General features: G+C 70.1%; 46 protein-coding genes and 1 pseudogene (2 of these 47 running past the window's edge). 24 read left to right on the forward strand and 23 right to left on the reverse strand.

What is annotated here, in order from left to right; all coding sequences use genetic code 11:
* Together ACZ0AE_RS20025 and ACZ0AE_RS20030 are read left to right on the forward strand one after the other, a co-directional pair.
* Positions 1-474, forward strand: the 3' portion of a protein-coding gene (locus ACZ0AE_RS20025) for a hypothetical protein (protein ID WP_463601986.1). Its footprint begins 81 nt before the window's first position; 474 of the gene's 555 nt are visible here — the last part of the coding sequence; its start codon lies off the left edge, out of view; its stop codon occupies positions 472-474.
* 32 nt (positions 475-506) lie between these two features.
* On the forward strand, positions 507-1,691 hold the full coding sequence (locus ACZ0AE_RS20030) for a benzoate/H(+) symporter BenE family transporter (RefSeq protein ID WP_038692739.1): 1,185 nt from the start codon (positions 507-509) through the stop codon (positions 1,689-1,691).
* Positions 1,692-1,697: 6 nt separating this feature from the next.
* Here the strand turns inward: ACZ0AE_RS20030 and ACZ0AE_RS20035 are convergent, their stop codons facing one another.
* From ACZ0AE_RS20035 to egtB, 9 genes are all read right to left on the reverse strand, one after another.
* A complete protein-coding gene (locus ACZ0AE_RS20035; protein WP_463601987.1) occupies positions 1,698-2,444 on the reverse strand; it encodes a GYF domain-containing protein in 747 nt (248 codons plus the stop codon).
* Positions 2,445-2,501: 57 nt separating this feature from the next.
* On the reverse strand, positions 2,502-4,712 hold the full coding sequence (locus tag ACZ0AE_RS20040; RefSeq protein WP_463601988.1) for a lytic murein transglycosylase: 2,211 nt from the start codon (positions 4,710-4,712) through the stop codon (positions 2,502-2,504).
* A gap of 65 nt (positions 4,713-4,777) precedes the next feature.
* Positions 4,778-6,826: an SWIM zinc finger family protein gene (locus tag ACZ0AE_RS20045; protein WP_463601989.1), complete on the reverse strand. Its 2,049-nt coding sequence runs from the start codon at positions 6,824-6,826 to the stop codon at positions 4,778-4,780.
* Positions 6,823-7,947, reverse strand: a complete 1,125-nt coding sequence (locus ACZ0AE_RS20050; RefSeq protein ID WP_463601990.1) for a VWA domain-containing protein — start codon at positions 7,945-7,947, stop codon at positions 6,823-6,825. Before ACZ0AE_RS20050 ends, ACZ0AE_RS20045 begins: the two co-directional genes overlap by 4 nt.
* Entirely contained in the window at positions 7,944-10,325 is a 2,382-nt protein-coding gene (locus tag ACZ0AE_RS20055) for a DUF5682 family protein (RefSeq protein WP_463601991.1), read from the reverse strand. The genes ACZ0AE_RS20050 and ACZ0AE_RS20055 overlap by 4 nt, the downstream gene beginning before the upstream one ends.
* Positions 10,322-11,446, reverse strand: a complete 1,125-nt coding sequence (locus ACZ0AE_RS20060) for an ATP-binding protein (RefSeq protein ID WP_206663146.1) — start codon at positions 11,444-11,446, stop codon at positions 10,322-10,324. The genes ACZ0AE_RS20055 and ACZ0AE_RS20060 overlap by 4 nt, the downstream gene beginning before the upstream one ends.
* Positions 11,447-11,524: 78 nt before the next feature.
* The gene (locus ACZ0AE_RS20065) at positions 11,525-15,679 is read right to left on the reverse strand and encodes a DUF4132 domain-containing protein (protein WP_463601992.1); all 4,155 of its coding nucleotides are present in this window, start codon (positions 15,677-15,679) and stop codon (positions 11,525-11,527) included.
* Between the two features lie 208 nt (positions 15,680-15,887).
* On the reverse strand, positions 15,888-16,862 hold the full coding sequence (egtD, locus tag ACZ0AE_RS20070; RefSeq protein ID WP_463601993.1) for an L-histidine N(alpha)-methyltransferase: 975 nt from the start codon (positions 16,860-16,862) through the stop codon (positions 15,888-15,890).
* Positions 16,859-18,148 (reverse strand): ergothioneine biosynthesis protein EgtB, encoded by a 1,290-nt coding sequence (egtB, locus tag ACZ0AE_RS20075; protein ID WP_038691626.1) that lies wholly within the window; start codon positions 18,146-18,148, stop codon positions 16,859-16,861. Before egtB ends, egtD begins: the two co-directional genes overlap by 4 nt.
* 169 nt (positions 18,149-18,317) lie before the next feature.
* Here egtB and ACZ0AE_RS20080 point away from each other — a divergent pair, with 169 nt between their 5' ends.
* Positions 18,318-19,625, forward strand: a complete 1,308-nt coding sequence (locus tag ACZ0AE_RS20080) for a GGDEF domain-containing protein (protein WP_463601994.1) — start codon at positions 18,318-18,320, stop codon at positions 19,623-19,625.
* Here ACZ0AE_RS20080 and ACZ0AE_RS20085 read toward each other — a convergent pair.
* Positions 19,604-19,993, reverse strand: a complete 390-nt coding sequence (locus ACZ0AE_RS20085) for a YchJ family metal-binding protein (RefSeq protein ID WP_447596132.1) — start codon at positions 19,991-19,993, stop codon at positions 19,604-19,606. The two genes, ACZ0AE_RS20080 and ACZ0AE_RS20085, sit on opposite strands and share 22 nt — an antisense overlap.
* A gap of 179 nt (positions 19,994-20,172) precedes the next feature.
* On the opposite strand from ACZ0AE_RS20085, the gene ACZ0AE_RS20090 reads away from it, so the two are divergent.
* Positions 20,173-20,949 (forward strand): sulfite exporter TauE/SafE family protein, encoded by a 777-nt coding sequence (locus tag ACZ0AE_RS20090; protein WP_038691622.1) that lies wholly within the window; start codon positions 20,173-20,175, stop codon positions 20,947-20,949.
* A 106-nt stretch (positions 20,950-21,055) separates the two neighbouring features.
* Here ACZ0AE_RS20090 and ACZ0AE_RS20095 read toward each other — a convergent pair whose 3' ends face one another.
* From ACZ0AE_RS20095 to folE, 4 genes are all read right to left on the reverse strand, one after another.
* Entirely contained in the window at positions 21,056-24,415 is a 3,360-nt protein-coding gene (locus ACZ0AE_RS20095) for an ATP-binding protein (protein WP_038691620.1), read from the reverse strand.
* Positions 24,416-24,433: 18 nt separating this feature from the next.
* Positions 24,434-25,135 (reverse strand): DUF4194 domain-containing protein, encoded by a 702-nt coding sequence (locus ACZ0AE_RS20100; protein ID WP_038691618.1) that lies wholly within the window; start codon positions 25,133-25,135, stop codon positions 24,434-24,436.
* Positions 25,122-26,591 carry a DUF3375 domain-containing protein gene (locus ACZ0AE_RS20105; RefSeq protein WP_038691616.1) on the reverse strand — a complete coding sequence of 490 codons (1,470 nt, stop codon included), beginning with the start codon at positions 26,589-26,591 and terminating at the stop codon, positions 25,122-25,124. The genes ACZ0AE_RS20100 and ACZ0AE_RS20105 overlap by 14 nt, the downstream gene beginning before the upstream one ends.
* Positions 26,592-26,685: 94 nt before the next feature.
* Positions 26,686-27,288: a GTP cyclohydrolase I FolE gene (folE, locus tag ACZ0AE_RS20110; RefSeq protein WP_038691614.1), complete on the reverse strand. Its 603-nt coding sequence runs from the start codon at positions 27,286-27,288 to the stop codon at positions 26,686-26,688.
* Positions 27,289-27,448: 160 nt separating this feature from the next.
* On the opposite strand from folE, the gene ACZ0AE_RS20115 reads away from it, so the two are divergent.
* The 6 genes from ACZ0AE_RS20115 to ACZ0AE_RS20140 all read left to right on the forward strand — a co-directional run bounded on the left by ACZ0AE_RS20115 (position 27,449) and on the right by ACZ0AE_RS20140 (position 33,105).
* Positions 27,449-27,904, forward strand: a complete 456-nt coding sequence (locus ACZ0AE_RS20115) for a MarR family winged helix-turn-helix transcriptional regulator (protein WP_038691612.1) — start codon at positions 27,449-27,451, stop codon at positions 27,902-27,904.
* A 99-nt stretch (positions 27,905-28,003) separates the two neighbouring features.
* Positions 28,004-28,213: a DUF1656 domain-containing protein gene (locus ACZ0AE_RS20120; RefSeq protein WP_017354740.1), complete on the forward strand. Its 210-nt coding sequence runs from the start codon at positions 28,004-28,006 to the stop codon at positions 28,211-28,213.
* Positions 28,210-29,118, forward strand: a complete 909-nt coding sequence (locus ACZ0AE_RS20125) for an efflux RND transporter periplasmic adaptor subunit (protein ID WP_038691609.1) — start codon at positions 28,210-28,212, stop codon at positions 29,116-29,118. Before ACZ0AE_RS20120 ends, ACZ0AE_RS20125 begins: the two co-directional genes overlap by 4 nt.
* The gene (locus ACZ0AE_RS20130) at positions 29,115-30,572 is read left to right on the forward strand and encodes an efflux transporter outer membrane subunit (RefSeq protein WP_038691607.1); all 1,458 of its coding nucleotides are present in this window, start codon (positions 29,115-29,117) and stop codon (positions 30,570-30,572) included. The genes ACZ0AE_RS20125 and ACZ0AE_RS20130 overlap by 4 nt, the downstream gene beginning before the upstream one ends.
* Positions 30,573-30,576: 4 nt before the next feature.
* Positions 30,577-32,625: an FUSC family protein gene (locus ACZ0AE_RS20135; protein ID WP_320490236.1), complete on the forward strand. Its 2,049-nt coding sequence runs from the start codon at positions 30,577-30,579 to the stop codon at positions 32,623-32,625.
* 84 nt (positions 32,626-32,709) lie between these two features.
* Positions 32,710-33,105 carry a hypothetical protein gene (locus tag ACZ0AE_RS20140; protein WP_038691604.1) on the forward strand — a complete coding sequence of 132 codons (396 nt, stop codon included), beginning with the start codon at positions 32,710-32,712 and terminating at the stop codon, positions 33,103-33,105.
* A 13-nt stretch (positions 33,106-33,118) separates the two neighbouring features.
* Here ACZ0AE_RS20140 and recD read toward each other — a convergent pair whose 3' ends face one another.
* From recD to recC, 3 genes are read right to left on the reverse strand one after another with little or no spacing between them, the layout of a single operon-like run.
* Positions 33,119-35,032 (reverse strand): exodeoxyribonuclease V subunit alpha, encoded by a 1,914-nt coding sequence (recD, locus tag ACZ0AE_RS20145; protein WP_463601995.1) that lies wholly within the window; start codon positions 35,030-35,032, stop codon positions 33,119-33,121.
* Positions 35,029-38,682: an exodeoxyribonuclease V subunit beta gene (gene recB / locus ACZ0AE_RS20150; RefSeq protein ID WP_463601996.1), complete on the reverse strand. Its 3,654-nt coding sequence runs from the start codon at positions 38,680-38,682 to the stop codon at positions 35,029-35,031. Before recB ends, recD begins: the two co-directional genes overlap by 4 nt.
* Complete coding sequence (gene recC / locus ACZ0AE_RS20155) at positions 38,679-42,026, reverse strand: exodeoxyribonuclease V subunit gamma (protein ID WP_463601997.1); 3,348 nt, start codon at positions 42,024-42,026, stop codon at positions 38,679-38,681. The genes recB and recC overlap by 4 nt, the downstream gene beginning before the upstream one ends.
* A 213-nt stretch (positions 42,027-42,239) precedes the next feature.
* Here recC and ACZ0AE_RS20160 point away from each other — a divergent pair, with 213 nt between their 5' ends.
* The 6 genes from ACZ0AE_RS20160 to ACZ0AE_RS20185 all read left to right on the forward strand — a co-directional run bounded on the left by ACZ0AE_RS20160 (position 42,240) and on the right by ACZ0AE_RS20185 (position 46,335).
* The gene (locus ACZ0AE_RS20160) at positions 42,240-43,028 is read left to right on the forward strand and encodes an ABC transporter ATP-binding protein (protein WP_038691596.1); all 789 of its coding nucleotides are present in this window, start codon (positions 42,240-42,242) and stop codon (positions 43,026-43,028) included.
* Positions 43,028-43,777, forward strand: coding sequence for an MlaE family lipid ABC transporter permease subunit (locus tag ACZ0AE_RS20165; RefSeq protein WP_128095231.1), 750 nt, complete (start codon positions 43,028-43,030; stop codon positions 43,775-43,777). The genes ACZ0AE_RS20160 and ACZ0AE_RS20165 overlap by 1 nt, the downstream gene beginning before the upstream one ends.
* A gap of 64 nt (positions 43,778-43,841) precedes the next feature.
* Positions 43,842-44,369, forward strand: coding sequence for an outer membrane lipid asymmetry maintenance protein MlaD (mlaD, locus tag ACZ0AE_RS20170; protein ID WP_038691593.1), 528 nt, complete (start codon positions 43,842-43,844; stop codon positions 44,367-44,369).
* Positions 44,366-45,028, forward strand: a complete 663-nt coding sequence (locus ACZ0AE_RS20175; RefSeq protein ID WP_038691592.1) for an MlaC/ttg2D family ABC transporter substrate-binding protein — start codon at positions 44,366-44,368, stop codon at positions 45,026-45,028. Before mlaD ends, ACZ0AE_RS20175 begins: the two co-directional genes overlap by 4 nt.
* Complete coding sequence (locus ACZ0AE_RS20180) at positions 45,018-45,329, forward strand: STAS domain-containing protein (protein WP_463601998.1); 312 nt, start codon at positions 45,018-45,020, stop codon at positions 45,327-45,329. Before ACZ0AE_RS20175 ends, ACZ0AE_RS20180 begins: the two co-directional genes overlap by 11 nt.
* Before the next feature lies 1 nt (position 45,330).
* Entirely contained in the window at positions 45,331-46,335 is a 1,005-nt protein-coding gene (locus ACZ0AE_RS20185) for an MlaA family lipoprotein (protein ID WP_463601999.1), read from the forward strand.
* Positions 46,336-46,394: 59 nt separating this feature from the next.
* Here ACZ0AE_RS20185 and ACZ0AE_RS20190 read toward each other — a convergent pair whose 3' ends face one another.
* From ACZ0AE_RS20190 to ACZ0AE_RS20200, 3 genes are all read right to left on the reverse strand, one after another.
* A complete protein-coding gene (locus ACZ0AE_RS20190) occupies positions 46,395-46,955 on the reverse strand; it encodes a glutathione peroxidase (RefSeq protein ID WP_463602000.1) in 561 nt (186 codons plus the stop codon).
* A 56-nt stretch (positions 46,956-47,011) separates the two neighbouring features.
* Positions 47,012-47,389, reverse strand: a complete 378-nt coding sequence (locus tag ACZ0AE_RS20195) for a hypothetical protein (protein ID WP_463602001.1) — start codon at positions 47,387-47,389, stop codon at positions 47,012-47,014.
* Between the two features lie 74 nt (positions 47,390-47,463).
* A complete protein-coding gene (locus tag ACZ0AE_RS20200) occupies positions 47,464-49,047 on the reverse strand; it encodes a DNA recombination protein RmuC (protein ID WP_038691582.1) in 1,584 nt (527 codons plus the stop codon).
* Between the two features lie 50 nt (positions 49,048-49,097).
* Between ACZ0AE_RS20200 and ACZ0AE_RS20205 the strand changes: the two genes are divergently transcribed.
* Positions 49,098-49,529, forward strand: coding sequence for a glutathione S-transferase C-terminal domain-containing protein (locus ACZ0AE_RS20205; protein ID WP_463602002.1), 432 nt, complete (start codon positions 49,098-49,100; stop codon positions 49,527-49,529).
* 6 nt (positions 49,530-49,535) lie between these two features.
* Here the strand turns inward: ACZ0AE_RS20205 and nfsB are convergent, their stop codons facing one another.
* Positions 49,536-50,189: an oxygen-insensitive NAD(P)H nitroreductase gene (gene nfsB / locus ACZ0AE_RS20210; RefSeq protein ID WP_463602003.1), complete on the reverse strand. Its 654-nt coding sequence runs from the start codon at positions 50,187-50,189 to the stop codon at positions 49,536-49,538.
* Between the two features lie 44 nt (positions 50,190-50,233).
* Positions 50,234-51,241, reverse strand: coding sequence for a zinc-binding alcohol dehydrogenase family protein (locus ACZ0AE_RS20215; protein ID WP_038691577.1), 1,008 nt, complete (start codon positions 51,239-51,241; stop codon positions 50,234-50,236).
* A 90-nt stretch (positions 51,242-51,331) separates the two neighbouring features.
* Here ACZ0AE_RS20215 and ACZ0AE_RS20220 point away from each other — a divergent pair.
* The 3 genes and pseudogenes from ACZ0AE_RS20220 to ACZ0AE_RS20230 all read left to right on the forward strand — a co-directional run bounded on the left by ACZ0AE_RS20220 (position 51,332) and on the right by ACZ0AE_RS20230 (position 53,501).
* Positions 51,332-52,302: pseudogene (locus ACZ0AE_RS20220) on the forward strand (LysR family transcriptional regulator).
* A 13-nt stretch (positions 52,303-52,315) separates the two neighbouring features.
* Complete coding sequence (leuE, locus tag ACZ0AE_RS20225; RefSeq protein WP_463602004.1) at positions 52,316-52,942, forward strand: leucine efflux protein LeuE; 627 nt, start codon at positions 52,316-52,318, stop codon at positions 52,940-52,942.
* 190 nt (positions 52,943-53,132) lie between these two features.
* Entirely contained in the window at positions 53,133-53,501 is a 369-nt protein-coding gene (locus tag ACZ0AE_RS20230) for a hypothetical protein (protein ID WP_244880153.1), read from the forward strand.
* 11 nt (positions 53,502-53,512) lie between these two features.
* Here the strand turns inward: ACZ0AE_RS20230 and ACZ0AE_RS20235 are convergent, their stop codons facing one another.
* Entirely contained in the window at positions 53,513-54,415 is a 903-nt protein-coding gene (locus tag ACZ0AE_RS20235) for a LysR family transcriptional regulator (RefSeq protein WP_463602005.1), read from the reverse strand.
* A gap of 120 nt (positions 54,416-54,535) precedes the next feature.
* On the opposite strand from ACZ0AE_RS20235, the gene ACZ0AE_RS20240 reads away from it, so the two are divergent.
* The 4 genes from ACZ0AE_RS20240 to ACZ0AE_RS20255 all read left to right on the forward strand — a co-directional run.
* Positions 54,536-55,531 (forward strand): aldo/keto reductase, encoded by a 996-nt coding sequence (locus tag ACZ0AE_RS20240; protein ID WP_463602006.1) that lies wholly within the window; start codon positions 54,536-54,538, stop codon positions 55,529-55,531.
* A 169-nt stretch (positions 55,532-55,700) separates the two neighbouring features.
* A complete protein-coding gene (locus ACZ0AE_RS20245; protein ID WP_463602007.1) occupies positions 55,701-56,375 on the forward strand; it encodes a suppressor of fused domain protein in 675 nt (224 codons plus the stop codon).
* A 64-nt stretch (positions 56,376-56,439) separates the two neighbouring features.
* The gene (locus ACZ0AE_RS20250; RefSeq protein ID WP_463602008.1) at positions 56,440-56,847 is read left to right on the forward strand and encodes a hypothetical protein; all 408 of its coding nucleotides are present in this window, start codon (positions 56,440-56,442) and stop codon (positions 56,845-56,847) included.
* A 145-nt stretch (positions 56,848-56,992) separates the two neighbouring features.
* On the forward strand, positions 56,993-57,165 hold the beginning of the coding sequence (locus ACZ0AE_RS20255) for an amino acid permease (RefSeq protein WP_038691561.1). 1,243 nt of this gene lie beyond the right edge of the window; the window shows 173 of its 1,416 coding nt (coding positions 1-173); the start codon lies at positions 56,993-56,995; the stop codon falls past the right edge of the window.

The raw sequence follows: 57,165 nt of genomic DNA on the forward strand, positions 1-57,165 counted from the left end.
ATCCTTCCTGCAGGCGCCTTCACAAGATACCTGCGCATACTGTCAAAGAACTTTGGAATCGGCCTCAGCGCCTTCTTCCGTTTGCCCCGACGTTTCCGTCGTTGCGAGCCGCCCATTATAGACCGGCTTATCTGCTTCGTCAACACCTTTTTTCAAGGCCGTTTCACCGAAGCGAAACGTTGTTGCCGATGCCGCTTCGTCGTTTGCCCCGAGAGGCTTTCGTCGTTGCGAGCCGCCTATTATGTCAGGCTTTTCGTTTCCGTCAACACCTTCTTTCGAAGCTTGTTGCCGTCGCTGCGGGTGGGTGTTCACCGGGGTGAAGACCGCGTCGCAGCGAGGGAGCGAATACTAAAGACTTCTGAAAATTCGTCAAGGCTTTTCTTCGATCTTTTTCATCGACGCGTCATCAATGCGTGCTGCTCATCTGCAAGCGCGGCAGCACGCGCGTTGCGCGTGCTGCCGCAGGCTTGCTAACAATGCATGTCTTGTCGTCAGGGATGCATGTGATGTCTGCAGTAGCCAAGCGTTCGTTGTTGCGCGATATGTCGTTGCCTTCGTTGATGGCTGGCTTCATCACCGTGTTGGTGGGCTTTGCCAGTTCGGCGGTGATCGTGTTCCAGGCCGCACGCGCGATGGGCGCATCGCAGGCGCAGATCGCCTCGTGGATGTGGGCGCTTGGACTAGGCATGGGCATCACCTGTATCGGCCTGTCGCTGCGCTACCGCGTGCCGGTGGTGACGGCATGGTCGACGCCGGGCGCGGCCATGCTGGTGGTGGGCGCCGGTGCGGTGGGCTACAGCGATGCGATCGGTGCGTTCGTGCTGGCCGCAGTGCTGGGCATGATCGCCGGCTTCTCGGGGATCTTCGCCCGGCTGATGCAGCGGGTACCGATGGCGTTGGCTGCGGGCATGCTGGCCGGGGTACTGCTGCGCTTCGGTCTGGAGGTGTTTGTGTCCATGCAGACGCAGCTGGGCATGGCACTGGCGATGTTCGCCACCTGGTTGATCGGACGCCGGCTGTTCCCGCGCTATGCGGTGATCGCCACGCTGCTGGTGGGTATCGCCGTGGCCGCCGGCCAGGGGCTGCTGCATATGCAGGAGGTTCGCCTGCAGCTGGCCACGCCGGTGTTCACCTGGCCCACGCTGTCGTGGGCGGCAGTGATCGGCGTTGCCCTGCCCTTGTTCGTGGTGACCATGGCGTCGCAGAACATCCCGGGGGTGGCGGTGATCCGTGCCTCCGGCTACGACACACCGGTGTCCCCGGTGATTGGCTGGATCGGCGTGGCCAACACGCTGCTGGCCCCCTTCGGTGCGTTCGGACTCAACCTGGCGGCGATCACCGCCGCGATCTGCATGGGCCGCGAGGCGCACGAGGATCCCGCGCGCCGGTACACCGCCGCGGTGGCCGCCGGCGGCTTCTATATCGTGGTGGGCCTGTTCGGGGCGACGGTGGCGGCCGTGTTCGCGGCCTTCCCCAAGGAACTGGTGGCCTGCGTGGCCGGCATTGCCCTGTTCGGCACGATCGCCAACAGCCTGTCGATGGCGCTGCGGGAAGAAGCCGACCGCGAGGCGGCCCTGGTGACCTTCCTGGTTACCGCCTCGGGGCTGTCACTGGCCGGGATCGGTTCGGCCTTCTGGGGGCTGGTGGCCGGTGGCATCTGCCTGCTGGTGCTGCGACCCGCGCGCGCCTGAGCCGGCTCAGGGATCCAACAGGAAGGACAACGCACCGATCACCACGATGTAAATGGCCATGCCGACCAGTACCGCCGACCAGCGGGTACCGCCCAGGCCAGCCAGTGCGGCGTGCTGCGCGGGCGCGTCACCGGGATGACGTGCCTCGGCCAGCGCGATCATCCGCTGGGTATGCCGCAGATACAGGTGATTGCCCACCGAACCGGCAGCGACGCTGGCCCCCAGGGTGATCACCAGCGATACGCTGTCGCTGACATCGATCAGGGTTTCCAGGATGGACAGGACGGTGAGCGCGCCGATCCACATGGCCGCCACCGCATACATGCGGCGGTACAGCATCCAGAACGCGCCAAACAGGAAGGCGGGCCAGTTCCAGGCGGTGGTGCTGCCCGCCGTGCCGTCGGCTGTGAGGTCCAGGCGCCACTTGCGGCGATACACCGGGAAGTTGGCGCCGACGAAGGCGGCATACGCCTGTTGGCCCGCCGCCAGGGGTTCCTGCACAGGCAGGGCGGTGGAATCGAAGGCCGACGCCGGCGCAGCGTAGGGATCCTGCGGCCGCTCGACCGGCGTCGGCGCGGGCACCGCCAGATCGGCCACGCCATGCAGGGGCTGCCACTGGGCCATGCCCTGGCGCCAGACCAGCGTGTCGGCGGTGATCTGGCCCTGCGCAAGCAGCTGCTGCAGCTGCGCGGCGGGCACCGGTCCCTGACGCTGCTGCTGGTGATCGGCGTAGTACCACGGGGTATCGGACATGACTCGTTCCTTGAGGGAAAGGCACCGGTTCGCCCGTCCGGGCGTCCGGCTGACGGATTACAGGGGGAGTACGCGGAAGGTCTGGGTGAGCGTGTGGCTGGCGCCGGCAGGCAGGGTGACCACGTCCGGGCCGGCGTTGGCGGCCTCCAGGCAGACGTAGTTGCGCCAGCCTGCACCGACGTCGGCCATGCCGGCCGCCCCCGCCTGGCCCGGGTTCCAGGCCACCAGCGAGCGGCTGCCCTGGGTGGTGATCTCGATGCGCCGCTTCAGGCCCGGATCCTTGAGTACGTAACGGCCGGCGGCGCCGGTATAGATGCGGTCGCTGCGGCCAGGATCGCGCGGGTCGCGCAGGTTCCAGTCGCCCTGCTGCACGCGCGGGGTGGCGTAGTTCTCGAACTTGTCCAGATAGGTGAGGCCGTCCAGCCCCTGTACGTCCACGGCCGTGGCGTCGTCCACCCGGAAGTAATTGTGCAGGGCCTGGGTGAAGCTCACTGCCTGGCTGCCGGTGTTCTCGGTGATCAGGCGCTGCTCAAGCGTGCGGCCGATGCGCAGCTGCATGGTCAGGCGCAGGGCCAGGTTGTCCAGCGGCGGCGGGGCCAGGGTGAGCAGCACAGTGCCGTCGGCCTCGCGGCGCGCCTCCTTCACTGTCCATGCCACGTTGCGCACGAACCCATGCGAGGGCACATCGGTGCCCTGCCCCTGTCGCCCGAAGTACGGCCAGCACACCGGGCTGCCGCCGCGGATCGGGGTGGGCAGCGCCTGCGCGCTGGGTGACAGCCACAGGAGGTCCTGGCCGCCCTTGGGGACATAGGACAACAGCTGCCCGCCGAACACCGCGATGGCCGCGCTGGCAAACGGGGTGTCCACCTTCCAGACAGGGAAGCCCTGCACGGTGCCCAGGCTCAGGCCCTCGACCTTGGGCAGGGCGGCGTTGGGGCCAGCCGCGGACTGCACCAGGCGGGCGTGGTTGGGCGGCAGGGTGAACACGGTGGATGCGGGCATGGCAGTCGGGGAGATGGAGGTGGGAGGCGCACTGCGCAAGGCAGTGAGGATGCGTTGGCCGGCGCGGCCGTCGGCGGTGGGCCAGCCGAGGCGCTGCTGCTCGACCTGGATGGCGCGGCGGGTGGCGGTGCCCACCATGCCGTCGGCGGCACCGATGTCGTGGCCGCGGGCCAGCAACAGGCTCTGCAGTTCGCGACGCTCGCGGCGGCCGATGCCGGGGTCGTCGGTGGGCCACGCCGCCACGGTGCCCGCACCGCCGCGCAGGCGGTCGGCCAGGGTGGCGATGGCCAGTGCATAGCTTTCGGCGGCGTTGTAGGCGTAAATCGCGTCGTAGTTGCGGAACACCAGCCAGGCCGGCCCTTTGGCGCCGGTGGGCAGCAGCAGCGCGGCGTTGCTGTCGTCGGGCAGGCCGGCCGGGGCCAGCGCACCGCCGCCGACCGGGGCGATGCCCAGTGCGCGCCAGCTGGCCAGCGGTTTGCGCTGGGTGCGCCCGGCCAGCGCCGGGTTGAAGCCAGACGGGAGGCGGACTTCGACTCCCCACGGCTGGCCGGTGCGCCAACCGGCCTTGGCCAGATAGTTGGCGGTGGAGGCCAGGGCATCGGGAATGCTGGCCACCAGGTCACGCCGACCATCGCCGTCCCCGTCCACGGCGATACGCGCGTAGGTGGACGGCATGAACTGGGTGTGGCCGAAGGCACCGGCCCAGGAGCCGGTGAGGCCTTCAGCCTGCAGGTCGCCGGCGTCGAGCAGCTTGAGCAGGGCGAGCAGTTCGCCGCGGAAGAAGGGCTGGCGGCGACCATTGCACGACAGCGTGGCCAGCGACTGCAGCAGTGGGCGCTTGCCGAACACGCGGCCGTAATCGCTCTCCACGCCCCACACCGCCACGATGGTGGCCGGGTCGACGCCGTACTGGGTGGACACCCGGTTCAACAGGTCGCGGTGCTCGAGCAGACGCGCGCGTCCGTCGTCGACGCGCTGGCTGTCGACCAGCGCGGCCAGGTAGTCCCACAGCGGCGTGGTGAATTCCGGTTGCGCATCGAGCAGCGGCAGCACGCTCAGATCCGGGGTGAGGCCAGCAGTGAAGCGGGCGAAACCCGCCGCACTGATGCCCTGCTTGGTCGCCTGCGGTTGCAGGGTGGCCAGGCAGCGTTCGAAGCTGTCCTGCGCGGCGGCGCTGGCCGTAGCGGTGAGCAGTGCCAACGCGGCAAGGGACAGGCCCAAGCGGCGCAGGACCGACGGCGATACCGGAAGACGGCGTGCGGGCATGATCACCTGCGGGCAGTGGAAGAAGGCATGCCTGCAGCATAGGTCAATGCGTGACCAGGCAGGCATCATCCGGACAGATCCTGCATCAGCAGGGTCAGCACCGATACGCGCTGCAGCAGCGCCGGCCGCTGCGCAGGTCCCATCGCCGCATGCAGCTCACGCAGCTGGGCCGCGGTCTGGCGGTAGCCGGCCAACTGCAGGCGGTGAGCCTGTTCCTGTACGCGCTCCCAGCCGCCGCTGTGCTGGTGGCGAAGGCCCTGCTGCAGCAGCAGCGCCAGCTGCTCCAGGGTGTCCAGCAGCGGGGTCGATCCGGCGGCGTCAATGGCCGGCACCGGCAGCGGTGCGACGGGCGGATGGACCTGCGGGACCACGGCCTGGGTGTCGGTGAGCAGCGCCGTGGGTTGCATCACCAGCGCCCCACCCTGCAGGTGCACGTTGCCGGCCACCGCCCGCAGGGCACCGTAGTGGCCATGGAGTACGCGGGCCAGCACGTCCACCGCGTCCGGCGCGGCGGCGCGGTGCGGGTGCAGCAGCCGCAGGCCGGTGCCCTGGCCGTCGCGCGCGACCAGCTCGGCATGCAGGGTCTGGGTGACCGGATCCCAGCCGACATGCGCCGCCTGCAGCGCGTCGACCTGCACCACATGGAAGGCGGCTGGCGCCCCACCCGCGATGCCGGCTGCCGCCACCCTTGGCTGGGTGAAGGCCGGCGGCTGCCGTGCCAGGTGCGCGGCCAGCGCCGCCGGGTCGGGATGGCGCAACGGTGCCCCCAATTCGTCCCAGGCGCGGGGCGACAGCGGCAACAGGCCGGTGTGCTGCCGTTGCGCGGCGACGTTGATGGTGCCGTTGGCGCTGCGCGTGGCGCGCTGGGTGATCACCTGGCTGGCGGCCAGCTGGCGCAGCGGATGGCCGGCGACACGGCGTTCGCCGATGCGCGCCGGCGCCTGCGCCTCCAGCGGCCACTGCCGTGCCATCACGGTGACCGACTGGGTGTCCGGGTCGGCCCACAGCACGCTGGCGCCTTCCTCGCGTTCGTCGCGCCAGAGCGCGGCGCCCAGCGAGACCAGGCGCAGGCGGTCCAGCGCCACCTCACCGTTGACCCCGATCCCCAGCACCTGCGCGGCAGGCAGCGCCGGGGCGGCCTGGCAGGCCAGCTGCGCCGCCGACTGCAGGCGCGCCCACAGTCCCACCACCAGATCCAGCAGGGCGAGCGGTGCGAAACGCGTGCTGCGCGCCTGCCGCGCCTGCAGCAGGTGGCGCAGCTCGGCCAGGGCGTCGTCGATCCAGCACCAGCCCTGCGCCTGGGCCCGGGTGCGCAGCGCCTGGATGCGTGCCGCGAGGGCGATCAGCGGCTGCGCACCCCCATCGAGCCAGAGCGACAGCAGCAGCGCCTCGATGTCGGCATGCAAGGCCTGGGCGGCAGCATCCCAGCCACTGGCGGCATCGGACGCCGTGTCGGCACTGCGCAACTGCAGGGTGTGCGGTGCCTGCAGCGGGCCCAGGCGCTCGGCTTGGGCGAAGGCCAGCACCGCCAGCACCACGTGGACGCAGTTGCCCCCTTGGCGGCAGTCACAGCGCGCGTGTGCGATGGAGCCGCGGGCGAAGAAGCGCACGCTGCACATCGGCAGCTGCGCACTGGGCGGGCTGTCCTCGCCGGCCCACGGGTGCACGGTGATCACCGGGGCGTCCTGACGGAGCCGCTCGGCCTGGTCCATGACCCCGGGAGGCAGCGCGGCGGCCAGCGCCGGCAGGTCGAACTGGGCCGGGCTCCAGGACGCGGCGGGGGCGGCAACTGGCGCGGCGGCATCGGCGTGGTTTGCCGGCGATGGCGCGGCGGCGGCCGCGCGGGCCTGCCAGGCCAGCACCAGGGTGACCCGGTGCCGGCACATGGCCGAGGCGGTGCAGCTGCACTGGGCATCGCGCAGGGTGCAGCCCACCGGCAGGCGCGCGATGCAGCCGTCGTCGTACGTGGCGGTGACGGTGCCGCTGGCGTCGATGTCCAGCGCCGGCGCCACGCCGGCGGCCAGATCCTTCTGCGCGCGCTTGACGAAGCCCGGGTTGGCCAGCGCCATCAGCGCGGCCGGGGTCAGCTCCAGCAGGTCCTGGCGCGGATTCATGCCAGCACCTTTTCGGCCAGCCAGGCGGCCAGCTCGCCCGGCGTCATCGCGGCAATGTGCGCGCCGACCTTGACCAGCCGTGCTGCGGTTTCGCGGTCGTAGCTGGGATTGGCCTGCGCATCGAGCGCGGCCAGCCCAAGTACCTTGGCGCCGGATTCGACCAGCGCCTTGACCCGGCGCACCAGGTCGCCATCGGAGCCACCCTCGTAGAAGTCGCTGACCAGCACCACCACGCTGCGTGCCGGATTGACCACGCGGCCTTGCGCGTAGGCCACCGCACGGGCGATGTCGGTGCCACCGCCCAGCTGCACCTTCATGAGCAGTTCGACCGGGTCGGCCACATCGGCGGTGAGGTCGACCACGTCGGTGTCGAAGGCGATCAGGTGCGTGCGCATGCCTGGCAGCTGCCAAAGGCAGGCGGCCATCACCGCGCTGTGGATCACCGAGTCGACCATGGAGCCGCTCTGGTCGATCAGCAGGATGATGTCCCACGGCTCGGCCTGGCGACGGCTGCGGCTGAAGAACATCGGCTGCTGCACGTAGAGCTTGCCGCTGGCCGGGTCGAAACGCTGCAGGTTGGCCGCCACTGTGCGGCGGAAGTCGAAGTTGCTGGCGATCTGCCGACGCGAGCGGCGCCGTCGGTCACGGGTGCCGCTGAAGGCCTGGTGCACCTGCGTGGCCAGGCGCTCCATGATGCGCCGCACGACCTCGGCCACCAGCTTGCGGGCGGCGGCGAGCACCTGCGGGTTCATCAGGTGCTTGGTATGCAGCACCGCGCGCAGCAGGCTCTCCGATGGCGCGATGCGTTCGAGCACCTCCAGGTTGGTGACCACTTCGTCGATGCCAAAACGCTCGACGGCATCGCGCTCGAGGCGCTCGATCACCTCGCGCGGGAACAGCCGGTGGATGTCGTTGATCCAGTCCGGCGTGGTCAGCTGCGATGCACCGCCGCCGCCACTGCGCTCACCCCGCAGCGCGCGGTCGCCATCGCGGCCGTACAACCATTCCAGCGCGGCGTCGGCGGCCTGGGCGTCCTCACCGAGCGCACCACACGCGGGCTCGGCCGGTTCGCCAAGGAGCAGGCGCCAGCGCTGCAGGGGGTCGGGGATGTCCAGGCTCATGGCGTTGCCTTCTGCACCGGCGTGATGCCCCAGCGCGCGAGCGCGGCCAGGGCCTCCGTTTCGCGCTGCGCGGCGCGGGCCAGCACGTCGGCCGGCGCCTGCCCCGGCACTGCCGCGGTAAGCACGCGGCCGGACAGGTGGGCGGCGCCATGCAGGGCAAGCATGCGGGTGGCCAGCGCGCCGCGCTCGCGTGCCGGCAGCCAGACGAAGGCACTGCGCAGCGCCGGCAGGGCCAGGATGAAGTCGTCGGGCTGCAGCGCCTGCACGAGCGTGTCCAGCGCGGCGGTGAACGTCGGCTCGCTGGCCAGGCGGTCACGCGCCAACGCCAACAACCCGGCCAGGGCATCGCCCATCTGCGCAGGGGCCAGGCCCTGCAGCAAGGTCATGGCCTCCTCGGCAAGCGGAGCCACGGCCACGCCCACGCGCTCACGCAGCCCCACCAGTGCACCCAGCGAGGCACCCCGGCTGACCGCGGCCGCCTGCGCGTTGGCCAGCTTGCGCTGCCATACCGCCAGCGCCCGCGCCGGCGCAGGGATCGGTGCGGCGCTGTCGCCGTGTTCGTGGTCGGCCAGGCTGTCGGTGATGATCTGGCGCAGCGCGAGGTGGCCGCGCACGTGTGCGTCGGTGTCTGCAGTGCTGACCTGGCCTGGCGCTTCAAGCAGCCACAGCGCACGGTCCAGGCCGGGCCCGAGCAGTGCCTTGAGCATCGGTGCCTCCTGCATGCCCAGCATGTGCCCATGTCGGCGCAGCAGGTCCAGCTCGCCCAGCGCCGGCGCCAGCACCTCGAAACGGGCTTCGCTGGCGACTGCCGCGGCCAGGTCATCGAGCACGGCGGCGCTGACCGCAGGCAGCGCTGCCCAGGCGGCGCGATTGAGCAGCGGGACCAGCCCGGCGATACCACGGTCGGCATGGCGCAGCGCGTCTTCCAGGCGGGCGCGGGCGGCATCGCCGACGGTGGCGCCCCAGGCGCCGGCTTCGATCAGCGCCGCGTGCTGCTCCACCGGCCGGGCCAGCGACCAGCGTTCTTCAAAGGTATCGCTGATGGCCTGGGCCGGGCCGTGGGTACGCGTGATGCCGGGCACCTGCAGCAACAGCAGGCGGTGCAGCAGGACGCTGCGGTGGCGGTCCTGCGGGTCGAGCAGATCCAGCTGGCAGCCCTGGCCCAGCGTGAGCCCGTGGGCGTGCAACTGCGCGGCCAGGTCGGCCAGCAGCGGCGGTTGCGGGGTGTGGGGATCGAGCAGGCCGCTACTGTCGCCGGCCAGTACATCCATGATCTGGACCAATACCGGATCAGTGCCGGCACGCAGCCGACCGCGGTAGGTCCACGGCAACGGTGCGTCCAGCGCGTCCTTGACCAGCGCCCCGGCCAATGCGTCCAGCCAGTCCACGCGCTGCGGGCGGGCGTGTCCGCGCAGCCGCGCCAGGCCATCGGCGCGCAGGCGCGCGGCGATCAGGTCGGCGGTGGAGGCCGGCAGCCCGCGCCCGCGCAAGCGCGCCATCACCTGGCCCAGCATGTGCGCGTCGGCACCGGCACCGTGTTCCCACTGCCACTGGTACCAGCCCGGCGACGGCATGCCCGAGGCATACCCGGCAAAGGCGTCGAGGCGCTTGAAGGTGTACGGCACCAGGAACGAGCCGTGCCGCACCGGGCCGTCCGGGCCGGTGGCCGGCACGGGCACCTCGGGCGGCGCGCTGGCCGGCGGTTGCTGCGCCCACAACCGCTGCAGGGCGGGCGCGTGGTAACCGCCACAGACCACCAGCACACCGTGGCGGCCGTCGCGTGGCGGCTGGCGCATGGCCCAGGCGATCCAGGCGGCCATCATCTGTTCGCGTTGCTGGTTGCCCAGCGAGCCGCGATCGTCGCCGCGCAGGTGGACGAAATAGGTGTGCAGGCGTTCGTGCAGGCTGTCGCCGGCCTCGTCCTGCTCGAACAGGTGGTCCCACAGCGCGTCGCGGCCCTGCACCGCCAGGCGCTCGCCGAGCGCGCGCTCGTAGGCATCGGCGCGCGCTTGGTGGGCATGGTCGGCGCTGTCGGCGTAGCGGTTTTCCAGCGCAGCGAAGGCGTCGTCCCACGCCGGCAGATCGATGAAGCGCACCTGCGCGTCCACCTCGCGTCCCACCACCAGCGCCTGCCATTCCGGCGAGTGCTCGGCGAACGGGGTCCACGATCCGTGGTGGCTGGCGTCGTCGGAACGATGGCTGTAGATCGCCAGCGGCAGGCGATGGTCCAGATGCAGCTCGTCCAGGCGCGGGTTGAAGTCGGCCGGGCCTTCGATCAGCACGAAGGCCGGGCGCTGGCGGCGGATGCGCGCGGCCACCAGACGGGCGCAGGCCGGGCTGTGGTGGCGTACACCGATGATGTCGGGCTGGTCGCTCACGGCAGGCGGTGGCGCGCCTCGTAGTACGCGCGCCACGACGGACCCTGGCGGCGGGCGACGGTGTGTTCGAAATACCGGCGCAGCTTGGCGCGGTCCTCGGCGCTGTCCTTGACCACGGTGCCGGCGATGCACTCGACCAGGTCGGCCGGTGCGCCTTCGCGCTGCTCCAGGAACCAGGCGCGCACGCCCACCGCGTGGGCGACGTTGACCGCCTCGGCGGTGGACATCACCGCTGACAGGCGATCCATCGGGGTGTCGCTGCCCTGCCCTTCCTGCGCGCCGCCGGTACGCAGGTCGCGGAAGGTGGTGACCAGCAGTTCCAGCACCGGCAGCGGCACTGCCGCCGGAATGCCGCTGCGTTCAAGCAGGCGTGCCGATGCCTGCTGCACCAGCTGCAGCTCCAGGTCGAAGTCGAGGATGGCCGCGACGGTTTCGAAATCGAAGCGGCGCTTGAGCGCGGCGCTCATTTCGTTGACGCCGCGGTCGCGGGTATTGGCGGTGGCGATGATGTTGAAGCCCTCGCGGGCATACAGCATGGCGTGCTCTCCCTCGAGCTCGGGCACGGCCATGACCCGGTCGGACAGCATGCCCAGCAGGCAGTCCTGCACTTCCTGCGGAGCGCGGGTGATTTCCTCGAAGCGCACGATGCGGCCATCGCGCATGCCCTGGTACAGCGGCGCGGGCACCATGGCGCGCGGGCTGGGACCTTCGTTGATCAACAGGGCGTAGTTCCAGCCGTACTTGATCTGGTCTTCGGTGGTGGACGCACCGCCCTGGATGGTCAGGGTGGACACGCCGCAGATGGCGCTGGCCAGCAGTTCGGACAACAGCGACTTGGCGGTGCCCGGCTCGCCGACCAGCATCAGGCCGCGGCCGGTGGCCAGGGTGACCAGCATGCGTTCGATGCTGGCCACCGGGGCCACGACCTTGGCCTGGATGCCCAGTGCGGGATCGCCCAGGATGAAGGCGCGCGCGGCCCGCAGGCTGAGCGCCCAACCCGGCGGGCGCGCATCGCGGTCGTTCTGGCGCAGGCGGGCCAGTTCGTCGGCATGCAGCACTTCGGCGGGCGGGCGCTGCATCGCGGCGGCGGCGGGCGCGGGGGAAACGGAAGACGGGGCCATCGGGGTATCCGGTTGCACGCACGCGCAGCGCGCGCGTTCAGGTGGGGGCGGGCACGCCGACAGCGCGGCCCGCACGGCTCAGGCGCGCAGCGCCTCCAGGTCACGGATCAGTTCGCTGGCGGCGATCGGATCCAGGCCGGACAGCGGGTCGGCCTGCTGCATGCCGCCCCAGCCCCCGGGGGAGCCGAACTGCACCTCGCCCAGTTCCTGCTCGGGGTACTCGTTGACCATGCCGACGATGATGCCCGGATCAAGCAGCAGCTCGATCACCTTGCCGTTGGCCAGCGGCTTGGTGAAGTACCAGATGCCACCGCCATCCTGGGCCATGCCGCGGCGCCAGCCCTTGTTGACCAGGCCGAGCACGCGGCCGGTGGGCACCTTGGCGCCCTTCCAGCGCAGCAACTTGTCGGTGGGGTGTTCGTCGGCCTGCAGGGTGTAGGTGTCGCGGCCAATCTGCGCGAACGGCTGCAGCAGTTCGTAGTCGGCCAGCACCTGGCCGAATGCGGCGGCATCGGCGGCAGAGAGCTCCAGCGCATGCGGTACGCCGATGCGCACCGCCTCGCCCTCGGGCAAGTCGATGGGGTCGTCGTTGGCGTCGGTGAAGCTGCCATCCTCGGCAACGCGGAAGCAGGCCTGCAGCTGGCCGCCATGGGACTGCCCGTCGCTGACCGCGTACACGCCCCAGACCAGCCGCTGCACCAGGTGGCGCAGCAGCGGGTGTTCGACCAGGAACGCGCGGAACAGGGCCGGGGTCCAGCGCCGGCGCGCGCACATGGCCAGTTCCAGGCGCAGGACCTGCTGGCTGGCGATGGTGCGTACATCTTTCTTCAAGGCCTTGAAGCGTTCGACGCTGGCCTTGGCAAGCGCGGCGTCATCGCTCTTCTTCGGCTTGGGCAGATCGTCCAGGCGCGGGCCTTCGCCGGCGGCGAGGATCTCGCGCACGTACGGCTTGAGCGCTTCGTCGAACCCCACCTTGTAGGCACGCGGGCCGAAATCCAGGCGCAGGGTGCCGTGCGCGTCCAGGTCCAGGTCCGGGGCGAGGCGGTCTTCCAGTTCCTCGGTGGTGAGCTTGCGTGCCTCGGCGATCGCGGCGATCTTCTCGCGGGCCTTGTCCTGCAGGCCCTTGAACTTGATCTTCTGGGCGATGCCGTTGATCTGCATCAGCGCCACGTCGGTGCCGATGGAGGCCAGCACATCCAGGCCCGACACCGCACGGGCATGCGCGGCTTCGCCGGGCCAGCTGCGGATGAAGGGGGTCAGGCGGCGGGCGGTGTCGTCGTTGCCGAACAGACCCTGCGCGGCGAGCGCCCAGTTGTCCTTGCCCGCCCCGCCGGCGTTGAGCCAGGCACCGAACAGGTCCCAGGCGAAGTCGGCAAGGCTGTCCGGGCGGCAGGCGTCGATCACCTGGCCAATGCCGGCGTAGACCTCTTCGTTGGTGGGGAAGGTGAGCATTTCGCCGAGCACATCGATGGCGTCCTCGTCCAGCGCCTTACCGTTGTGCAGCTGCGGCCGCCGCCAACCGCTGGGTGCCCAGAACTCGGGTAGCTTGCTGCGGCGGGTGGGGTAACGCTGCAGCGGATCGTCCTCGAGCACCTGCTGCAGCGCCTGCAGCACGTCGTCGCGGCCATGCCGTGCGGCCACTTCGCGCAGCAGCGCTTCGTGGCCCTGGGCGGCCAGCAGGCGCACGCCGGCACCGGCACTGTCGCGCAGTTCGCCGGGCTTGCCGAACGCAGCCGGCAGCAGCCCGGCAGCGGCATGTTCGGGATAGGTCAGCAGCCACTGGCGGCCGATGTCGCGCACGGTCTTGAGCTTGGCGAACGCGCGTGCGGCGGGCAGCGCCAGCTCCACCGCTCCCACGTGCAACGCATCCGCCAGGCAGTCGGTGGGCTTGCTGCGCACCATGGCGATCAGCGCCGGCCGCACTGCCAGGCCATGTGCGGCCACCATGCGCGAGATGCTGTCGCTTTCGGTTTCGCCGGCGATCGCGTTCCAGAACGGCGCGGCCATGCCCTCGGGCAAGGCGTCGATGTACGTGGGTGACAGGCAGAACCAGTAGTACTGGCTGCGGCGGCGCACTGCGATCATGTCCCGCCACAAACTCACCAGTTGCGGGGTGTCGCGCGCCACGATGGCCTCAGCAGCCTTGGCGTTCAGCGCCTTGAGCGCGTCGTCGCGCATCGTGAAGCCGATCTCGTCGGCGGCGCGGTTGGGCTGCTGGCGGCACTCTTCCATGCGCTGTGCCTGCCAGTTGTTCAGTTGCATCGCCGCTTCGCGGGTGCCGGGTGCCCAATGCTCCACCGGTTCGACCGCCAGCATCGGCACGTCCAGCACGGCCTGCGCCTGGCGGGTACGCGGCTGCCGCCAGGGGGCGGCGGCCAGCACCGCTGGCAGTTCATCGGTGCCAGCGGTCTCCTGCGGCCCGCCCAGCAGAGCGCGCTGGCGCTGGATCACGGCCAGCGCGGCCGGCTCGATCCATGGCTCCAGGGCCACGGCACGCTCGCCCATTCCCCGAAGCAGCTGCACCAAACTCGGCGTGAGCAGGCCCGCGTCCTTTCCACCGGCGGCGATCACGCGCGAGACAGCCACCAGCGCCGCCTCCGGCCAGCGATTGACCGCCAGCCCCAGCCGGGCCAGCGCATGCTTTGAACTGCTGGCTGCACGCGCCACGGCCTCCACCGCCTCGGGGGTGCCGATGTGGGCGAGCGCATCGCCGGCTTGCTCGATGATCGCCCCCGGCTCCAGCAATGGCAGCGCCGCCACGCCACGCTCCACCAGCACCGTGGCGACGAAACGCGCATCGCTCCAGAACTTCTCGTTGGGGCGCAGCCGCATCGCCACGTCGAGCGCGGCCGGATCGGTGGCGATGGTCATCAGCCAATGCAGGCAGGCGTGTCGTTCCGCGCCATCGGTGGGCGCCAGCAGCAGCGAGTGAGCCAGGGCCGGCACGTCGGGCAGCAGCAACAGCAGCGCCGGCTGGCGGCAGGCCGGCACGTGCGGCAGGTGTTGGGTGATGCGCGCCACGCAGGCCTGCCACACCGCCTCATCGGCCACCGACAGATGCTTGCGCAGCGCTTCATCGGCGGGGCTGAGCGGTCTGCTCCAGATCGAGCCAAACGGGGCATCGACCTGGCCATGGAAGCGCAGGCTATGCCGTTGGGAAGAGGAGTCGTACTCGCTCTCGACCTGGATCTGCTGCGCGTCCAGCAGCATCGCCACGACGTCTTCCAGGCCATGGCTGGCAACCAGCCAGTGCACCACGTCGGCGAACAGTCCTTCGTGCCCGTAGTGATTGTTGAGCGCCACCACCAGCAGCATCCGGTCGGCATCACGGTCGGGCGCAGGCGCAGCTCCCCGCAGCCGTTCGGCCATCCTGCGCAGGGCCGGCAGCAGGGCGGCATCGCTGCCCGGCTCGTTGACGTCCACGCTGAGCCGACCGTTCAAGCGCTTCCACACGACGATCGGGTCATGCGCCGGCAGCGTCGCCGGAAAACGGCGCGAGGCGTACATCAACGCCAGGTGTGGCGGGGTAATACGTACCGGCGTGCCTTGCGCCGACCACGGCGGCAGGCGGGGATCATGCGCGACGTCCGGCGCGACGGGGGCCATGTTGGTGAACCAGTCCGACCCGACCTGCGTCGCGACCGCAGGCGCATCCTCGGCGATCTGGGTATGCCAGGACTGCAGCATCCCCGCGTCGCGAAGGGCGGCGTAGGCCAGCTGCGCCCCCACGTCACTGACGCCGCCGCGGCGACGCAGGCCGGTGACGGTGAGCGAATCGCCCGGCTTGAGCGCGCCGGTGAGGATGGCGTGGCGGATGTGCTCGAAGGCCGTTGCCGCTTCGTCATCGGCATTGGCCACCGGCGTGGGGGCCGCAGGGGCGACGCTGGGTGCGGGTGCGGGTGCGGGTGCGGGTGCGGGTGCGGATGCGGATGCGGATGCGGATGCGGATGCAGCAGGCTGGGGCACCTTGGCGGCGCGCGGCGCGGCCTTTGCTGGCGCGGTCGGTGCGATCCCGGGCGTGGCTGCTGCACCGGTTTCGCTGTAGCCCTTGCCGGTTTTTTCATTGACCAGCTTGGTCAGCGCCAATGCAGCCTTGGCGGCATCGGCAAAGGACTTGGTCTGGCTTTGCCCTTGGGTTCCGATGCGGCCCCAGCGGACATTGAGGTCGGCGTCGACCTGTTCCACTTCCCAGAACTTGCTGGTGGTTCCTTCGACGAGTTCGAATCGACGCATCACGTTCGTGCTTCCCTGGCTTGCGCGGTGGCCACAACGCAACCGCTTCCATGTGCCCATAGCATATCGGCGAACGGCAGCACCCGCATGACCGCCGGCCTACTACCGGCGGTGCAGCGTGCGTCGCAGGTGCGGCTCAGGCGCGCAGGGCTTCCAGGTCGCGGATCAGCTCGCTGACGGAAATGGCATCGAGTGCGGGGGGCGATCGTCAAGCCGGGCGCAGCAACGCGAGCTCGAAGGCGGGATCGCGGGCGTTCCAGCGTGCGCTGACCCGCAGCCCGGCCTGGGCCACCAGCGCGGCGAAGGATGCCTCGGTGTACTTGTGACTGTACTCGACGGTCATTGCTTCGCCTTCGGCGAAATCGAACCGCTGCCCGGCCACATGCACGGTCTGCGCGCGGGTACTGACCAGTTCGGTTTCGATGCGCAGGCGCTGCACGCTGTAGCGCGCGCGATGCTGGAAGGCGTCCAGGTCGAAGTCGCTGCCGATCTCGCGGTTGAGCCGCGCCAACAGGTTGAGGGTGAACGCCGCCGTGACGCCGGCGGCATCGTTGTAGGCGGCCTCGATCAGGGCCGGGTCCTTGTGCAGGTCGATACCGATCAGGGCCATGCCGTCACGGCCCATGGTCTGGCGCATCGCCTGCAGCAGCGCGACCGCGTCGGGTTCGGCGAAGTTGCCCAGCGTGGACCCCGGGAAGAACAGCAGCCGGCGTGCGGGTTCGCGCTGCGGCTCGGGCAGCTGCACCGGGCGGGTGAAGTCGGCGCAGACCGGCAGCATTTCGATGTCCGGCAGGGCCACGGCCAGCCGCGCGATGCTGGCAAGCAGGGCGGCGCGCGAGATTTCGATGGGCGTGTAGGCCACCGGGTCGGCGAGCGCGTGCAGCAGCAATTCGGTCTTGCGGCCGCTGCCGCTGCCCAGTTCGACCACGTGCAGGCGCGGGCCGACCACGCCGGCGATGTCGGCGGCGCAGTCCTGCAGCAGCTGCAGTTCGGTGCGCGTGGGGTAGTACTCGGGCTGGCGGGTGATCTGCTCGAACAGCGCCGAGCCGCGGGCGTCGTAGAAGTACTTGGAGGGCAGCTGCCGGGGCCGGGTGGACAGGCCCTGCAGGATGTCGGCGGTGATCCGGGCGCGATCGGGCTGCAGGTCGGTGAGCGCCTCGAGCGCGTCGGTGACGGTGCTCATGCCGGGTCCCGCGCAAGGCGCACGCCGGAGAACTGCCAGCGCGCCGAGGGTGCGAAGAAATTGCGGTAGCTGGCGCGTACGTGCGCGTCGGGGGTGGCGCAGCTGCCGCCACGCAGGATCCATTGGCCGTTCATGAATTTACCGTTGTACTCGCCGAGGTTGCCGGCGAAGGGGCGAAAGCCCGGATAGGCACCGTAGGCGCTGCTGGTCCATTCCCAGACATCGCCGAACAGCTGCAGGAGGGCGTGGTCGCCTGCCGGGGCGCCGCGCGGGTGGAGGTGGTCGGCGTCGGCAAAGTGGCCGTGGGACGGGACGCCGGCGGCGGCCGCTTCCCATTCGAACTCGGTGGGCAGCCGCGCGCCCTGCCAGCGGGCGTAGGCGTCGGCTTCGAAATAGCTGAGGTGGCAGACCGGTGCATGCGGGTCCAGCGGGCGCCAGCCGCCCAGGGTGAACTCGCGCTCCAGCGCGTCATCCCAGTACAGCGGGTGCTGCCAGCCTTCGGCCTGGCATAGCGCCCAGCCCTCGCTCATCCACAGGCCCACCTCGGCATAGCCGCCGGCCGCGATGAACTGCCGGTACTCGGCATTGCTGACCGGGCGGTTGGCCAGGGCATGGGCCGGGACCAGAACGCGATGCACGGGGGATTCGTTGTCATAGGCGAACGCGGCATGGGCGGGCCAGGCGGGCGCGCCGATCTCGACGATCTGCTCGGGGCTGTCCTGCCAACGCAGCGGCGTGGCGGTGGCCTGCGCGTGCGCGAGGTCGTCGCGGTACGCCGGCTGCAACGGGTTGCACCATAGCGCGTGCTTGATGTCGGTGAGCAGCAGCTCCTGGTGCTGCTGCTCGTGGTGCAGGCCCAGCAGCAGCTGGTGGCAGGCCTGCGGCGCGAGCGCGTCGGCCTGCAGCAGGGCGATCACCTGCGCATCGACCCGGGCACGGTAGTGCAGCACCTGCTCCAGCGAGGGACGCGAGAGCAACCCGCGCTGCGGACGCGCGTGCGCCGGACCGATGCTCTGGTAGTAGCTGTTGAACAAATAATGCCACTCGGCATTGAACGGGACGTGGCCGGGCTGGCTGGCCAGCACGAAGCGTTCGAAAAACCAAGTGGTATGGGCCAGGTGCCATTTGCTGGGGCTGGCGTCGGGCATGCTTTGCACCATCGCATCCTCGGCGCTCAGCGGTGCCGCCAGCGCAACGCTGCGCGCGCGGATGCCGGCGTAACGCGCCGCAAGTGCAGCGGCAGGGGATGTGGCGGCGGGCGGTGGCGAGGCGACGGCGGTGTTCATCGCGGTCAGGATCGACCAGCGCTGGTGAGCGGGACGTCATGGGAAGGCTCACGTGGCGTGACACGCTCAAGTTGAATACGCAGCGGCCGCTACCGGGAAGACCATTGCCTGCGTGGCCCGGTTTGCACCTGCAGCCCTGGCGCGCCGGCCTGCTTTCGTGGAACCGTTCTTGCCCAGTCACCCGCTACGCCAGCCCGGCCATTACCTGTTCCTGTTGCCTGCCCTGCTGGTAGGCGTCGGGGTGTGGTCGGCCACGCCGGCCGACGAGGTGGGCAGTGCGATGCACCGCATCCTGCCGCTGGTGCTGACCTGCCTGGGCACCGGCCTGGGCCTGGTCTACAACCGCGTGCGTGCGGTGTGCCTGCTGCTGGCGATCGCGCTGGCCTTTGCCGTGCTGCACGGGCTGGTGGGCAGCTTCCTCAATACCGGCGCGGTCAGTGCGCTGACGCCGCTGGTGTTCCATGCGGTGTCGCTGTGGCTGCCGCTGCTGTTTGCGTTGCACGGGCTGTGGCCCGAGCGCGGCAGGATGCGCCAGGACCTGCTGCTGCGCGGCATCGTCAGTAGCGTGGCCGTGGGCGTCTTCGCGCTGCTGGCGGCGCAGGGCCCGCAGGGCATGCACGACCTGCTGTCGAACCATCACTGGCCCTGGTTGCCGACCGGCTGGAGCCGCCTGGCCCAGGTGCCGACGGTCGCCTTCGTGGTGGCCCTGCTTGGGTTGGCGGTGCAGGCGCTGCGTCAACCACGCCCGCTGCATACGGCGATGCTGGTGGCCCTGCTGGTGGTCTGGGCGATGCTGCCGCGGGTGTTCCTGTCGCCGGCCCTGCTACCGGCGTTGGCCAGCACGGCCTTGCTGCTGCTGGTGTCGGCGATGCTGCAGGAGTCCTTCCACATGGCCTATCGCGATGAACTCACCGGCCTGCCCGGGCGGCGGGCGCTGAACGAGTGCCTGCAGCGGGTGGGCGCCACCTACACGATCGCGATGGTGGACGTGGACCACTTCAAGCGCTTCAACGATACCCATGGCCACGACAACGGCGATGACGTGCTGAAGCTGGTGGCCGCGCGCCTCGCGGGCGTGGGCGGTGGCGGGCGGGCGTTCCGCTACGGTGGCGAAGAGTTCGCGCTGGTGTTCCTGGACCGCCCTGCCCCGGCGTGCGTGGACGCGGTGGAAGCGGTCAGGGCCACCGTGGAAGGTACGCGCCTGCAGCTGCGCGACCGCGCCGCGCGGGTCCGCGACGATGCGGTCGGACGCTTGCAGCGCGGCCGCGGCGGCGCCGGCACGGTGGTGCAGGTGACGGTGAGCATCGGCATGGCCGACAGCCGGGTGGGCGACAGCCCGCAGGCGGTGCTGAAGGCGGCCGACCAGGCGCTGTACGCGGCCAAGGACGCCGGGCGCAACTGCGTACGCGCGCACGGCCAGCAACGGCCGGTGGCGGTGCGCAGCCGCGAGGCGGCTCAGGGCAGCGCGTCGAGGTAGAACCAGCGGCCGTCTTCGCGGACGAAGCGGCTGTGTTCCAACATTTTGACCGCACTGCCGCCGCCCACCTTGTAGCGGGCGGTGAACTTGACCTGGGCGTGGTCCGGGTCGGGGGTGGTGTGCGTGTGGATTGTGAGGCCCAGCCAGCGGGTGCGCTGGGCGGGCGCTTCGTCCAGCGACAGTTCTTCCGGGCGCGTGGACCGATGCCAGCTGGCCAGCAGGTAGTCCGGCAGCTGCTTTACGTAGGCACTGTAGCGCGAACGCATCAGGGCTTCGGCATCGGGTGCGGCGGCGCCTGCGTGGTAGAGGCCGCAGCAGGCGGTGTAGGCCAGCGGGCGGCCGCAGGGACAGGGGTCGGGTGTGGTCATGGCGGTATTGTCGCGCGTTTGGGTGGGTACGCCGGGGGTGTTGGGGCGGTTAATTCGCCGTGGGTGCCGACCGTTGGTTGGTGCGTGCGGTGGTGGATGGCAGCCGACCAACGGTCGGCTCTACCCGGTGTGGGGGGGCGGGCGTATGCTTGCGCGCCTTGTGTCGCGAAGTTGCTGCCGTGCTCGAGCTGGTTCCCCCTGAGCTGTTGTGGTTGGTGGCGATCGCCTTCATCGCCGGTCTGGTCGATGCCGCGGTCGGTGGCGGTGGGCTGGTGCAGTTGCCGGGTCTGTTCACGGTGCTGCCGCAGCACACGCCGGCGATGCTGTTTGGCACCAACAAGTTCAGTTCGATGTTCGGGACCGGTGCGGCCGCGTGGCGCTATGCGCGCAATGTGCGCTTCCCGTGGCGGCCGGTGCTGTTCGCGGCGGGCACGGCGTTCGTGTTTTCCTTCGCCGGGGCCACGGCGGTAAGCCTGTTGCCCAAGGACGCGGTGCGCCCGCTGGTGCTGGTACTGCTGGTGGCGATGCTGGGCTACACGTTGTGGAAGAAGGACTTCGGCGCCCTGCACCGGCCGCGCGAGATCGGCCGCAAGGAGCTGGGGACGGCGCTGGCGATCGGGGCGGTGATCGGCTTCTACGACGGCTTCTTCGGCCCGGGCACCGGCAGCTTCCTGATCTTCCTGTTCGTCCGCTTCTTCGGGCTGGACTTCCTGCGCGCCTCGGCGGCGTCGAAGGTGGTGAACCTGGCCACCAACGTGGCGGCCATCTCGTTCTTCGTGCCGACCGGCAACATCCTGTGGCTGTTCGCCCTGCCGATGGCCGCAGCCAACATCATCGGCTCGGTGGTGGGCACGCGGCTGGCGCTGCGCGGCGGCACGCCGTTCATCCGCAAGCTATTCGTGGGCCTGGTGGTGGTGCTGATCGCGCGGATGGGGTGGGATACGTTCGGCGGGTGACGCGTGGCGTTGGGGGGATCGCGTAGAGCGGGGCTCTGCCCCGCTGCGGTTGGTGCGGACGTGGTCCGGGAGCAGCCGACCAACGGTCGGCTCTACCGGGGTGCGCTTAGGCGTCCTGCTGGCGGCTGCGTTCGGGCAGCTTCAGACGCTTGGCCTCTTCGTCGTACTCGATCAGCAGTACGCCGGAGTCGTGGCGGCCGCTGATTTCGACGAAGCAGGCGCCGCCGATGAACGGCTCGAGCGTCATCACCGACTTCAACGGCGTGGCCACCACCATCTGGAAGCCGAAGTTCTCGAAGATGTTCATCGCCAGCGCGGTGAACTCGTTGTCGGCCTTGTCGAACGCTTCGTCCAGCACCACGGCGGCATAGCTGGGCAGCTGGCTTTCGGCGCCGCCCAGCTGGTAGCGCAGCGCGGCAGCCAGGCAGGTGGTGGCCAGCTTCTGCCGCTGGCCACCGGATTTGCCGGCGCCACTGCGGTAGATCTCCACCTGCTGGCGGGTGGCCGCATCCAGCTCGACGCCGATGAACTCCACATGCAGGCGCACGTCGAGCACGTTCTCGCGCCAGCGCCGGTCCTCGCCTTCCTGCGAGCCCAGCCGCTTGACCAGTTCGCGCAACACGGCGAACTGTGCCTCGGCCACGTCGCGTTCTTCGGTCTGGTGGTGCGACAGCACTTCGCGCAGCTGCTGGTGGAACTCCAGGACCTCCGGCAGGCGCCGGTCGCTGAGCTCGATGGTGAGCAGGGTGCCGCGGTTGAACGGCACCTGCTCCAGCGAGGCGTTGACCTCGTCCAGGCGCTGGCCGATCGACTTGCGGGCTTCGGCGCTGTGCCGCTGCAGGGCCAGCAGGTTGTTCTTGCTCTGGTTCTGCAGCAGGTCGAAGAAGCGCTCTTCGTGCTGCGGCAGGCCATCGCGTTCCAGGCGCTGCAGGCGGGCCAGGAAATCGTCGGCCGAGGCGACCGACGCGGTGAAGTCGCCGGATTCCTCCGGCCATGCCTGGGCGAAGCGCCGGAAACAGGCCACCAGCTGCGTCTCCACACGGTGGACGTCGTGCTGTGAGGCGGCGAGGCTTTCGTTGATGCCCTTGCTGATCTCGCGCATGTGCGCTTCCAGCGTTTCCAGGCTCAGCCCACCCAGCGCGTCCAGGCGGCGCTGCAGCCCGGCTTCCTGGGTCGCCCCGAGTGCCGGCAGTACCAGGGCGCGGCTGCGCTGGCGCTGGGCGTCGAGCTTGTCGCGTTCGCGGGCGTGCTGGGCAAGTTCGACGCGGGTATCTTCGTAGGTGCGGCGGGCCTGCGCGATGTCCGCGCGGGCCTGGTCGATCTGCTGGGCCAGGCGGGCCAGGTCGGCGTTGCCTTCCTTCAGCTCGTGCAGCGAAGCGGCAATGTCGTCCAGGCGCTGGGTCGCGGTTGCGACGTCCACTTCCTCCCACACGAAGTTGACCAGCTGGTTGCAGGCCAGGCGACGGTCGTTGTCGCGGTCGCGCTGGCTGCGCAGCCGGACAACGTCTTCGTCGCACGCGGCGATGCGTTGCGCCAGTTCCTGCGCTTCCTTGCGGAACAGCGCCAGCTTTTCGGTGTTGCTGAAGCCCAGCAGCCAACGGCGACGGTCGCTGATGGAATTGCGGTCGTCCTTCTCGAAGCGGTCGCCGGGGTGCTTGACCTGGCCTTCGCGGGAGATGCCGCGATCGACATCGCGCAGCTGCTTGGCCTCCACGCACTCGTAGTCGTAGCGCTTGCCCAGCTCGCGGCGCAGCCACGGTTCGAACACGCTGTCGCGGAACTCCAGCTTGTGCAGCAACGAACGCGCGGAGGGTTCGCGGGCGATGGCATCGTCATTGCGGCGCACGCGGTAGTAGGTCAACCGCATGCCAAGGTGGGTGCGATTCACCCACGCGTTGACCTCGTTGTAGTGCTTGTCTTCCACCAGCAGCGACTGCGCGAAGCCAAACAGCACGCGCTCGATCGCACCCTGCCACGCGCCCTGCTCCTGGCGGACCTGGATCAGTTCGCCCACGAACGGCAACGCCGCTTCGGGCACGCCGGTTTCCTCGGCCAGGCGGCTGCGCAGTTTCTGCAGCGGGGCGGGAATGCTCGACGGATTGCGCTCCATCGCCTCCAGTTCGGCGCGGACATCGCCGAAGCGGCGCGTATCGTCCTGCTTGCCGGCCAGGCGTTCGGTGATGGCATCGTCCAATGCGGCCGCGGCCTGCTGGCGATTGTCCAGCTCGCCCTGAGCGCGGGCGATCAGCTGGGCGAAGCCGTGCGCATCATCGGGCACCGTCTCCTGCAGCTTCTCTGCCGCCTGCCGGGCCTGGTCATGCTTGGCCTGGCGGCGGTCGCGCTCGGCCTGGGCACGGCCTTGCTCGCGTTCCAGTTCTTCGATGCGCTCGCCGCCCTGCTGGCGCCGCTGCAGCTCCAGCCCGGCCAGGTGTTCTTCGTGGTTGCCCAGCGTCTGGCGGCGCTGGGTTTCTTCGCCCAGCAGCCCGCGGTGGCGCACGTCGATGTCGTGCAGGCGCTTTTCCAGCAGCTGCTGCAGGCGCGATTCGCGGAAGCTGTCCAGCCCGAGCTTCAGGGTTTCCTCGTCGGCGCGCTGCAGGTTCATCGCCTTCAGCTCGGCGTGCAGCGCACGCGCGGGCAGCAGGGTTTCCACCTGGCGGCGGGCGGTAACCACCGACTTATGGGCGCCATCGAGTTCGGCGAAGTCGCTGACCAGCCGTTCGGAGGCGTCGAACGTCTTGGGCGTGTCCAGCATGAAGTCGCGCAGGAAGACGTTGAGGTCGCCCAGGTTCTTGGCCGACTGCGTCTTGTGCAGCAGGCGCAGCGCCATTTCATTGTCGATGCCCAGCAGGTGCCGGAAGCGCTCGGCGTAGCCGACGAAGCTGTCGAAGTGATGCACGTCGCCCAGGCGCTGCTTGAGCTTGCGCAGGTCCAGGTCGAAGCCGCCCAGATCCTTGGCGATGTCGAACGGCCGCTCAGCGATCAGGTAGTGCTTGCGCACGTCAGCGGCGGCCGCGCCGTTGCCGGCGATCCAGAACAGGCGCACCAGGCTGACCACGCGGCCATCGCCGGCGCGGTACTCCAGCACCAACGCGGTCCAGGTGGCGCCCTTGCGCAGGTACTGGGTGGCGATTTCGCCAGTGCCCCGGTCTTGCTGGTCGGCCCAGGCGCCGCGCACGTAGGACACTAGGTTGCGGTCGCGGCCACTACGTTCGGCTTCGCGCGCGGCGGCGTTGAAGTCGACGATCGACGGCGGTACCAGCATGGCCGACATGGCATCGAGCAGGGTCGACTTGCCCGAGCCCGAGCGGCCCACGAACAGGAAGCCGCGCTCGGCGATCGGCACTTCGGTCAGGCCGTTGAAGGTGCCCCAGTTGTGTACCTGCAGGCGGCGCATGCGGAACTGCTGCAGCCGCGGATCGGGCAGCCCGTCGTTGAACAGGGCGGGGGTGTGCTTGGAAATGGCCATGCGTTATCGGTGGTCCGTTCAGGCTTTTGCTGCGGGGGTGTCGCGCAACTGGCGGTACACGTTGGACAGCGCGGAGACGTCTTCGGCGGAGAACAGCAGCTTCAATGCCGGCGACACTTCGTGGCGGTCGTCCTGGCCGGCAAGGCGGGTCAGGATGTGGTTTTCCTTCATCTTCTGCACCGCCGCGGCCACGCGACGATTGAAGCCGGCGCGGTCGGTGGAGAGATTCTTTTCGTAGATGGCCAGGGCCTCGGCCATCTCGGTGTCGGCCACCACCGCGCGGTTGCCGCGCGCATCGGCCTCGGCCAGCTGCTGGCGCAGGTACAGCAGCAGCACCGAGTCGATGAAGGTCAACGGCGAGCTGCGCAGAAGCACCGGCGCGTCGATGTCTTCGGTGTCGGCCTGGCGGGTGAAGGCCACGCCGCTGTCGCGGTCCAGCACCAGTTCCAGGAACAGGTCGGCCAGCGCCGAGCGGATGGCCGCCTCGCTGCGGATCAGGGCCGGCCACAGCTTGGCGTGGCGCAGCTGGTCGATGCTGGGGCCGATCAGCAGCTGGCACAGCGCGCGGCGCCCATCCAGCGGCAGCCGCCCGGTGTCGCCCAGGTAGAACACGTCATTGCTCCGCCGCGGCAGCGGCGTTACCACCACCGGTTCGGCGTCGTGATCGTCTGCGGCGCCATCGGTGGGGGCGACGTCATGGGAATCTTCATGCCAGTTCATGGCGTTTCTCCTGGGTGAACCAAACCAGCGGGATGCGGGCGCGTCGCCACTGTCCATCGCCGCCACGCCAATGGGCGGTTTCCTGTTCGCCGTCCACCACGGTGCCGTGGCGGGTGCCCAGCGACAGGTAGCCGATCACGCTGCCCAACCCCTGCGGCGCTTCGCGCTGCGACAGGGCCTGGGCGATGCTCAATTTCGGTTGCGCGCCCAGCAGTTCGTGCAGGTCGCGGCGCAGGGTGCGGAAGTCGATTTCCGACGACGCCACCAGGTCGCCGACGCTTTCCAGGCTGATGCTGGCCGCGTCGTTGCGCTGCACGCTGCCGTCCACCTGCGCGCTGCGCGGGTCGTGCAGCTTCCACTGCGACCACGAGCGCAGGCGGCTGGTGGTGAGCTGCAGGTCGCGGCCGATCGGGCGCTGGGCGGAGAATTCGTCGCGCAGCGCCAGCGCTTCGGACTGGGCCTGCTTGAGCAGCTGGTTGAGCCGGCGCTGTTCCAGGTAGCCCCGGCTCTGCACGAACCCGCGCAGGCTGCGCGCGAAGTGCTGCAGCACGTCGTGGACCTGGCCGCCGCGGTCGAGCATGGTGCCGGTGAAGCCGCGCAGGAAGGCGCGCTCGTTGCGGTCCAGCTTGCGCGCGAAGCCACGTGCCAGCACGGCCTCCAGCGCGGCGTCGAGCTGGGCGCTCTGCTCGGCATCGTTGAGCAGGCGCCAGAACGCCTGGAAGCTGCGCCCGGCATCGCTGTCGCCGATCACATCCACGCCCTCGAACAACCGGGAGAGTACGTCGCCGCGCTCGCTTTCGTCGTCGATGATGCGTTCGCGGAATTCACGGTTGAGGCGCTCGAAGTCGTCGCGCACGCGGCGGAAGTCTTCGGTGAGGTCGTCGGCCAGGCCGATGATCTGGCGCGCACGTTCCAGCGCGCGCTTGCCATCCAGCGCCACCACCCGGCCCTCGCCCACCCGCGCGATCTCGGCGTCGATGCGGTCGCGTTCGTCGCGCAGTGCCGACAGCCGCGCATCCGGGTTGGATTCGGTCTGCGCAGCCAGCTGCGAGAGCTGCTCGATCACCAGCGCCAGGCGGCTTTCGGTAGCGGCCACGCGGCTCTGCTCCAGGCTGTCGGCGAACCGGATGGCCTGCAGCGCCTGGGTGGACAGCTCGTACTGCTCCTGGTCGGCGCCGTCGGGCAGGCGCCGCTCCAGCCAGCCCTGGGCCAGCCAGTGGGCGATGTAGGCCTGGGCGGTACGCGGCAGCTCACGCGAGAGTTCCTCGCCGTTGAGCTGGTCCAGCGCGCGCTGCAGGCGTTCATGCAGGGCGGCGGCCGGCAGCGTGCGCTCGCCATCCATCAGCAGGCTCTGCAGCAGGCCGATGATTTCCGGGGCGTTGGCCGCGGCCAGCAGCTTCCACTGGGGCTGTTCGCGCAGGGTGCGGTAACGGGTGATGCGTTCGCGGTGCTTCATGCAGCCAGGACATCCGGAAGGACACCGCGCGGCCGGACGCCGCGCAGCAGGAAGGGAACCGGCCCGGCACGATGGTGCCGGGCGCGCGGCAGGTTCAGCGCTTGCCGCCCACTTCGATGAAGCGCAGGAACTCGGCGCGGGTGCGGGCGTCCTCGCGGAAGCTGCCCAGCATCTTGGAGGTGACCATGCTGACGCCGCGCTTGTGGATGCCGCGGGTGGTCATGCACTCGTGCGCACCTTCCACCACCACGCCCACGCCCACCGGCTGCAGCACGTCCTGGATGCACTGGGCGATCTGCGCGGTCATCTTTTCCTGCACCTGGAAGCGGCGTGCATAGGCTTCGACCACGCGGGCCAGCTTGCTGATGCCCACCACCTTGCCGGCCGGCAGGTAGCCCACGTGCACGCGGCCGATGATCGGGGCCATGTGGTGCTCGCAGTGGCTTTCGTACTCGATGTCGCGCAGCACGATCAGTTCGTCGTAGCCGGCCACTTCCTCGAAGGTGCGCTCCATGTAGGCGCGCGGATCGTCGCGGTAGCCGCTGAACCAGTCGCCGTAGGCTTCGGCCACGCGCCGCGGGGTATCCAGCAGGCCTTCGCGGGTGGGGTCTTCACCGGCCCAGCGCAGCAGGGTGCGCACGGCCGATTCGGCATCGGCCTGGGTGACCGGGGTGGCGTCGTTGTCTTTCTTGCTCATTACATACAGCACCCGAAGGGGGGCGAGCATCGTACCCGACAGAGCCCTCGGGCGTCCCACGCCACCGGCCCGGGACGCGCCCCGGCGGGCCCGGCGTTGGGCCGCGGTTGGGCTGGGGGTATTGATAGGATGGAAATTAGTAGTATCCTATCGATCTGCCATGAAACGTACCCTCGACGAACGTACCCAGCTGCAGATGCAGCTCAGCTCCGGCCTGCTTTACGCAGGGCGGCAGTGGCAGCGCCTGGCCGACCAGGCCTTGGGCAGCTACGGCATTTCCGCGGCGTGCACCATGCCGCTGCTGATGATCGGGCGCGCCGGCGGGGGTATCCGCCAGGTGACCCTGGCCCAGCAGCTGGGCATGGAAGGTCCGTCCCTGGTGCGCCTGCTGGACAAGCTCTCGGCCAGCGACCTGGTCCGCCGCGAGTGCGATGCCAGCGACCGCCGCGCCAACCTGCTGTGGCTCACCGACAAGGGCGAGGCCCTGGTGAGCCAGCTGGAGACCCAGCTGATCGGGCTGCGCCAGGACGTGTTCGGTGAGCTGTCCGTGGACGAACTGCGCACCGTGCTGAAGCTCTGGCAGCTGCTGGCCGATGCGGCCGACCGCGTGACGTAAGCGTTGCCCCGTTGTACCGCCCGGTGTCGTGCTGCGACGGCATGACGTACGACGACCAACGGTCGTCGCCTACCTTTCTCCAGTGAACCCTTTGCCTCGATGTACGGTGAATTCAGTCTCTATGGTGTGTTTGTCCCGACCCTGCTCGGGCTGATGCTGCTGGCCTACCTGCTCAAGAGCGGGCTGCGCCTGGTCCTGCAGCGCACCGGCGCCTACCGCCACATCTGGCACCCCGCCCTGTTCAACCTGGCCGTGTACGTGATCGTGCTCGGCGGGTTGTTTTCCCTGATGCGTTGGATGCAATCGTGAACAAGATCCTCAAGCAGACATTCCCGGTCGTGTTGACCGTCGTGGCGGTGCTCGCCGCCGTGCTGGTGCTGCGCCACCTGTGGGCGTACTACATGGACGAGCCGTGGACGCGCGATGCGCACGTCAGCGCCGACGTGGTGCAGGTGGCGCCGGACGTGTCCGGGCTGGTGGAGGCGGTGAAGGTGGCCGACAACCAGCCGGTCACGCGCGGGCAGGTGCTGTTCGTGGTGGACCGCGCCCGTTACCAGATCGCGCTCGAGCAGGCCCAGGCCGCACTGGGCGAACGCCGCGCCACGCTGGAGCAGCTGCGCCGCGAGATCGCCCGCGACCGCAGCCTGTCCGACCTGGTGGCCGCCGAGGACGCCGAAGTGCGCCGGGCCAAGCTGCAGGCCGCGCAGGCCTCGATGGCCACCGCGCAGGCTGCCGTGGATCTGGCCAAGCTCAACCTGGCCCGCACCGAAGTGCGCAGCCCCAGCGACGGCCACGTCAACGATCGCACCGTGCGCGTCGGCGACTACGTCACGGCCGGGCGCCCGGTCATCGCGGTGCTCGATACCGGCTCGTTCCGGGTCGATGGCTATTTCGAGGAAACCCGCCTGCGCGGCGTGCATGCCGGGCAGAAGGTGGACATCCGCCTGATGGGCGAGGCGCAGCCGCTGCAGGGCCACGTGCAGAGCATCGCCGCCGGCATCGAGGACCGCTACCGCAGCGAGGGCAGCAGCCTGCTGCCCAACGTGACCCCGGCCTTCGACTGGGTGCGGCTGGCCCAGCGCATCCCGGTGCGCATCCATATCGACCACCTCCCGGCCGGCGTGAACCTGATTGCCGGGCGCACCGCCACCGTCACCATCCAGCCCGATGCGGCCCAGCCGACGCCGGCACGACCGGCACAGGCGGCGTTGTGAGCCGCCCTGCCCTGCACCGCATCGCACTGGGGCTGGCGCTGACCACGCTGGCGGCGTGCACGACCGTGGGCCCGGACTACGCCGTGCCTGCAGGGTCGGCGTTCCAGCGGCCGGAGGCCAATGCCGCCTTCATCGACACCGGCAACCCGCAGGTGGCCGCCGGCGCCGAACTGCCCGCGCGCTGGTGGGAGCTGTACCAGGACGACACCCTCAACGCACTGGTGCAGCAGGCACTGCGCGACAACGTGGAACTGAAGGTGGCCGATGCCAACCTGCGCCGCGCCGCCGCCGTGTACGAACAGGCGCTGGACGCCGGTGGCTTCGAGTACGAGGCCGACGCCGGGGTGAGCCGCGCGCAGCTGTCGGCCGAGTCGTTCCTGCTGGAACACGAACTGCCGCCGATCAACCTGGCCGACGGCAAGTTCGCGGTGTCCTACCAGTTCGACCTGTTCGGCAAGCTCAAGCGCGCCTCCGAGGCCGCGCATGCCGACGAACAAAGCGTGGCTGCCGCGCTCGACCTGGCCCGCGTGTCGCTGGTGGCCCAGGTGGCCGGCAGCTACGTGGAGATCTGCCACGCCAACCATGAGCTGCACGTGGCCGAACACTCGCTGCAGCTGCAGCAGCGCAGCCGCGAGGTGACCCAGCGGTTGATCAACGCCGGCCGTGGCACCCCGCCGGAGCTGGCCCGCGCCAACGCCCAGGTAGCGATGCTGCAGGCCGCGCTGCCGCCGCTGCATGCGCACCGCCAGGCCGCCGAATACCAGCTGGCCGCCCTGCTCGGCCGCACGCCGGGGCACCTGCCCGACGGCGTGGCCGACTGCAGCCAGGCCCCGACCCTGGCCCAGCCGCTGCCGGTGGGCGATGGCCGTGCGCTGCTGGCACGCCGCCCGGACGTGCGCCAAGCCGAACGCCGGCTGGCCGCCGCCACCGCGCGCATCGGCGTGGCCACCGCCGAGCTGTACCCGGACATCCGCCTGGGGGCGTCGGTCGGCGCGGCCGGCCTGCTTGAGGATTTCGGCCAGCCGCTGACCCAGCAGTGGTCGATCGGCCCGCTGATCTCCTGGACGCTGCCGTCCTCGGGCACGCATGCGCGCATCCACGCCACCGAGGCCGGGGCCGACGCGGCGCTGGCCGAGTTCGACCACAGCGTGCTGCAGGCGCTGCGCGAAACCCAGACCGCGCTGAGCCGCTATGCGCAGGACCTGCAGCGGTTGCAGTCGCTGCAGCTGGCCCAGCAGCAGGCCGCGCTGGCGGCCAGCCAGAACCGCCGCCTGTACCAGGGCGGGCGCACCCCGTACCTGTCCAGCCTGGATGCCGACCGCACGCTGGTGTCGGCCGATGCCACCCTGGCCGACGCGCAGGCGCAGGTATCGCGCGACCAGATCCAGCTGTTCCTGGCGCTCGGCGGCGGCTGGAATGCCGACGCCGTGGCCCCGCGCACGGCCACGAGGTAACCCCATGTTGCTGCTGGACCGCCAGGCGTGGCTGTTTTCGGTCAAGACCTTCCTGGCCGCACTGGCCGCGCTGTACATCGGCCTGGCCGGCAACCTGTCGCGCCCGTACTGGGCGATGGCCACCGTGTACATCGTGACCCAGCCGATGCTGGGCCCCACCCGCGCCAAGGGCGTGTACCGCATCCTGGGCACGATCATCGCCGGGGCGGCCACGCTGTGGATGCTGCCGCACCTGGTGGAAACCCCGTTCCTGCTCAGCGCGGCGATGTCGCTGTGGTTGTCGGCCTGCCTGTTCATCGCCCTGCTCAACCGTGGTCCGCGCGGTTACGCGTTCCTGCTGGCCGGTTACACCACCGCGTTCATCGGCTTCCCGGCGGTGACCTCGCCGGACACCATCTTCGATACGGTGGTGGCACGCAGCGAGGAGATCATCCTGGGCACGGTGGTGGCGGTGCTGTTCGCCTCGCTGTTCTTCCCGACCTCGGTGCAGCCGATGCTGCGTGCGCGGATCGGCAACTGGATGGGCGATGCGGCGCAGTGGTGCCGGCAGATCCTGCTGCGTGGCCAGGCGCACGCCCCGCGCAACCGGCTGGCGGCCGACCTGGTGCAGTTCGAGGCACTGATCGAATTCCTGCGCCGCGACGACCCGCGCCATGCCGGTGCGGCGGTGTCGATGCAGCGGCTGCGCGAACGCATGCTGCTGATGCTGCCGGTGCTGTCGTCCATTGCTGACCGGCTGGGCGCCCTGCGCGCGGGCGGACGCGCGCTGCCGCCCGGGCTGGAACCGCTGGTGGCCGACATTGCCGCGTGGCTGGACACGCCCGGCCGCTCCACGGCTACTGAATACGCCGCACTGCGCGCGCGCATCCTGGCGCTGAAGCCGGCCGTGGATGGCGAGCTGGACCACCTGCTGCTGGTGACGCTGCTGCTGCGGTTGGAAGAGCTGGTGGACCTGTGGCAGGACTGCACCACCCTGCAGGCGGCGATCGAGGACGGCGACGCGCCGCGCGATACCGCCCACTACCGGATCCGCACCACGCGCAGCGCCGATGCCCGCCACGTGGATTACGGCATGGCGCTGTTCTCGGCGGCCAGCGCCGGGGTGGCGCTGATGACGTACTGCGCGCTGTGGATCACGCTCGGGTGGGAAGGCGGTGGCAACGGCGCGATGATGGCCGCGGTGGCCGCCGCGTTCTTCGCCGCGCAGGACGATCCGGCGCCGAGCATGCTGTCCTTCCTGCTGTGGGCCATCGTGGCCAGCGTGGTGGCCGGCGTGTACCTGTTCGGCGTGTTCCCCGCCGTGCACGACTTCGGCAGCCTGGCGCTGGTGCTGGCGGTGGTGTTCCTGCCGGTGGGGCTGCTGCTGCACACGCCGAAGAACGCATTGATCGGGCTGCCGCTGATGGTCAACCTGGTGGCGCTGCTGAACGTGCAGAACACCTACAACGCCAACATTCAGAGCTTCATCAATTCCTCGGTGGCGATGTTCATCGGGATCGGCTTTGCGGTGGTGATGACCCGGCTGTTCCGCTCGGTGGGCGCCGAATGGACCGCGCGCAGGCTGGTCCGCCAAGGCTGGACCACGCTGGCCGACGCCGCGCAGGGCCGCGGCCAGCAGGACCGCCAGCAGTTCGCCGCACGCATGCTGGACCTGCTGGGCCTGCTGGCGCCGCGGCTGGCGGCCACCCCCGAAGGCAGCGACATCGCCTCGGTGGACATGCTCACCGAAGCACGCATCGGGCTGAACATCCTGCAGCTGCGGCGCGCCCGGCATGGGCTGCCGCCGACCAGCGTGGAGGCGATCGAGGCGATCCTGGACGAGGTGGCCGCGCACTACCGCGCGCAGGTGGCCCAGCGCCGGCCGCTGCCGGCCCCGGCCGGGTTGCAGGCCAAGCTGGAGGCCTCGCTGCGGCGGGTGCAGACCGTGGACGCCGGCAAGGCCCGCGATGAGGCGCTGATGGGCGTGATGGGACTGCGTTTTGCGCTGTTCCCGGACGCGCCGGTGGTGGACAGCCCCGCAGCCGCACAGCCCGGCCTGCCCGCGCCGCGCTGAACCGGCCGGGTGCGGGCGCGCCAGCCCGCGCCGATCAACGCTATCCTGACCCCTGCATTTCTGCATTGAGAAAGGTGATCCTGGATGAGTTACGACATGATGGTGTTCGACCCGGCCGTGGCCCCGCGCGATGCGGCGGCCTTCCTGGAGTGGTACGACGCGCAGACCGAGTGGAGCGAGAAGCACGAGTACGATGACCCGGCCGTGTCGGTGCCGGCGCTGCAGGCCTGGTTCGCCGCCATCGTCGAGCACTTCCCGCCGATGAACGGCCCACTGGCCGATGACGAAGACGACCGTCCCGAAGTGACCGACTACAGCGTCGGCCAGCACGTGATCTATGCCTCGTTCGCCGATTCGGTGGCCGAGAACGCGCATGGCCTGGTGCAGGTACTGGCCAATGCCCACCAGGTGGGCTTCTTCGACGCCAGCGGCGACGGCGCCATCGTGTTCCCCGACGGCACCGTGGTAGTTCCCGAGTAAGCCCGGCGCGGCGCTAGAACAGCTGGCCCTGGGCCGGCGTCGGCGCCTGCACCGCAGGTTCGGCCACGGCTGCATCACCGGATGCAGCCGTGTTGCCCGCCAGCCGCGTCGCCAGCCCGGACACGCGGCTGGCATGCCGCTTCAATGCGGCCTCCAGTACCGGCGCGCTGCCCAGCACATGCAGTGACTGGCGTGCGCGGGTCATGCCGGTATAGAGCAGCTCGCGCGACAGCACCCGGTTGTCGCGCCACGGCAGCTGCAGCCAGACCTCATCGAATTCGGACCCCTGCGCCTTGTGCACGGTCATCGCGAACGCGCTTTCGTGCGCGGGCAACGCGCCCGGGTGGAAGCCGCGGGGTTGATCGGGCGTGTCGCCGGGGAACCAGGCGGTGACCGCACCGTGGCGGTCGGCCAGGCAGATGCCGATATCGCCGTTGAACAGGCGGTGGCGGTAGCTGTTCTCGGTGACCAGCAGCAACCGTCCGTGGAAGTACCCCGGGGCCATGCCCGCGCGTGGCACGCCGGCCAGCAGCGCTTCGATGCGTGCGTTGAGCCCGCGCGCGCCCTGCGGACCTTCGCGCACGGCGGTGAGCAGGCGGATGCGACCGGCGTTGGCCAATGCCTGGCCCGGGTCGACGGCATCGCCGAGTCCGCGCCAGTGCGACAGCAGGTGGTCGCGGTGCTGCTGGAACGGGTCGACCTGGTCTTCGTGGAAGTGCACGCCGGCCAGCTGGCCGCCCCGCAGCAGGGCCAGCGCAGTGGCAGGGTCGCCTTCGCGCACGGCATGCGCCAGCGGTGCCAGGTCCAACGCATCGGTCTGGCGATAGCCGCGCTGCAGCTGCACCCTTCGACCGCCGAACCGCGTGGACGCCGCCAGCGGCTGCAGGGCGGCCGGGGCCAGCAGCGTGTGCAGCGCGGCGTGATCGTCGGCCTGGGTGCCCAGGCCATCGCCGCTGGCACGCAGGATCGCACTGAGCACATCGCCCGCTTCCACCGACGGCAACTGGTCCGGGTCGCCCAGCAACACCAGCCGGGTGCCGGCGGCGATCGCTTCCACCAGCTTGGTCATCAGCGGCAGGTCGATCATCGACGCTTCGTCCACCACCACCACGTCGAACGGCAACGGGTTGTCGCCGTGGTGACGGAAGCGCGGCGAATCGGGGATCACCCCGAGCAGCCGGTGCAGGGTGGTCCCGGTGCTGGGCATGGCGTCGCACAGCGCGGGGGCAATGCCGAGCAGGCGCAGCCGCTGCACGGCCAGGCGCAGGCTTTCGGCCATCCGTTCGGCGGCGCGGCCGGTAGGCGCGGCCAGCGCCACCCGCGGCAACGGCTGGTCGGCCTGCACGGCCTGGGCCGCCAGCAGCACCAACAGCCGCGCAATGGTAGTGGTCTTGCCGGTGCCCGGCCCGCCGGTGACCAGCACCAGCGGATGGCGCAGTGCCACGCCTGCCGCGCGGGCCTGGTGGTCGATGCCTTCGCGCGCCTGCGGGAACAGCTGCGCGAACAGCGTTGCCAGCGCCGCTGGATCGGCCTGCCCCGATGCATGCGTGGCGATGCGCTGCAGGCCATCGGCCAGGCGGCGCTCGTACTCGCGGTACCGGCGCAGGTAGAGCAGTCCGTTTTCCAGTACCAGCGGGACGTCGGTCGCCGGGGCGCTGTCGGTGTCGGGTACGTTCACCCACGGCGAGGCCTGTAGCTGATCCCGCCAGGTGTCGGCGTCGGGCCAGGGGGTGTCCATCTCGACCAACCGCTGCGGCTGGCGCAGGTCCAGCCCGGCATGCCCCTGCGACACGGCCAGCGAGGCCAGCGCGGCCGCGGCCAGCACCGTATCGGGCGTGTCCGGGCGCAACCGGCGCAGGCTCTGCGCCAGCGCGTGGTCGAGGGTGCGCAGCGCACCGCTGTTCTTCAGTGTCGTCAGCAGGCTCATGCTTCACCCCGCGCGCGGGCCGCCATGCGCGCCTGGGCGTGCTCGCCACCGGCGAACAAGGCATCCAGTGCATCCACCAGGACCGGGTCGAAGCGGTGCGCATACACGCCCGGGCTGTCGGCGCGCGAGGCATCCAGGCCACGGCAGAACAGGTAGCGGATGCCGCCCATGTCGCGCGCGTAGTCGTACTGTGCGCCCAGGCGGAAGCGCAGCCAGCGATGCAGTGCCACCGTGTAGATCAACGCCTGCAGGTCGTATTCGCTGTGCTGCATGGCACCCTGCAGCCGCACCGGGTCGTAGCCGGGCAGCCGGTTGGATTTGTAGTCGAGCACGTACCAGCGATCGGCGCGCACGTAGGTGAGATCGATCTTGCCGGTCATCAGGCCCTCCAGCTTGCGCCGCGTGCCGAAGCCGCGCCGTTCGCGGACCAGCCCATGCGCGTGCAGCAGGTCGAGCAGCAGCGGCACGGCGGTGGGCTGCATGGCGAAGTGGAACTCGATCTCCGCCCGCCGGTCGCTGGCCGGCAGGTCGTGCAGTGCGCCGCCTTCCGGCAGCGGCACGGTCAGGGTCTGGCCGACCAGGGCGGTCAGCACCGCCACGCCATCATCGAGGTCTTCGTCGGCATAGCCTTCCTCGCCCAGCGAGGTGCGCAGTACGTCCGCCTCGTCATCCGGCGCCGGTTGCCCGGCCTGCCAGTGTGCCCAGCGCGCGAAGTCGGTGTTCTCCAGCGCGTCGTGCAGCACGTTGCCGAAACGGCTGCCCATGAAGCGGGGGTCGACCTCGTCGTCGCGGAGCGGCACGGCCTGCGTGGTGTCCAGGGTGAGATCCTCGCCGCTGGGTTCGTCGGCGGCAGGCGCCGGCACTTCGGTGGCGGCCGCATCGGTGTCGTGGCCGGCATCGGCATGCGCCAGCTGGGTGAAGCTGTACACCCACCAGTCGTGCGGGATGCGCCGGGTCAGCGCGCGCACCGGTGGCAGGTCGCCGTCGCGTTCGGTGGCCAGCTGTGCCGGGCGCGGTTCCAGCGGTGCCTGGATCACGGCGATGTCCGGATGTGCGCGCAGCGCCTCCAGGTCGGACAGCATCGGGGCCAGCCGGGTTTTCGCGGCGCCGGCCAGGTCGCCCGCGGCGATCCACAGCGCGTGCTCGGCACGGGTCAGGCCGACGTACAACAGGCGCGCGTCTTCGGCCTCCTGTTCCTGCGCACTGCGCGTGCTGGCCGCGCTCCAGGCCTCGTCCTTGTCCAGCTTCCAGTGCAGCTCGCGGCGGCCGTTGGCGTGCACGGTGCACTGGGTGTCGGTATTGGGCGCGCTGCCGCCGATGCCCACGAACGGCAGGAACACCAGCGGATACTCCAGGCCCTTGCTCTTGTGCAGGGTGATGATCTGCACCCGGCGTGCGTCCGACTCCAGCCGCAGCAGCTGCGCCTCGTCGTTCTGGTCGGCGTGGGCCATCTGCACCTGCAGCCAGTCCAGCAGGCCGTGCATGCCCAGCGTCTGCGCAGCGGCCTGCTGCAGCAGTTCCCCCAGCTGCAGGTAGTTGGTGAGGCGGCGTTCGCCGTCGATCAGACCGAGCAGGCGCTCGGCGTGCTCGGCGCACAGGTCGGCGATCACCGCGAACGGACCACCGCGCTGCCAGCGTTCGCGCCACAGCAGCAGGCGAACCTGGAAGCTGCGCTGTGCGTCGCCCTCGCGTTCCAGCGCATCGATGGCGGCGGCATCTTCGCCCAGCAGCACGGTGGACAACGCCGCGCGCAGGCGGCCTTCGTCGGCCGGCTGCAGCAGGGCCAGCAACAGCACGCGCAGGTCCTGCGCCTCGGCCGTGGCATACAGGCTCTGCTTGCCGGCGGCGACAGCCGGAATGCCCACCGCGCTCAACGCCTGCTGGATGCGCGTGGCTTCCTTGTGCGAGCGCACCAGCACGGCGATGTCGCCGGGCTGCAACGGCTGCCCGCGCAGCAGCGCGCGGCCCTGGCGGGCCTCGCTGAGCAACTGGTGGATGGCCGCCACGCAGGCATCGCTGGCCTGTTGCCGCGAGGCATCGGCCTTGAGCGCGCCGCCCTCGGGGTTGTCCAGCAGGCGCAGGGTCAGGCCGGGCGCCGGCGTGCCGTCGCGCAGGAAGTCGGTATCCAGCCGGGTGCTGCCCGGGTGCACCGGCTCGAAGCGGATGTCTGCTTCCAGGAAGGCGGTGTCGCCGGCGTTGGCATAGAGCGCCTGGATGGCCTGCAGCACGGCCGGCCGCGAGCGGAAGTTGCGGTCCAGCGGCGGCGCGGGATCGGCCTGGTGCTTGGCCTTGAGGTAAGTGTGGATGTCGCCGCCGCGGAACCCGTAAATGGCCTGCTTCGGGTCGCCGATCAGGAACAGGGCCGGGGCCAGGCCTACCGCGCGGGTTTCCTCCGAATCGCCGAACACGCGCTGGAAGATGCTCCACTGGCGGTCATCGGTGTCCTGGAATTCGTCCACCAGCGCGATCGCGTACTGCGCGCGCAGCTGTTGCACCAGCACGGCGCGATGCGGCCCGTCGAGCGCATCGGCAACGCCATCGATCAGGTCGTCATAGGTCTGTACGCGGCCGATCCGCTTGAGCTCGGCCAGGCGTGCCCGGGCCTGGTCGCGCAGGGCGTGCAGGAAGGCGATGGCCTGGCCGCGCTGCCACTGCGCCAGCGCATCGGTGGCAGCCAGGTACAGCGCCAGCGCGTGCTGCAGCGGCGAGTGCGGCGCCTTGCCGGCGTGCGCCTTGTTGGTGCGCGCGCTGAGTTCTTCGGGGGTCAGCCGGCGCAGCCGCTCCGGATCGGCGTCCAGCGGCGCGCCCGGATCGTCCGCGCCCGCCCAGCGGTGCAGCTGCACGCTCAGCGGCTCCAGCCAGGCCAGCTTGTAGCTGGTGCCATTGAGCACCTTGCTATCGACCGCGGCACAGACCTCGCCCATGAACGTATCGCCGTGCTGGCGGTAGGCCTCGGCGAACTGGCGCGCGGCCAGCGCATGCGCCGGGCGCGGATCCTCGTTCTCCACAGCGGGCACCGGCGGCAACAGCGGCAACGGCTTGATCAGCGTGGCCAGGTCGCCGGCCAGCGCCTCCGGCGACGACCACAGGCGGGTCAGCGCATCGACGGTGGCCGCATCGTTGGCGTGGACCCGCCACAGGTCGGCGGCCAGTTCGTCGTGCAGCGCGCGTTCGCTGGGCAGCAGCGCGGGCGGGTCGAAGGTGTGGCCGCTTTCCAGCGCATGCTCGCGCAGCACCCGGGTGCAGAAGCCATGGATGGTGAAGATGGAGGCCAGGTCGATTTCATCGGCGGCGGTCTGCAGCCGGCGCGCCAGCGCGGCCGGGGTTTCCTCGCCCAACGCCAGCTGGCGCTGCAGGATCCAGCGGGTCAGCACCACCTCCGGGCTGTCATCCTCGCTCGGCGCGCGTTCCACCAGCTGCGCGGCCAGGGCCAGGCGTTCGCGGATGCGCTTGCGCAGTTCCTGGGTGGCCGCGTCGGTGAAGGTCACCGCCAGGATCTGGCCGATGCGCCAGCCTTTTTCCACCACCAGCCGGGTGAACAGGGTGGCCAGGGTGAAGGTCTTGCCGGTGCCGGCACTGGCCTCGATCAGGCGCACGCCGTCCAGCGGCAGCGCCAGGTAGGGGTCATGAAGCAGGTCGGGAGCGGTCATCGCGCGGCGCCTTGTTCGTCGAAGCCGGCAAACACCCGGCCTTCGCGCACCGCGGTGAACACCACGAAGCTGTTGTGCAGCAGCTGCCGGTAGCTGTCGGCGCTGGCGAAGGGATCGTGGCCGCGCAGCGCGAGCTGGTAGCCGGCACCGCTGGATTCGGCCCAGCTGCGGTCACTGCCGTACCACCGGGCGCGGCCCTCGGCCTCGCGCTTGGCTGGCAGGGCGGTATACAGCGCCCAACCGGTGGACGGCGCATACAAGAGCGGCGCGCGCAGCCCCTCGTTGCGCAGCTGCAGCAGCAGCCGCAGCACCTGTTGCGCCTGTTCGGGCGGCAGCGGCGGCAGCACATGCGGGCCCAGGCCATCCTCGCCACTGTCGTGGAACTGCACCAGCGGCAGCGTGTCGCCGGCGGCGTTGGCCAGCAGCCAGTCCAGGCCGTTGCGGATCGCGGCGCGGCCGTTGAGCGGCCCCGGGCGCAGGCGCACGATGCCCTGCGCATGCACGTCGTTGATGCGCCCGTGCAGGCGCACGCCATCGATGACGACCTCATGCCGGCGGCTGTCGGCCACGCTGCCGGCCTGCCACTGCGCCAACGCCTGCGCGTAGGGCCGGGTCTGTCCCTGCAGCACCTCGAACTGGCGCTCGCCCAACGCACCGGACGGCAGCAGCGCACGTGCGCGCAGCCGCGGATACAGCGGCGCCTCGTCCTGGCCCAGGGTGGCGTCGATCACCGCCTGCTGCAGCCGCAGGGTGTCGGTGCCGCGCGCGGCCATCACCAGCGGCTCCACGTCGTCGGCGTCGGCCAGGTCTTCGGGCAGGCGCAGGCCCAGCCGTTGCGACAGGAACTGGCTGGCCGGATCGGTCAGGAAGCGGCGCAGCGCATCCAGGCTGAGTTCGGTCTCGCCCGGCAGCGTGTCGGCCGGCGGCAACGGCTGGTCGAACCACGCGCCCAGCGGGCGCCGCCGCCCGCCCAGCGATCCCGCGGCCGGATGCCACTGCTGGCGATAGCTGAAGCGGCGCGGCTCGTCGCCGCCGCCGAACGCGGCCGGCGCGAACGGCTGCAGCGCGTGGCGCACGGTGAGCTGGCGGGCAGCGGTGGCCGGCACCTGGTGGTACTCGGCCGCCGCATCGATCAGCTCACTGACCAGCACCGAGGGTTCGCGCACGCTGCCATCGCGCGGATCGGCGCCCAGGTAGCTCAGGTAGAACACGTCCTGCGCCGAGGCAAACAGCTGCAGGAACAGAAAGCGGTCGTCCTCGCGCAGCGAGCGGTCGCCGTAGCGGCGCTTGTCCGTGCCCAGTTCGGCGGTGAGCTGGTTCAGCCCGGCAGCCGGATCGCGGCGCGGGAAATCGCCGTCGTTGAGGCCCAGCACGCAGATCACCCGGAACGGCAGCAGGCGCATTGGCACCATGCGGCCGAAACTGATCCCGCCGGTGAGCAGCGGCGCGCGGGTGTCCGCTTCGGCCAGCACGCCGGCGAAGTGCGCGCGCACCACTTCCGGGGCCACCTCGCCCTGGAACTCGGCCTGGTGGGCGTCGCGGGCGAATTCGTTGATCAGCTTGCGCAGGCGCTCCAGCGCACGCTGGCTGCTGGCCGCCTGCGGGGGAATCGGCAGCAGCGCATCCAGCAACGCCAGCAGGCGCTGGCGCCAGTGCGCCGGCGGCATCGCCTCGCCCAGCACGCGCTGGTAGCGGGCCAGCACCCGCAGCAGGCCCAGCAGGCGATCCAGCGCGTCGAGCGCGCTGCCTTCCAGTTCCGGCCAGGGCGCCACCCCGGCGATATCGCCGTCGCTGCCACTGGCATGACCGAGCAGCAGCCGGTCCAGCGCGAACTGCCAGGTGAAGGCATCGTCGCGCGGGGCCTGGTGCTGGTGGCGGTGCTGGGCATCCAGGCCCCAGCGCGCGCCGGCGGCCTGCAGCCAGTCGTGCAGGCGATCAAAGGCGGCCGCATCCAGACCGGCGGCCTCGGCCAGCGGCGCGCTGGCCAGCAGGTCCAGTACTTCGTTCAAGCCGAAACGCGACACCGGCAGGCCCAGCAGGTGCACGAACACGTCGGCCAGCGGTTCGCCGGCCAGCGGGCTGGTGTCGGCCAGCGCGTAGGGAATATGGTCCTCGCCGCCGCTGCGCCCGCCGAACACTGCTTCCAGGTAAGGCACGTAGGGATCGATGTCCGGGGCCAGCACCGCGATGTCGCGGGCCTGCAGCGGCGGGTCGAAGCGCGGGTCCTGCAACAGCGCGCGCAGCTGGTCGTGCAGCACCTGCAACTCGCGCAGGCGGGTGTGGCAGGCGTGCACCTGCAGGCTGGGGTCGTCGTGGCGCAGGCCCTCGCGGCGCGCGCCGGCCGGCTGGCCGCGGCGATGGAACAGGTCGCGCTGCAGCCGGTGCAGCAGGCTGTCGGACAGTCCGCCGGCGTCCATGTCCGGGCGCGCATCGTCTTCGGGATCGTCATAGGCGGCGATCTCGCCCGACGGATGCACCACTTCATAACTGCCCAGCACCGCCATGAAGTCGCGGCCGGCCGCGCCCCAGGCCTGCAGCAGGCGGTTCTCGCCGGCCGCGTCGCCGAACGGGTCCGGCGCGCCGCTGCGCAGCTTCTCGCCGAGCGTCTGCAGGTCGCCCCAGTAGGCCTGGGTGGGCGTGGGCAGGTAGAAGTGCATCGTGCCGACCCGGGCCTGGGTGGCCATCACCCGCAGCACGTCGGGGGAGATGTTGAGCGTGGCAAAGGCGAACACCCGCGCCGGCAGGCCCTGCGGCAATGGCTGGCCGGGGCCTTCGAAGCGCGACAGGTAGGCATCGATGCGGCGCGCGCGGTACTGGTGGCCACTGGCGATGTGCCGCCACAGGATGGCCTGCGGGTCCTGCGCGTCGGCCCCGGCCTCCCAGCGCAGCAGCCAGTCGCGACGCCAGGCCTGGTACTTCTCGTACACCGCCGCCAGCTCGCCGGCCAACGCCCACGGCTTGAGCGGATCGGCCACCGACAGGTAGGCCTGCAGCGCCTGCATGGGTGCCTGCGCCAGCACTGCGGGGTCGGTCAGCGCGGCATACAGTTTCCAGCGCAGCGCCGCCGCGGTGAGGTCGTCATGCTCACCCGGCACGTTGGCGTTGAGCGCGCAGGCGACGAACTCGCCCGGGGTGAGGAATTCCAGGTTGGCGGCAATGCCATACTCGACCGCCAGGGTGGACTGCAGCCAGCGCCGCATCGCGACCTGCGGGATCAGCACCACCTCCGGCACCAGCACGGACTGGCCCGGTACCGGCTCACGCACGGCCGTGGCCAGCAGCGCAGCCAGCACGTCGAGTGAGTTGGAGTGGTACAGGCGGAAGTCGGACGCAGCATCAGTCATCGCGCCAGTGTGCCGCAGCGGCCGCGCGATCACGAGGGTGGCCGGGCTCGGATCCGCATGAAAAACCCGGCATGCCGCGTACCGGCACGGTGTGTTGCGAGCGGCGTCGCAGGCCGGGCGGCAGGGTCGTGCCACAATACTGCACGGTCCAGTTCGGTTATGTTCAGCCGTTCACCACGATCTTACAACGTTGGAATTTTGTTAATGGCGTCCATGACGGCTTCCGAAGTCCCGCTGGTGCAGTTGTCCAACGTGCGTATCGATCGCGGCGGTCGCAGCATCCTGCGCGACGTTTCGCTGCAGGTGCCGCGCGGCAGCATCACCGCTGTGCTGGGCCCGTCGGGCAGCGGCAAGTCCACCCTGCTGGCGGCGCTGACCGGCGAACTGCGCCCGGTGGCCGGCACGATCACCCTGTTCGGCCAGCCGATCCCCGAGCGCAGCAGTGCGCTGCGCGAGATGCGCCGCAGCGTGGGCGTGCTGCTGCAGGGCAATGGCCTGCTCACCGACCTGACCGTGGCCGAGAACGTCGCCCTGCCGCTGCGCACCCACACCCGCCTGCCGGCCCCGGTGCTGCGCCGCCTGGTGGACATGAAGCTGCACGCGGTGGGCCTGCTGGCCGCCGCCGATGCCTGGCCGCGCGAGCTGTCCGGCGGCATGGCCCGGCGCGTGGCGCTGGCCCGCGCGCTGGCCCTGGACCCGCCGCTGATGATCTACGACGAGCCGCTGACCGGGCTGGACCCGATCGCCTCGGGGGTGATCATGAGCCTGATCCAGCGCCTCAACCACAGCCTGGGCCTGACCAGCATCATCGTCAGCCACCATGTGCACGAGACCCTGCCGATCTGCGACCAGGTGATCGCGATCGCCAATGGCGGCGTGGTGTTCCAGGGCAGCCCGGCCGACCTGGACGCCAGCCAGGACCCGCTGCTGCGCCAGTTCCTGCACGGCCAGCCCGATGGCCCGATTCCGTTCGATGCCGCGCCGCGCGCGAGGGTTGCCTGATGCCGTTTGTTGACGCCACCCGCTCGCTGGGCCGCGCCGGCCTGTTCTCGCTGACGGTGCTGCGCGGTTCACTGCCCACTGCCGATTTCCTGGCCGAGCTCACCCGCGAGATCTACAAGGTGGGCGCCCGCTCGCTGCCGATCATCGCCGTGGGCGGTGCCTTTGTCGGCCTGGTGCTGACCCTGCAGGGCTACCGCACGCTGACCACCTTCGGCGCCGCCGATGCGCTGTCCACGCTGCTGGGGCTGTCGCTGTACCGCGAACTGGCGCCGGTGCTGACCGCGCTGCTGTTCATCGGCCGCGCCGGCAGCTCGATCGCCGCCGAACTGGGCCTGATGCGCGCCACCGACCAGATCAAGGCGCTGGAGCTGATGGCCATCGACCCGATCGCCAAGGTGGTGGCCCCGCGCTTCTGGGCGGCGGTGCTCACCGTGCCCCTGCTCACCGGCATCTTCTGCTCGCTGGCCATCAGCGCCAGCTACTTCGAAGCGGTCCACGTGCTGGGCCTGGACAACGGGGTGTTCTGGTCGGCGCTGAGCAACAGCGTGGACTTCTGGGACGACTTCGGCGTGGCAATGCTGAAGTCGGCGATTTTCGGCGGTACCGCCGCGCTGGTGGCGTCCTACGTGGGCTTCCACGCCGAACCCACCATTGAAGGCACCTCGGTGGCGACCACCCGCGCGGTGGTCAACGCCTCGCTGCTGGTACTGATGTTCAACTTCGTGCTGTCGGCAATGATGTTCCGCTGAACACCGATCCATGAAACCCGCCCGGGCACGCCTGGGCACCTGACAAACGAACAGTGAGACAACCATGGCCATCCGCGGTCCCAGACTCGAATTTTCCGTCGGCGCATTCCTGCTGCTGGCGCTGGCCTCGCTGCTGGTGCTGGCCGTCGCCTCCACCAACCAACGCTGGGGCTTTGGCAGCGACGGCTACGAACTGAAGGCGCGTTTCACCCAGATCGGGCAGCTGCGCAAGCAGGCCCCGGTCAAGATTGGCGGCGTGACCGTCGGCCAGGTTGGCGCCATCGAACTGGACCCGCTCAAGTTCGATTCCATCGTCACCCTGAAGCTGGACCCGAAGTTCAAGGATCTGCCGGCCGACACCTCGGCGGGCATATTCACCAGCGGTTTGCTTGGCGAGAGCTATATCGGACTGCAGCCGGGCGGTGATCCGGACGTGCTCAAGTCCGGCGATGAGATCGCCTTCACCCAGCCGGCGGTAGACCTGCTGCAGTTGGTTGGCAAATACATGTTCAGTGGCCCGGCCAACGCCGGTGGCACTGAGTCCCAGGACGCCCACGGCGCTGAAGCGCCTGCAACGGAACCGCAGAAATGACCCGTAAACTGATTCCGGCCCTGCTTGCCTCGGCCCTGCTCGCCAGCCTTCCCTCGCTGGGCTTCGCCCAGGCGGCCCCGGCTCCGGCCGCTGCCGCGCAGAACGACGCCGGCAAGGCCGTGCTCGACGCCAGCACGCGCATCCTGAGCACGCTGCAGCAGCGTCGCAGCGAGTTCCGCGCCAACCCGACGGTGCTGCGCAGCTTCATCAACAGCGAGCTCAACAAGACCTTCGACCGTGACTACGCCGCCCGCCTGGTGTTGGGCGTGCACGGCCGTGGTGCCTCCGATGCCGACGTCAAGCTGTTCGCCGATGCCATGGCCGACAACCTGATGCAGCGCTACGGCGCGGCCCTGCTGGAAATCCAGGGCAAGCCGACCTTCCGCCTGAAGGGCCAGTCGCCGCTGCCGGGCAACCGCGGCGTGCGCGTGTCCACCGAACTGATGCGCGCCGGCAACGAGCCGACCCCGGTCGACTACCTGATGCGCAACGTCAACGGCCAGTGGAAGATCTTCGACGTGATGATCGAAGGCATTTCCTACGTGCAGACCTTCAAGACCCAGTTCGATGCGCCGCTGCGCCAGAAGTCGATCCAGCAGGTGGCCACCGAACTGCGCAACGGCACCATGCAGGCCGGTCAGGCGCCCCGTGGCAAGTAACAGCGCCAGCGTGCAGCGCAACGGCACGGCGCTGGTCTTCAGCGGCGTGCTGGACCGCGCGGCGGCGACCGCCTTGTGGCCGTCGCTGTCATCGCCGGAGGGCGTGCGCGAGCTCGACCTGACGGCGGTGACGCGGGTGGACAGCGCCGGCCTGGCGCTGCTGGCCGAACTGGCGGCGCGTGCGCGCGCGGCCGGCGGCACCGCGGAGATCATCGGCAGCCCCACCGGTTACAACGAACTCAGTGCCGCCTACCGGCTCGCACCGACCCTGGATTTCCATGCCCTTTCTGCGGCGAGCTGACATGAACGTCATACGCACCCTCCCCCTTCTCGTGTTGGCGCTGGCGCTGACCGCCTGTGCCGGCAAGCCCGCGCGCGACAGTGCCCCGGCCAGTGTTGCCGTGGACAGCAGCGCTGCTGCAGCCACGACCGACACCGCGGTTGCCGCAACCGACAGCGCCAGCACTGACATCCCGGCCCCCGTTGCCGATGTCGCGGCGCCCACCGATGCCGGCACGCCGCCGGCCAGCGGTGATGCTGCCCCGACCAACGCCGAAGATGACTTCGCCGCGTTGTACGGCGGCCCGGCGCCGAGCGTTGACGGCACCGAGCCCAACCGCGCCACCTACGATCCGTGGGAGCCGCTCAACCGCCGCGTGCACAGCTTCAACAACGTGGTGGACCGCGCCATCGCCCGTCCGCTGGCCACCGCCTACACCCACGTGGTGCCCCGCTTCGCGCGCACCGGCGTCAGCAACTTCTTCAACAACCTGCGCGCCCCGGTGACCATCACCAACCAGCTGCTGCAGGGCCGTCCGGACGATGCCTGGGACAGCCTGGGCCGGTTCCTGATGAACTCCACGCTGGGCGTGGGCGGGCTGTTCGACCCGGCCAGCAAGGCGCTGGTGCCCAGCCGCAAGGAAGATTTCGGCCAGACCCTGGGTGCCTGGGGCTGGCGCCGTTCGCGCTACGTGGAACTGCCGTTCTTCGGCCCGCGTACCGTGCGCGACGTGTTCGGCCTGGCCGGCGACATGCCGCTCTCGCCGATCCGCACCATCGAGGAAGACAAGGTGCGCATCGGCCTGCAGGGCCTGCAGCTCGTCGATATGCGCTCGCAGTTGCTGGCCATCGACGACATGCGCGACAACGCCGTGGACGAGTACACGCTGGTGCGTGATGCCTGGCTGCAGCGCCGCAACTACCAGATCGAAAACGACCTGCGCGGCAAGCATGCGCGCGGCAAGGACGCCGACGACACCGCCCCGATCCCGATCGATGCGATGCCGATGCCCAACTGGGGCAACTGACCGGACAAAAAAACCCCGCCAAGGCGGGGTTTTTTCCTGGGCCTGCGCCCCGCCGTGACTCAGGCGGCCAGCGCGGCGTCGATCGCGGCCACCAGGCGGGCGTCGTCGACGGCCACGTCCGGGGCGAAGCGGGCGATGACCTGGCCGTCGCGACCGATCAGGAACTTCTCGAAGTTCCACAGCACGCCCGGCGCCGGGTTGACCACCAGCTCCGGGTACTTGGTGACCAGCCCTTCCAGCTTCTCGCGCATCGGGCCTTCGCCGGTGGCGGCCGGCTGTGCGTCGGTCAGCGCGCGGTACAGCGGGTGCACGTCATCGCCGGCCACGCTGATCTTGGCGAACAGCGGGAAGGCCACGTTGTATTCCAGCTGGCAGAACTGCTGGATCTCCGACTCGCTGCCCGGCTCCTGGCCCAGGAAGTTGTTGGCCGGGAAACCCAGCACTTCCAGGCCGGTATCGTGCTTGGCCGCATACAGCTGCTGCAGGCCTTCGTACTGCGTGGTCAGGCCACACTTGGAGGCCACATTGACCACCAGCAGCACCTTGCCGCGGTAGTCGGCCAGCGACGACGGCTGGCCTTCGATGGTGGTGACGGGGATGTCGTAGACAGTCTGGCTCACTACAGTTCCTTGGGTTGGGACAGGGACGCCACGGGCGGGCCCATGGCGGGAAAGCATCAATCAACGCAGATCGTGCCCAATGCCACGCCACCGTCGATGCGCTGGCGGCAGCCGAAGTTCTGGCTGATGTCGGTCTGACAGAGGCCTTGGGCCTTGGCACCCGGGGCTACTTCGCCCTGCGCCAGGCACTGGCCGGTGCAGTCGGCCTTGGCGCTGCACGCCTTGCCGGCATCGGCGTAGGGCACCACGCACTGCACGCGTTGCAGCCGGCCCAGCGGCGTGAGCGCGCCACCGGCCTGCCGGCACGCGGCCGCGTCCAGGGTTGCCGGGGTCGCGGTAGCGGCACCGTCGGCAGGCACGGGGCCATCCGGGGTGGTGGTGCTGGCGCACCCGGCCACGGCCAGCAGCAGGGACAACAACAGGGTCAGGCGCATGCGGATATTCCTTGAACGATCGACAGGTGCACAGCATGCGCGATCACGTGCATGCGGGGCATGTACGCCAGGTGTCAGTCCTGCGCGCCGCTGCTCTCGTCCATGCCGCTGTCGTCGTCTTCGCCGGTGGTGTCTTCCAGCAGGTCCTGGCTTTGCTCGGCGGTGAGCGACTCCACGCCGCGCAGGCGGCGCTCGATGGTGCGGGTCTTGCGGCTGGCCTCGCCCAGGCTGCGGCCGACCGTGCTGATCTGCTTCTCGGCCTTTTCCAGGATGCCGGCGAACTTGCCGAACTCGCTCTTGACCGCGCCCAGCAGACTCCACACCTCGCTGGAACGCTGCTCGATGGCCAGCGTGCGGAAGCCCATCTGCAGGCTGTTGAGCAACGCGGTGACGGTGGTCGGCCCGGCCACCACCACGCGATGCTCGCGCTGCAGCAGGTCGACCAGGCCGGGGCGGCGGATCACTTCGGCGTACAGGCCCTCGGTGGGCAGGAACATCACTGCAAAATCGGTGGTGTGCGGCGGCACGATGTACTTGTCGCAGATCGACTTGGCCTGGATGCGGATGGCGCGTTCCAGCTGCGCACCCTGCACGCGCACGCCATCAGCGTCGCCCTGTTCCTGCGCATCGAGCAGGCGTTCGTAATCCTCGCGCGGGAACTTGGAATCGATCGGCAGCCACACCGGCGTGTCCTCGTGGCCACGGCCCGGCAGACGCACGGCGATGTCGACCATTTCCCCACTGTCCGGGCGCACCTTCACCCCGCGTGCGTACTGCTCCTGGGTCAGGGTCTGCTCCAGGATGTTGTCCAGCTGCACTTCACCCCAGCTGCCGCGGTTCTTGACGTTGGTCAGCACGCGCTTGAGGTCGCCCACGCCGGTGGCCAGCTGCTGCATTTCGCCGAGCCCGCGCTGGACCTGCTCCAGGCGGTCGGAGACCAGCTGGAACGAGGCGCCCAGGCGTGCTTCCAGCGTGGTCTGCAGCTTCTCGTCCACGGTGACGCGCATCTGGTCGAGCTTTTCGGCGTTGTCGGTCTGCAGGCTCTTGAGCTGCTGCTCCAGCGTGGCGCGCATCTCGCCGATGCGGGCCTCGTTGCGCTGGGTCATCTCCTGCAGGCGCAGGCCCAGCGATTCGGCCAGGCGCTGCTGCGACTGCGCGGTTTCCTCGCGACCCTTGCGGGCGTCCTCGCCCAGGGCCTGGCGCAGCGCGACCATGTGGCTGTCGGTGCGCGTGGTCAGTTCCACCAGCTGCTGGCCGAAGGCCTCGATACGGGCCTGTTGCTGCTGGCCGAACACGTCCAGCTGCGCGCGCATGTCGTGCAGGCGCTGGGCCAGCAGTTCGCCGGTGCGCTGCTGGGCCAGCGCGCTCTCTTCGCGCGCCTTGCGCGCATCTTCGCCCAGCGCATCGCGCAGCAGATCCAGGCGCTGGTCGGTGCGGGTGGACAGGTCGGTCAGCGCGCGCGCGAAGGATTCCAGCCGCGCGTCCTGCTGCCGGCCCAGCCCTTCCAGCTGCTCGCGCAGTTCGCCGCGGCCCACCCGCGCTTCGTCACGCAGGGCCTGTTCAAGACCGCCATGCTGGGAACGCCGCAGCAGGACCAGCAGCTGCAGGACGAGGACGACGCAGACAAGGCCGCCAAGGATCAGGAATTCGGTTTGCATGCACGCAAGTGTAGGCTGAGCCGGTCTCATTGGCTGCGTCGGGCGGGTACATGCTGGAGTTGTATGGGAAGTCGACCTCGATCAACGTACGCAAGGTGCTGTGGCTATGCGCCGAGCTGGAGCTCGATTACCGGCACATCGGCGCCGACGCCGGGGCGGCCGACGCGGACCTGGATGCCTGCGTGCGCCGGTTCAATCCCAACGCGCAGGTCCCGGTGCTGCGGGATGATGCCGCAGCAGCGGCAACCAGCCTGGCGCACTGGAATCGCCTGATGGGCGTGCTGGACCGGCAGCTGGCGCAGACCGGCGCGCATGTGGTCGGCAACCACTTCAGCCTGGCCGACATCGTGCTGGGACTGTCGACCCAGCGCTGGCGCATGACCCCGGGCGAAAAGCCGCTATTTCCGGCGGTGCAGGCGTGGTTCGCACGGCTGGGTCCACGTGCGGGCTTTGCCCTGCACGTGGACAACGGCGTGCCCTGACGCCGTTCAGAGCTGGGTGAACACCTGCTCGCGGGGCAGCCGCGACTTGGGCAGGCCGGCATTGAAGTTGGCCGCGCTGCCGTAGCCCAGCGCCACCAGCACCACGCTGGTGAAGCCGCGCGCACGCAGGCCCAGTTCGGCGTCCAGCACCTCGGCGTCGAAGCCTTCCATGGGGGTGGCGTCGATGCCGTGCACGCCCGCCGCGAGCAGCAGGGTGCCCACGGCCAGGTAGGTCTGCTTCTGCATCCAGTGCTGCACGTCGCCCAGGGTGTGGCGGTGCAGGTCCACGTAGTGGTGCAGCGCGCCGCGCTGGCCTTCGCGCGCCTCGGGGCTGGGATAGCGGCCGTCGGCGGTTTCCTGGTCGATCACCTGGGCCAGGTACGCGTCATCGATACCGGTGCGGGTGGCGAACACGATCACGTGCGAGGCGTCGGTGATCTTGGCGGTGTTGTAGGGCTGGTCGGGTTGCGTGGCGCGGGCGATGCGCGCCCGTGCCTCGGGAGTGCCGGCCACCAGGAAGTGCCACGGCTGCGAATTCACCGACGAGGGGGCGTTGTGCAGCACCTCCAGCAGGTCCTCCAGCACCGCGGGCGGCAGCGTGCGGGTGGGGTCGTAGGCCTTGGTGGTGTGGCGGCGCAGGGCCACCGGAGCGAGGGTCATGGGAACAGAGTCCATTGCGGGTTCAGTAGGGAGCAATAAGGGGTTCAGAAGCCTTCGAGGACCAGCTTGCCGCGCGCGCGGTGGCTCTCGATCAGGGCGTGGGCCTGGCGCAGGTTGGCGGCGTTGATGCGGCCGTAGTGCTCGCCCAGGGTGGTGCGCAGCACGCCGGCGTCGACCAGCGCGGCGACCCGTTCCAGCAGGTCGTGCTGGCGCTGCAGGTCCGGCGTGTTGAAGCTGGAGCGGGTGAACATCGACTCCCAGTGCAGCGACAGGCTCTTGCGCTTGAGCGCCATCACGTCGAGCTGGCCGGGGTCGTCGATCAGCGCCAGCTGGCCCTGCGGGGCGAGCGCGGCCACGATCTGGTCGTAGTGCTGGTCGGTGTGGGTCAGGCTGGCCACATGGCTGACCTCGGCGATGCCCAGCCGCTGCAGGCCGTCGGTGAGCGGCTGCGAATGGTCGATCACATGGTGCGCGCCCAGGCCATACACCCAGTCCTGGGTGTCCGGGCGCGAGGCAGTGCCGATCACCGTCAGCCGGGTCAGCTGGCGGGCCAGCTGGACCAGGATCGAGCCCACGCCGCCGGCCGCGCCCACCACCAGCAGGGTCTGGCCCTCGCCACCGCCCTCGGCGATGCGCAGGCGGTCGAACAGCAGTTCCCAGGCGGTGATCGCGGTGAGCGGCAGGGCGGCCGCAGCGGCGTCATCCAGGCTGGCGGGCTTGTGGCCGACGATGCGTTCGTCCACCAGCTGGTACTCGGCATTGCTGCCCGGGCGACCGATGGCGCCGGCATAGAAGACCGCGTCACCCGGCTGGAACAGGGTGACCTCATCGCCCACGGCATCGACGATACCCACCGCATCCCAGCCCAGCACCCGCGGCTCGGTCACGGCCACGCCGTTGCGCACCTTGGTGTCCACCGGGTTGACCGAGATCGCCCGGACCGCCACGCGCAGGTCGCGCGGGCCCGGCTGCGGGATCGGCAGGGTGACGTCCTGCAGCGCGCGCGGGTCGCTGATCGGCAGGCCATGTTCGGTATAGGCAACAGCTTTCATCGGGGCAGATCCGTTCGGGAAGACGCACAGCCTGCGCTTCACGCCGCGCGCCGGAAAGGCGCAGAATCGGGCAGCACTTTCACTGTGGGAATGAAAATGGTCCGCGTCGACGATCTCGGCCTGTTCGTGCGTACCGCCGCGCTGGGCAGCTTTTCCAACGCCGCACGCGAAGCCGACCTGCTGCCCGGGCAGGTGGCCGCGGCGGTGGCCCGGCTGGAGCGCGAGCTGGACCTGCGCCTGTTCGTGCGCTCCACCCGCAGCCTGCGCCTGACCGCCGAAGGCGCGCTGTACCTGCCCTACGCACAGGAAGTGCTGGCCGCCCTGAGCGAGGGCCAGGCGCGGGTGCGCGGCGAGGATGCCGAACTGCGCGGGGTGCTGCAGGTGGCCGCGCCGTCGGACCTGGGCCGCCACGTGCTGCTGCCGTGGCTGAGCGAGTTCCGCCGCGCGCACCCGAAGCTGCAGCTGCGCCTGCACCTGTCCGACCAGGTGGCCGACGTGTTCCGCGATCCGGTCGACATCGCCTTCCGCCTGGGCCGGTTCGACAACGCCAGCTATGTGGCGCTGCCGCTGCTGCCGGGCAACCGCCGCGTGCTGGCGGCGGCGCCGGACTACCTGGCCCGGCATGGCACGCCCGACAGCCTGGAGGCGCTCAAGGACCACCACTGCCTGCTGTACCAGCTGGCCGGGCGCGCTTACGACCGCTGGAACTTCGAGGTGGACGGGCGCCGGGTGGTGGTGCCGGTGCGCGGCAACATGGTCTGCGACGATGCCGACGTGGTGCGGCGCTGGGCCGTGGCCGGCGAAGGCATTGTGTTCAAGTCGTGGCTGGATCTGTGCGCCGACGTGCGCGCCGGGCGCCTGCAGGTGCTGCTGGGCGGTGCCGGCGACAGCCTGCCATTGAACCTGGTGTGCCCGCACCGCAAGCAGTTCTCCCCGGCCATCCGCCAGCTGCACGCGATGTTCGAACAGCGCCTGCAACCGCTGCTGAAGGATCTGCCGCGCACGGTCGGCTGACGCTATCGGGATGGGGGGTGGTGCCGGACAATGGTGCTCCCCCGTAGTCGAGTCGCCGCCATGCCGTGGATGGGCATCCAGGACCTGTGGACCTTCGTTGCCGCCGTGCTGGTGTTCCTGGCCCTGCCCGGCCCGGGCACGTTCACCCTGCTTACCGCCACCGGCCGCGGCGGCGTACGCGGCGGCTACACGGCGCTGTTCGGGCTGCTGCTGGGCGACCAGATCCTGATGTGGCTGGCGGTGGCCGGCGTGGCCGCGCTGCTCAAGGCCAACCCGCTGGTGTTCCACGCGGTGCAGTACCTGGGCGCGGCGTACCTGGTGTGGGTTGGCATCAGCCTGCTGCGCCGGCCGCGCGGCGGGGGCGAAGAAGGTGGCATCCGCCTGCAGCCCGGCCACTACTTCCGCCAGGCGGTGCTGATCAACCTGCTCAACCCGAAGGCGATCATCTTCTACATGGCCTTCCTGCCGTTGTTCATCGATCCGGCCCGCCACCAGGGCGTGGTCACGTTCGCGACCATGGCGGTGATCATCTTCGTCATGGGGCTGGCGTATTGCTCGGTGCTGATCGGGGTGGGCAACCTGTTGCGACGTAGGATTCTTCAGTATCCTCGTGTAGGACTTCTACTGAAGCGCGTAGCGGGTGTTTTCCTGATCGGTTTTGGCGTGCGGCTCGGCGTCAGCGGCTGACGCCCCGCCCTGCGGGCCGATGCGCCGATCCGACGGGCACCGGTGCCGCGCGGCGAATAGCCAACGTCATCGGAACGCGTGCTTTCGATAAGCAACTTGAGATTCCCCGCGACGCCCTCGCGGTGTCCAATCGGCCCCATCGCCCAACGGTTGCCGTCCAGTGCGACCGCGCGCCCCACGCGAGGAACCGATGCCGCCCGTGTATTTCGTCCACCACCTTGCCGGTCACCGCGAGCGCCTGCTCGGCATGGCCACCGGCCGTGTCGACCTGGCCCACCCGGCGGTCAGCCGCATCCTCACCGGCCTGCAGCCGCTGGATCGCATCGACCTGCGCGCGTGCCGGTTTGACTGCCAGGCCAGCCTGGACCTGGCGTTGCGTCGGCGCATCCGCGAGGCCGAAGAGGCCGCGCAGGGCTGGCGGGTATTCGACGCGCACGGCGTGTTGCGCTGCAAGCGCTTCCCCTGCGACGACCGGGTGGTGTTTCCCCACGGGCTGCCGGGCGATGCGCTGTGGCTGCGCACGCTGGTGGACGATCAACCCGACCTTCTCGCCGGCTGACGCGCGCCGCTTCAGCGCGCGTCCAACGCCTCCCGCAGGTGGTCGATGAACACCCGCAGCTTCGGCGCCATCTGCTCGCGCGCCGGGTAGTACAGGTGGAATCCCGCGAACGGCTGCTGCCAGTCCTGCAGCACGCAGCGCAGGCGCCCGGCGGCCACGTCGGCGGCCACCACGGCCTCGAAGGCCTGGCCCATGCCCAATCCGGCACGCACCGCCGCGTGGATCAGGGCGGTGTCGTTGAACACCAGCGGCCCGCTCACCGCCACGTCGAAATCGCGGCCGTCGCGACTGAACTCCCAGGGCATCAGCCGGCCGGTGCTGAGCCGGTGCACGATGCAGGCGTGGTCGACCAGCGCGGCCGGCGTCTGCGGTTCGCCGTGGCGCGCGAAGTAGGCCGGCGTGGCCACCACCACCTGCCGCTCCAGTGGGCCGATCGGCACGGCGATCATGTCGCGCGCCAGCGATTCGCCCAGCCGGATGCCGGCGTCGAAGCCACCGGCGACCAGATCGGCCAGCCCCGGCTCCACGAACAGCTCCACCTCCACCTGGGGATAGCGCGCCAGGAAGCTGGGCAGGTGCGGCAGCACCAGCAGTTCGGCGGCCACGCGCGGCACGTTGATGCGCAGTTTGCCGGCCGGTACCGCACGCACGCTGTCCAGGTCCACGAAGGCGGCCTCGATCTGGGCCAGGCCTTCGCCCACGCGCGCCAGGAAGCGCGCGCCGTGTTCGGTCAGGGCCACCCGGCGCGTGGTCCGGTGCAGCAGGCGCACCCCGAGGCTGGCCTCCAGCGCGCGCACGGTCTGCGACAGCGCCGATGGCGAGACGCCCAGGTCATCGGCGGCGCGGGTAAAGCTGGCGCGCTCGGCCACCCGGGCGAAGGCAACCACGGCAGACAGCGGGGGCTGGGAGGACATTGTGAAGCCTGCCTTCAAGGTCGATGTGGCGAACACCAGTTTATCCACATGGTGCAGCGGAGGATGCTGTGGGCACCGGCGCTCGACCGCGCCGCCCCTTCCCCGCTTCCGGAGCCTTCCATGCAGACCCGTACCCTTGGCCGCCACGGCCCCACCGTTTCCGCGCTCGGCCTGGGCTGCATGGGCATGAGCGCCTTCTACGGCGGTCGCGGCAGCGATGCCGAGGCCACCGCCGTCATCCATCGCGCGCTGGCGCTGGGTGTCACCCTGCTCGATACCGCCGACATGTACGGCCCGCATACCAATGAAGTGCTGGTCGGCAAGGCCATCGCCGACCGCCGCGACCAGGTGTTCCTGGCCACCAAGTTCGGGATCAAGCAGGAGCCCAGCGACAGCGCCGCACGCAGCGTGGACGGCCGCCCGGAGTACGTGATCGCCGCCTGCGACGCCAGCCTGCAGCGGCTCGGCGTGGACCACATCGACCTGTACTACCAGCACCGCGTGGATACCCGCGTGCCGATCGAAGACACGGTGGGCGCGATGGCGCGTCTGGTCGAACAGGGCAAGGTGCGCTTCCTGGGCCTGTCCGAAGCATCGGCGACCACCATCCGGCGCGCGCACGCGGTGCACCCGATCACCGCCGTGCAGACCGAGTTCTCGCTGTGGTCGCGCGACCCGCAGTCCAATGGCGTGCTCGACACCGTGCGCGAACTGGGCATCGGCTTCGTGCCCTACTCGCCGCTGGGCCGCGGCTTCCTGACCGGCGCCATCCGCCGCCCGGACGACTTCGACGCCGATGACTACCGCCGCCAGTCGCCGCGCTTCCAGGGCGACAACTTCGCCCGCAACCTGGCCCTGGTCGATGCGGTCACCGCGATGGCCCAGGCCAAGGGCATCACGCCAGGGCAACTGGCGCTGGCCTGGGTGCTGGCACAGGGCGACGACCTGGTGCCGATCCCCGGCACCAAGCGGCTCGCCTTCCTGGAAGAGAACCTGGGCGCGCTGCAGGTGCAGCTGAGCCCGGACGAGCTGGCCCGCATCGACGCGATCTTCCCGGCCGATGCCGCGGCGGGGCAACGCTACGCCGATGCGGCGATGGCCACGCTGGACCGCTGAACGGGCGTCACGACGAAAGGCGGTCACGACCAACGGTCGTGACCTACCGGGTGTGTGACCGTCGGGTGCGCCGCTCATCGGGTGCACCGGCCAACGGTAGGTACCGACCGTTGGTCGGTACGAACAGGCGATGGCCCACAATGGGGGGCCATCGCCTGTGAGTAAACGGATGTCCCACCCCGATGACCTGCTGGCCCGTGCCTGGGCAGAGCGCGAAGAAGTCCTGTACCCCCGCCTGCTGGGCGCCCTGGGCCCCGGCCTGTACCCGCTCGACGCGGCGGTATTTTCCACCGTGTTCGGCCAGGACAGCGTCGACCCGCGCTGGCTCACCATCGGCGTGTTCGAGTGCCCCCCCACACCGGACCGGCCCGGTTGGGCCTATGTGAGCTCCGGGCTGTCCAACCCCTGGGATGAGACCGAGGCCGACCCGGACAGCGTGTCCGGCCTGGGCATGGAATTCCTGCTGCAGACCACCGAACGCGCGCCGTGGGCACTGGCCCTGGTGCAGCGGTTCTGCGCCTACCAGCTGCTGCTGGCCGCCGGCCGCATGGGCACCCATGCGCCGCTGGACCTGTGGGACCGCATGCGCATCGGCGCCCCGATCGACAACGCCGACAGCCAGCTGCAGGCGTTGGTGTTCGTTGCGGCCGAGCACCTGGGCGACATCCAGAGCCTGGTCAGCGGCCAGTTCCGCTTCCTGCAGATGCTGCCCCTGACCCTGGACGAACATGCCTTCGGCCAGCAGCACGACTTCGAGACCGTGGTTGAACAGCTCCAGGCCCATCACGCCGCACCGGTGGTGGACACGCGCCGCGGCAGCATTCCGCTGCAGCCGCCGGCCTGATCCAATGGCGGCCCCGCCTGCGGGGCCGCCGCCTGTCCCCTGCACCCGACACCAAGGAACGCCGATGCGCTGGTCTGCCCTGCTCCCCCTGCTGGTGCTGTTCGCGCCGGCTGCGGCCCACGCCGATGAGATCCGCTGCCTGACCGGCGGCAGCCAGGGGCAGATCCACCTGTCCTGGAAGCTGCCAGCCGAGGGACAACGCACCAGCTTCGTGCGGTATGCCGGCAAGACCGCCTGGCTGCGCCTGACCCTGCTGAGCCAGGACAGCACCGAGATGGCCGAGGGCCGCCCGTGGCAGTTCGATTCGGTGTGGGAGGAGCACCTGGACGGCACGGTGATCGGCCACTACCAGATCTCCACCCAGGGCGCGCGCATCTACGGGTTCGACTACACCAACGCCCGCACCGGACGGCAGACGACCTTCAGCGAGGACATCGGCGCGCTGACCGACACCGGCTGCCGCTGGGACTGACGCCGGCGCATTTGTGCTGTTTTCGTCACTCACCGGCACTCAGGATTTACTTACGCCCTCCTGTGACGCCCGGCAGTAGTAATGCTGCACCGCATTGGGTAAAACTCGCAGACTAGTCAGTAGCCGTCATTTACCGCGAGGTCCCATGTCATCGTTGCTCCGGCGCAAGTCCCTAGACCAAGTCACCGTCCATGAAGCCGGCAGGCGACTGGTCCCGACCCTGAGCTGGCCGCACCTGATCGCACTGGGCATCGGCGCCATCGTCGGCACCGGCATCTACACCCTGATCGGCGTGGGCGCCAACCTGGCCGGCCCGGC

The organism is Stenotrophomonas sp. AC248, from assembly GCF_979258185.1.

Bases quoted from the DNA above. Each gene is read 5' to 3' on its own strand.
- mlaD (WP_038691593.1), top strand. From the start codon at position 43,842: ATGGCCATCCGCGGTCCCAGACTCGAATTTTCCGTCGGCGCATTCCTG.
- ACZ0AE_RS20040 (WP_463601988.1), bottom strand. From the start codon at position 4,712: ATGCCCGCACGCCGTCTTCCGGTATCGCCGTCGGTCCTGCGCCGCTTG.
- ACZ0AE_RS20230 (WP_244880153.1), top strand. From the start codon at position 53,133: ATGCCGCCCGTGTATTTCGTCCACCACCTTGCCGGTCACCGCGAGCGC.
- ACZ0AE_RS20100 (WP_038691618.1), bottom strand. From the start codon at position 25,135: ATGAACTGGCATGAAGATTCCCATGACGTCGCCCCCACCGATGGCGCC.
- ACZ0AE_RS20240 (WP_463602006.1), top strand. From the start codon at position 54,536: ATGCAGACCCGTACCCTTGGCCGCCACGGCCCCACCGTTTCCGCGCTC.
- ACZ0AE_RS20045 (WP_463601989.1), bottom strand. From the start codon at position 6,826: ATGAATCCGCGCCAGGACCTGCTGGAGCTGACCCCGGCCGCGCTGATG.
- leuE (WP_463602004.1), top strand. From the start codon at position 52,316: ATGCCGTGGATGGGCATCCAGGACCTGTGGACCTTCGTTGCCGCCGTG.
- ACZ0AE_RS20205 (WP_463602002.1), top strand. From the start codon at position 49,098: ATGCTGGAGTTGTATGGGAAGTCGACCTCGATCAACGTACGCAAGGTG.
- ACZ0AE_RS20185 (WP_463601999.1), top strand. From the start codon at position 45,331: ATGAACGTCATACGCACCCTCCCCCTTCTCGTGTTGGCGCTGGCGCTG.
- ACZ0AE_RS20095 (WP_038691620.1), bottom strand. From the start codon at position 24,415: ATGGCCATTTCCAAGCACACCCCCGCCCTGTTCAACGACGGGCTGCCC.
- ACZ0AE_RS20245 (WP_463602007.1), top strand. From the start codon at position 55,701: ATGTCCCACCCCGATGACCTGCTGGCCCGTGCCTGGGCAGAGCGCGAA.
- ACZ0AE_RS20200 (WP_038691582.1), bottom strand. From the start codon at position 49,047: ATGCAAACCGAATTCCTGATCCTTGGCGGCCTTGTCTGCGTCGTCCTC.
- recC (WP_463601997.1), bottom strand. From the start codon at position 42,026: ATGACTGATGCTGCGTCCGACTTCCGCCTGTACCACTCCAACTCACTC.
- ACZ0AE_RS20085 (WP_447596132.1), bottom strand. From the start codon at position 19,993: ATGACCACACCCGACCCCTGTCCCTGCGGCCGCCCGCTGGCCTACACC.
- ACZ0AE_RS20060 (WP_206663146.1), bottom strand. From the start codon at position 11,446: ATGGCCCCGTCTTCCGTTTCCCCCGCGCCCGCCGCCGCCGCGATGCAG.
- nfsB (WP_463602003.1), bottom strand. From the start codon at position 50,189: ATGACCCTCGCTCCGGTGGCCCTGCGCCGCCACACCACCAAGGCCTAC.
- ACZ0AE_RS20195 (WP_463602001.1), bottom strand. From the start codon at position 47,389: ATGCGCCTGACCCTGTTGTTGTCCCTGCTGCTGGCCGTGGCCGGGTGC.
- ACZ0AE_RS20135 (WP_320490236.1), top strand. From the start codon at position 30,577: ATGTTGCTGCTGGACCGCCAGGCGTGGCTGTTTTCGGTCAAGACCTTC.
- ACZ0AE_RS20160 (WP_038691596.1), top strand. From the start codon at position 42,240: ATGACGGCTTCCGAAGTCCCGCTGGTGCAGTTGTCCAACGTGCGTATC.
- egtD (WP_463601993.1), bottom strand. From the start codon at position 16,862: ATGAGCACCGTCACCGACGCGCTCGAGGCGCTCACCGACCTGCAGCCC.
- ACZ0AE_RS20050 (WP_463601990.1), bottom strand. From the start codon at position 7,947: ATGAGCCTGGACATCCCCGACCCCCTGCAGCGCTGGCGCCTGCTCCTT.
- ACZ0AE_RS20140 (WP_038691604.1), top strand. From the start codon at position 32,710: ATGAGTTACGACATGATGGTGTTCGACCCGGCCGTGGCCCCGCGCGAT.
- ACZ0AE_RS20215 (WP_038691577.1), bottom strand. From the start codon at position 51,241: ATGAAAGCTGTTGCCTATACCGAACATGGCCTGCCGATCAGCGACCCG.
- recB (WP_463601996.1), bottom strand. From the start codon at position 38,682: ATGACCGCTCCCGACCTGCTTCATGACCCCTACCTGGCGCTGCCGCTG.
- ACZ0AE_RS20115 (WP_038691612.1), top strand. From the start codon at position 27,449: ATGAAACGTACCCTCGACGAACGTACCCAGCTGCAGATGCAGCTCAGC.
- ACZ0AE_RS20235 (WP_463602005.1), bottom strand. From the start codon at position 54,415: ATGTCCTCCCAGCCCCCGCTGTCTGCCGTGGTTGCCTTCGCCCGGGTG.
- ACZ0AE_RS20120 (WP_017354740.1), top strand. From the start codon at position 28,004: ATGTACGGTGAATTCAGTCTCTATGGTGTGTTTGTCCCGACCCTGCTC.
- ACZ0AE_RS20175 (WP_038691592.1), top strand. From the start codon at position 44,366: ATGACCCGTAAACTGATTCCGGCCCTGCTTGCCTCGGCCCTGCTCGCC.
- recD (WP_463601995.1), bottom strand. From the start codon at position 35,032: ATGAGCCTGCTGACGACACTGAAGAACAGCGGTGCGCTGCGCACCCTC.
- ACZ0AE_RS20165 (WP_128095231.1), top strand. From the start codon at position 43,028: ATGCCGTTTGTTGACGCCACCCGCTCGCTGGGCCGCGCCGGCCTGTTC.
- ACZ0AE_RS20105 (WP_038691616.1), bottom strand. From the start codon at position 26,591: ATGAAGCACCGCGAACGCATCACCCGTTACCGCACCCTGCGCGAACAG.
- ACZ0AE_RS20035 (WP_463601987.1), bottom strand. From the start codon at position 2,444: ATGTCCGATACCCCGTGGTACTACGCCGATCACCAGCAGCAGCGTCAG.
- ACZ0AE_RS20030 (WP_038692739.1), top strand. From the start codon at position 507: ATGTCTGCAGTAGCCAAGCGTTCGTTGTTGCGCGATATGTCGTTGCCT.
- ACZ0AE_RS20065 (WP_463601992.1), bottom strand. From the start codon at position 15,679: ATGCGTCGATTCGAACTCGTCGAAGGAACCACCAGCAAGTTCTGGGAA.
- egtB (WP_038691626.1), bottom strand. From the start codon at position 18,148: ATGAACACCGCCGTCGCCTCGCCACCGCCCGCCGCCACATCCCCTGCC.
- folE (WP_038691614.1), bottom strand. From the start codon at position 27,288: ATGAGCAAGAAAGACAACGACGCCACCCCGGTCACCCAGGCCGATGCC.
- ACZ0AE_RS20250 (WP_463602008.1), top strand. From the start codon at position 56,440: ATGCGCTGGTCTGCCCTGCTCCCCCTGCTGGTGCTGTTCGCGCCGGCT.